The sequence below is a fragment of the Streptomyces sp. NPDC097981 genome (assembly GCF_040302565.1).
In the GTDB taxonomy this organism is placed as follows: Bacteria; Actinomycetota; Actinomycetes; order Streptomycetales; family Streptomycetaceae; genus Streptomyces.
Genome location: NZ_JBEORW010000047.1, coordinates 1 through 57,671, shown reverse-complemented (window position 1 = coordinate 57,671; position 57,671 = coordinate 1). Strand labels below are relative to the sequence as shown.

Sequence of the window (57,671 nt, the reverse complement as noted above, 5' to 3'; positions counted from 1 at the left end):
CAACCGCGACCCCGAGCTGCTCATCGACGACGGCGCCATGGGCCTTTGGCGGGCGCTCACCAAGGTGTTCCCCGCTGCCCGGCCGCGAAGGTGCTGGGTTCACAAAGCCCGCAACGCCACCAACTGCCTGCCCAAGTCCGCCCAGCCCGGGGCGACGAAGGCGATGCAGGGGATCTACAACGCAGAAGACCGAGCCCATGCCGAGAAGGCTGTCGATGCGTTCGCGAAGACCAATGGAGCCGAGTGGCCCAAGGCCGTCGCGAAGATCACCGACGACCGGGACGAACTGCTCGCGTCCTACGACTTCCCCGCTGAGCACTGGATCCACCTGCGGACCACGAAACCCATCGGGTCGACCTTCTCCACCGTCGAGCTCCGCACCAAGGTCACCCGCGGAGCCGGCAGCCCGGCCGCGGCCCTGGCCATGGTGTTCAAGCTCGTCGAGTCCGCCCAGGCTCGATGGCGCTCGATCTCTGGCGCCCACCTGGTCCCGCTCGTCCGCGCCGGCGCACGCTTCGAACGAGGTCAGCTCGTCGAACGTTCGGAGGTGCCGGCCGCCTGAGCGATCTCGAAGGTGGATCCGGGAGCGGCGTAGTCGACGGGCCCGTCGAAGCAAGCCGAGGCGCGAGCCACCGCCTGCTGCGGCGTGAGGAACCGGCCGATATGGGTGACGATCAACCGGCCGGCCCCGGCCGCGCTGGCGGTCTCGCCAGCCTCCTCCGGGGTGTGATGCACCTGGTCACCTTCGGTGGGAGCCTGCGCACTCTCGGCCTCACACAGAAGCGCGTCGCATCCGTCGGCCAGCTGCGTCAGGCCGGCGCACGGTGCGGTGTCCCCGGAGTAGACCAACGACCGCCCCGAAGCCTCGACGCGCAGCGCGAAGGCCGGGATGCCGTGCGCCACCGACCGGCTGGTCAGCCGGAGCGAGCCGACGTCCACATGGTGGCCGTCATACAACTCGGTGACCGCGAAGGCGGATTCGATCGGGCTGCGGACCGACGTGTTGGTGAGGAAGCCCGCCAGCCGGTGGGCGATACCCGGCGGACCGTACAGAGGGATCGGTGCGGTGAGACGGACGTCCGAATACAAGGCGCCGTAGTACGCGGTGAGCAGATCCACACTGTGATCGGCGTGCAGGTGCGAGATCCAGATCGCATCCAGCTCATCCAACCGGGCATGACGCTGCAGCGGACCCAGCGTCCCGCTGCCTGCATCCATCCACACATGCGTGCCTCCGCTGGAGACCAGATAGCCGGAACACGGGTTGTCCACGCTCGGATACGGCGTCGCGCAACCCAGGACCGTGAGGCGAAGATCATTGGCCATCCCGAGAGCCTAGTCCCATACTTCGCGGGTCGTTGATTCGTATGGTTCGCGCCGGTGAGCGGTGTCCTGGGCCGGTGTGGTGGCGTTGGATGGGGTGTGTCGATGACTTCCCGGTCCCCGCGGCCACGGTCTGTGCATCAGCATCGAGAGTGCGTGGTGACGTCTGTGCTGGAGAAGCGCCTGGGCGCTCTGCCTGTCGCTGCCGAGTCTCTGCGCCGGCTGGACGCGGCCTGGATCGTCGACGAGCTGTGCCCGTCCGGCGATCGCCGGACCTGGTCTGACCAGCCCATGCCCGCAGGATCATCTCCGTGTCCGTGTCCGTGTGCGCGTCAACCAGCGGTGCGGCCGCGCCTGGTTCCTCAGCGGCCTGCCGGGGCATCCGGAGGCGGCCCCAGACGGCATGCGGGGGGTGTCCCTGGCGGCGGTCGGCTGGGGCGGCCCCGTGTGGTTGGCTCCGTGGCGGTCAGGCCCGCGGCGGGCCCTGGACGGTGGTCTTGCGGGCGTGCAGCACCTGCGCGTCCAGAGACAGGGATGTGTGGCCGTGGAGCTGGAGCCCGACGTCGGCGAGCAGGCACGCGTAATGGTCGGCACTGAACGTGTACTCGATAAGTCGGCCGCCCAGAGACTCCAAGCACGCCCAGACCGCCGCCTTGTTGCCCCCCCCTTCAAGGCGGTGAGGGGTTGCCTGTTCGCGGTCGGTCAGCGGCCGGTCCAGAACGATCACGACGGCTTCGGGCATGTCCTGTCCAGTTCGTAGTCGACGGGGGTGATGGTGGAGACGAAGGCTGAACCTTCGCGGTCCACGGCTTCCTCCGCATTCTTGTCCGAGCGAGCCCGGTCGGTGGATGTGGAGCGGTCCAGGAGGTACGTCGCGCCGTGGCGACCGCGAGGGCCATGTACAGGGCTCGGTGTTTCGGCCGAAGCCCGCGAAAGCCCGGCAGGCACTCATCGGCCAGGACGTGCCAGGCAGTCGGTCTGGGTGGCTCCGGGACCTCAGGCTGCGGCTGCGGCTGCGGCTGCGGCGCCGAACAGACCCCTGAGGATGTCGGTATATCGATGCACCGTGCGAGGTAACGGCTCCCCCTGATGCCTGCCAGGGGATTCGCCAAAACATTCACATCTCTTCACCGCAAGACCCGGGCCAGAGCCGGTTCTCGACCACGCGGCCACGCCGGGGCGGCCCAGTCATGCCACCTTGTGCACAACACCCAGACGTGGCCGCCGAACAGCACCAGGCCGACGCCGATCGCCGGCATGGCGGCGACCGCGGCGGTCGACGGCGTGCCGTGGTGGACGGGCGGCGTCCCGCCGGTCAGCGGCACCACACAGGCGACCACCACGACCGGGTTGGCCTGCCAGGACAGCGCCCGGCGGGTCAAGTAGGCCACGCCGGTGCCCCGCCTCTCGGTCGCCGCAGCTGCCGGTCTCCCTGCCACGCTGGGGTAACCGGCACTCAGGTCAGTGGCTGGCTGCACCGAGACCAGGGGCTGCGCGACACGGCCATCCCGGTCACCGTGCTGCCACCGTCGGCCAGGGTGCCGGACAGCAGCTGATCGAAGCGGGTGCCGAGCGGCTCCTCGGAACCCGGCCACTACACCCGACGCGGCACCCGGCGACAGGCAGTCCGGTGCGAGGGAGGCCGCACGCGCACCGATCAGCAGCGGTGAAGGATGGGCCGTTCTTGAGCCGGCGACATCGAAGAAGTGCACACCCCAGCCCTTGGAGCTGGGCACGGTCAAGTCGATGCGGTGGTGGTCCGCCAGCGCGCCCGGCAGGGCCAGCGGAAGAGACCGGATCACGCCCGTCATCCTGGGCCACGGGCAGCCGCGGGCAGCGATCCACGACAACGGGGCCAGCGCCTCGCCCTCCTGCAGACCGCCCTCCTGCAGACCCTGGAGGACGCCGCGGCGTACGACCTGCGTACGATTATGACCTTCCACCAGAAGGTGGAGGAAGCCGCTGCGTTCGCGGAGAACATGCCGCAGACCTCTGCCGAGCTGTACGTTGCCGACGCCTCCGGCGACGACCTGGCGCAGGCGGAGACGCTGCCCAAGTCGTAGATCGCGGACTGAGGTGATCGGCCGGGCCCGCCGGCCGAGGCGGGTGAGCGTCGACACCGTCGCCTGGCCGCGGACGGAAAGTGAGTCGACGCCAGCATGACTGACGAAGCGAGAGGGGAGCCTGTCGGCGGACTTCCCGGCCGGGCGCGAGAAGTCGCGATCCTCCGCGCAGTGCTGGCGGGCGAAGGTGGCACCCGGTGCGTCGCGGTCACCGGCGAACCGGGGATCGGCAAGAGCCGGCTGCTGACGGAGCTGGGGAAGCTCGCGGACACAGCAGGATGGACGGTCCGCAGCGCACGCGGGGCGGAGTTCGAGTCCCACATCCCGTTCGGTGTGTTCGTCGACGCGCTCGACGACCAGCTCGCCGAGCTGGGCCCGGAGCGCTTCGCCGCCCTCGGGCAACAACAGCTCGCACTTCTCGCGACCGTATTCCCGGCGCTTCCCCCCGTCGGTCCCGTCGACCTGGTCGACGCGGAGCGGTACCGCCTGCACCGGGCGGTTCGGGCGTTGCTGGAGCTGGTCGCCGGGCCGTCCGGGCTGGTGCTCGTCTTCGACGATCTGCACTGGGCGGACGAGGGATCGGTCGAGCTGCTCGACCACCTCTTGCGCCACCCGCCCCAGGCGCGGCTGGTCTTGGCTTTGGCGGGCAGGCCCCGGCAGACGTCGCTGCGGCTGTGGCACGCACTGTCCCGCGCGGCGACCGACGGGGTGGCCGAGCTGCTGGAACTCGCGCCGCTGAGCCGAGCCGACGCCGGCCTCGTCATGCCGGAAGGTCTGGGCCGTTCCCGGCGGGAAGAGCTTTACCAGGCCAGCGGCGGAAACCCGTTCTACCTGGAAGCCCTGGCGCGGGCCGGTGAGCGGGGTATCGCCGTCGGTGATGCGGCACTCCACCCCGACGGGGCGATCCCGGTGGCGGTCCACGCTGTGCTCGCCGCCGAGTTGGCCGCGTTGACCCCGCAAGAGCGGGTCGTCGCGCACGCCGCCGCGGTCGTGGGTGACGATTTCGAGGCTGATTCGCTCGCCGAAACGGCGGCCATGGACGCCGGGTCCGTGCTCGCCGCGCTCGACCGGCTCGCCGAGCGTGACCTGGTGCGGCTGGACGGCCCGACCGGCCGGTTCCGGTACCGGCATCCGCTGGTGCGCAGCGTCGCCTACCAGGACGCCGGTCCTGGCTGGCGGCTTCAGGCACACGGCCGGGCCGCGTCGGCACTCCGGAGCCGGGGCGCGCCGCCGGCCGAGTTCGCCCGGCACGTGGAGCGATCCGCCGTCCGCGGTGACCTTGAAGCGGTCGCGGCGCTCACCGAGGCCGCCGAAGCGACGATGCACACCACGCCCGCGACCGCCGGGCACTTCCTGCGGGCGGCCATCCGGCTGCTCCCCGACTCGGAGTCGGCCACGCCGCAGCGCCTGATCCTGCTCGGCCGGCTGGCACACGCGCTCGGCGCCACGGGCGACCTGCGGCAGGCCAGGGAAACCATGCACGAGGTGCTGCGGCTCCTGCCTGCCGAACTCACCCAGATCCGGGCACAGACAGCGCGGGCCTGTGCGACCGTGGAGCAGGTTCTCGGGCGCTACACCGAGGCCAGGGCGATGCTGCACAGCGAGTGGAAACGCGTCGAAGGTGTTGACGCCCACTCTGCGGCCGTCCTGCTCGTCGCGCTCGTTGCCGGCGAAAGTGTCGAGCGCGAGCACGGACAGGACCGGGTGGCCGAAGCGATCGCCGCCGCGCGGGAAGTCGGGGATCCGATGCTGCTGGCGACGGCATTGTCGGCCGCAACGCTCATCGACCGGCGGGCGGACCGGCTGGACGAGGCGGCCGCACTCCTGGACGCGCTGCCCGACAGCGACCTGGTCCGCGACATCGATGCGGCGTTCTGGCTGAGCTGGTCGGAAATCTCCGCCGACCGGCTCACGGCGGCGAGCCGGCACATGAGCCGTGGCCTGCAACTGGCTCGCGCGAGCAGGCAGTCCCACAAGATCGCGCTGCTGACCGCGATCCGCGGCATGGTGCATGCCTACCTCGGCGAGCTGGCGGCGGCGACGACCTGCTTCGACGACAGCCTGGAGTCGGCGGAACTGACCGGCAGCGAGGAGCTGCGCGTCATGACGTTGACCTTCGGGTGCTGGATCACCACCTGGCGCGGCGACCTGGCCGAGGCGGTCCGCCTGGGCAAGGAGGCCATCGTCGTCGACGACCAGGTGACGGCCATGAGTTCCTGGCGCAGTGGCCAGGCCGAGGCGATGCTGGCGCAGGCGATGTTGCACTCGGGTGATCCGCACGCTTGCATCGAGCTGCTGCTCACCAGTGGCGGTGGCGCCGAGCTGCCAGCGGTGGGCCTGCGCACCAGGCCATTGGTGTACCTGATGCTCACGGAGGCGGAGGTCGCGGCCGGCCGGGTTGCCGCGGCCGCGGCATGGGCCGACCGAGCGGAGGACGCGGCCGGCCGGCTCAAGCTCCCGCTGCGGACCGCCATGGCACAGCAGGCCCGCGCGATCGCCACGCTGCCAACGGACCCGGCGGCAGCCGCACCGCTCGCTGTCGCCGCTGCCGGCACGTACGGCCGGATCGGGGTGGCCGTGGAGGCCGGGCGGGCGCACTTGCTCGCCGCGACGGCGTTCGGCGGCAGCGGGGCGATCGACCAGGCCCGTGCGCACCTCGTGTCCGCCCGCGCGTTGTTCACCCGGTGTGACGCGCAACTGTTCCTGCCCCAGGTCGCGCGCGAGGAGCGGCGCCTGAACGCGCGCGGCCCCCGGCCCGAAAGCGGCGCCGAGCGGTTCGACTTGACCGCCCGTGAGGTCGAGATCGTCAACCTGGTCTCGGACGGCCTGACCAACCGGGACATCGGCCTGCGGCTGCATTTGAGTCCCAAGACCGTCGAAGTCCACCTGGGCCGGGTCTACGCGAAGGTCGGCGTTTCCGGTCGTGCTGCTCTGGCCGGCGTGTGGGCCGCCGCGGCGCGTCACTGAGGACGCCACGGCGGCCGACATCTCAGTTGCCGAGGTCGCGTACGTACAGGTTGGGATTCCGGCTGGTGCCGTCACCGCCCAGGTTCGTCGCGCTGGTCGTGAAGGCGACGTGGTGGCCGTCGGCCGAAATCGAGGGGCTGTCGCTGTACCCGTCGCTCTGCGAGCCGTCATTGGCGACGCTGACCCTGGTCGTGGTGGCGGTCACCCGGTCTCGCACGAACACGTCCCAGCGTGAGTTGGTGTCGCCGGTCACCAGCCTGTCCTCGCCGGACACGAACGCGATGTAGCGGCCGTCGGCGGAGAGCGTCGTCCGCTCCTGGCCGGGGGTTCTGCTGTCGCTCAGGCCATCGGGGCCGAGGTTCACCTGCGTCGTCGTCCGGGTAACCCGGTCGTACAGGAAGATGTCGGTGTCGTTCCGACCGCCGGTGTCGCCCGCCACCAGATTCGACGCGTCGGATTCGAACGCGACGTAGCGGCCGTCGGCCGAGATGGTCGCCGTGCTACTGGCGGAATTGCCTTCCTTGCCGTCGGGACCGACGCTGATCCGGTCGGTGTACCCGGTCAGCTGATCGTGCACGAACACGTCGACCGCGTGGTTGTTGTCGGGGAACAGGGACAGTGTCTTCGCCCCGGAGGAGAAGGCGACGTAGCGCCCGTCTGCCGAAATCGACGGCTGTTGGCTGATGTCGTCGCCCTGGCGACCGTTCGAATCGACGCTGACCCTGGTGGTCCCACCGGTCTGCCGGTCGCGCACGAAGACGTCGTGGATGTCGTTGGTGTCGCCGAACACCAGGTTCGAGGCGGGAGAGTCGAACGCGACGAACCGGCCGTCGGCGGAGATCGACGGATGGAAACTCTCACTGTCGCTCTGCTCGCCGTGGCTGCCGACGCTGACCCTGGTCGTCTCACCGGTCTGCAGGTCGTGCACGAAAATGTCGCGGTAGCGGTTGGTGTCACCGGCCACCAGGTTCGTCGCGACGGACTCGAACGCGACGTAGCGGCCGTCGGCGGAAATCGACGGATTCCGGCTCACGTTGTTGGCCTGGTTGCCCGCGGAGTCGACACTGACCCTGGTGATGACGCCGGTCTGCCGGTCGCGGACGAACACGTCTTCCGCCCGGTTGGTGTCGCCGGCCACCAGATCCCTTGCCAGCGAACTGAAAGCCACGTAGCGGCCGTCGGCGGAGATCGACGGCCCGCTGGCGGAGTTGCTGATCGGTGACGTGCCCGCCGGCCCCGGTTCGGCATCCGTGGCATGCGCGACGCCGGCCGGTATCAGCGCCGCGACGATTCCCGACGCGATCACTGCGCGTCCTGCGTTGCGGATTAGGGAGAGACGTCTCATGGGTGTCCTTCTGTTCGGTTGGCCGCCACGGCAGCCGGTTGCCCGCATCAGCGTTCCGTGTCGGACCGGCCGAAGCATCAGGGAACCCCCTACACCTTCGGCGTCGCGTTCCGCGCCCCGCGCGTGTGGACCTCGCACGGCGCATTTCAGCGCGACGTGTCCGATTCGGCGTTTCACGGTGAGCAACAGCCAGTGGATCGGGCCGGCGAAATCCCTCTGCGGTTTCGCCGGCTCACCCCAGGCTTGGCGTTCGGAGCGCGGTGGGCGCATCGATTGTGAACCGGCCAAGGAGGTGGTCATCGACCGTGCGACGATGACGAGGCGGCGGATCTCGTACGCGGTGTGCTCCTGGCGGTGCTGGTCGGCGGCAGCGGCGGCGGCCGGAGCCTGGACCTCGCGGTCGCAGGTCGGTGATGCCCTCCAGTGCCTGCTCGATCTGCTGGCGGCGGGTGGACGTCCAGGTGATCAGCTTGGGGTCGACCCCGGCTGTCGGCATCACCGGGCGGAGGCCCGGCGTCAACTGCCGGGGCACGGTCGCCAGCCCCGGTTCCTCGCACACCTCGCTGGTCATGGTGAGGGTGTAGAGCGCCCCCACCGCCACAACGTGCTGGTACAACCAGCCGCTCCAGCCCAGGCCTACCAGCACGCCATCGCCCCGGACAGGCAGCGGATCGCCGCTCTCGGCTGCGCGGACCAGGCACTGCGCAAACGCCAGGTCACCCACGGCGGCATTGACACCCTGCTGTCCGAACTGAACCCCCGCTACACCCACTGGAAGCCACCCTTACTGGAACTCGCCATGGCCTCCGGCAACAGCGACGTCATCCATCTCGCCGGCCGCCTCCGTACCGGCACGTCGGGCCCCCATCGGCTGAGACTTCCGTCCCCTGACGGGCGTGAACGGTTTCCCCTTCGCCTTCGCCTTGATCGGCTTGGGAAGCAGCTTCTGCCACGCACGGTCGTAGTACGACGTGCAGTACGGCACGGTGTCCTGCAGGATTGCCGCAACCACCCCCTCGGGGCCCCACGACGCCGTCGCCGAGGCGAGGTTCTTCTTCGAGCAGCCGGAGCAGATGGCGGCCACCGTACCCGCTGCCCTACTGGTGATCCCTCTCGGCCGGATCTTGGCCTGACGCATTGTCAGTGGCTCACGCCATACCGGGCTCCTCGTCGATAAAAGCAGGGGGGCCGATGGCGTTCCGGGCCGTGCACGCACAGTGGGGGACCGTTTTCGCGCACCTGGCCGATCTCGGCTGCGGGCGCTCGTGGGGCGAGGTGTGGAAGGTGAATCCGCCCGCCTCCCTGACCTGCGACGAGTGCCGTCACGGCATGTACGCGAAGACCTCCCAGGCCGGCATACGGTTCTTCGCCCACGCCCCGGGTGCCCCCGTCTGCGCGCTCGGCCTGGAGTCGGTCGCCCACCACCTGCTGAAGCTGGAGCTGGCGAACGCCGCCCGCGACGCCGGCGCCCACGCCGAACTCGAAGCCTGCGGGCCCAACGGCACATGGCGGGCAGATGTGCTGGCCACCGACCCCGCCGGCACCTGGGCAACGGCACTGGAGGCACAGCTCGCGCCGATCACCGGCGCCGACATCACGGCCCGCACCGTGAAGATGCGCGCCGACGGCGTCACCGCGATCTGGTTCAGCGACCGGCCCCGCCCGCCCTGGCTCGGCACCGTCCCCTCCGTCCGCCTGGAGCGGCCCGAGGAAGCGAAGCACCTGGCCGTCGCCGAGGGCCTGGTGAAGTTCGAGGGCCACAGCTGGAAGGCAGTACCGGCCTCCCTGCCCCAGTTCCTCACCTGGGCGTTCGCCCGCCGGATCGTCCCACACAGCCCGCGGACGCCGATGCGGTACCCGCAGCGGTCGCTTGCCACGGCGTGGACGGCGCCGCAGTACGTCACGGCCGAGGCCGCGCACTTGGAGGAAGAGGAACGGCGTCGGCGTATCGACGAGGCCCGGATGGCCGCGCTGCAACGGGAGAAGGAGAAGAAACGGGAGCAGATCCGCGCCAGGAACGCGGTCACCCGGGCCAAGGCCCTGGCCGAGGCCACCGCCGCCGAACAAGAAGCCCGCACCCGGCCGCCCGGCAGGCTCTGGCAGGTCGCCCGCGTCTTCCGTCGGGGCGTCGACCAGGCCCTGGCCAAGCTCGCCGAGGAACACGGCATCACCGCGACCGTGGGCCTCGGCACCGGAGACCCCCGGTACGCAGGCGGCGTCCCCCTCGTCGACGAGCACGGTGTCCCGGCCGCCGTGTTCGACCCCGACCCCGGCCGCGTACGAGGGGAGTCATTCCTGCTGCTGGCCGGACTCCTGCTGATCTTCCCTGACAAGGCCACCCAGCGCCGGTTCGAGAACGCGGCGAACACCAAGAAGAAGCACCGGCCGGTCGACGGCTACCGCACCGACTTCGTCGAGGCACCGGTCGGCGGGCCCGGCCGGGCCTGGCGCGACCGCTCCTGCACCTGCGCCACACCGCAGCTCATCGCGAAGATCCAGAACGCGGAATACGCGGCCGCACCGAGCGAAGAGATGGGCCCAGCCGCCGCTCTGTTCCGCGCGGAGTGCCGTGCGTGCGGCGGCCGGTATGACAAGCCCTGGCGCCGGACCGGCAGCACACCCGTTCCCCGACACCTGCGCCTCCCGGCCCAAACTGGTGAGCTCGTATGTTGACGTGTCGCCTGTTCTCCAGCGGCCTCCGACCTTGGTCACCGTGAGTGCGTCGATGGTGCTCTGCTGATCAGCCTGTGGAGACGCGCGCATTGCGACTGCTCACCGTACGGCCCTGTACGTCGCTGCCGGGCGTCGGCAGAGCATCGCCTCACCGCAGCCTTTCGTGCAGCCGTGCCGCTCGTTGCCGTCGAGCAGGTCGTTCACCCAGTCCTCGCGTTCGGGAGGATGTCCTCGTCCTCGGTGAGGTCGGGCCAACCCAGCCAACCCAGCCGACCCGCACAGAAAAGATCACAAGACACCCGCTGTCGGCTCGGTGGGTAAGGTGACCGCTGATCAAGGCAACGACAGCCAGGACGGCGACAGTGCAGCTCAGGACGACCACCACAGCAAACAGCGTGGCGCAGTGGTTCGGCGCCGACAATCTGCTCCGGGTCCCGACCGACGCCTTGCCCGACACTCTGGTCCACGAACCGACCCGGCGTTTCCTGAGCGAGGTCGGCCTGCCCCGCGAGGGCGGCGCGTACGTGCGCCTCCACACCGACCCGGCCGTCTGGCTTCAGCCGGTCTCGGGCCGACTGGAGCGACTGACCGCCAGCGCGGACCACCTGCTCGTCCTTGGTGAGTGCGGTGGCCATCCGCCGATCTTCGGCGACTGGCTCGTACTGGACGCCGTGACCGGCCAGGTGTTCGTCGTCGGTGGGAGGTACAGCGCGGGCAGCGAGTTGGTCACCGACCTCGTGGCGAGCGACCTGTCCGTGCTGGTCACGTTCGTGCACGAGCTGGAAACCCTGCGCGCGGTCGCCGCCGATCCCACGGCGCACGACGGCCGACGTGGCCGGGATGTGATGACCGAGGTGACCAGGGCGGTCTGTGAGCGGATGCAAGCCACCGACCCCGCAGTGTTCACGGAGTACGGTGACGCCCCGCACTGGACCGCTGTCCTGGCAGGCTACGGCCTGCTCTGGGCTGCCCGCCGCAATCACGACGCAGCCGAGTCCCTTGCCTTCGACATCACCCCCGAGCTGATGGAGGACCTCATACTGCTCCCCGTCAGCCCCGAGGACCTGCCACCGGCCCTGCGGCACGAGCCCACCCGCCGCCTGCTCACCACCGTCGGGTTGCCCACGCTCGGCTACCTGCGAGACAGCGAGGCGCGCCCGCTCGTCACCTTGCGCCAATCCGGCTCCCGGCAAGCGGACGACGATGGCGAGCCGCATGGCCCGGCCCAGCGCGACCTCATCCGCCTGGGCGCGGCCGGACGCGGGTACGAGATCCTGCTGGACGGACCCACCGGCCGTATCGGGGCTGTCGTGGGCGACGACTTCGAGGACTCCCCCGTCGGCTTGCTGCACACCGACCTGTCCGCCTTCTACCAGGCCATCTGGACTCTCACCAGCCTTGCCGCGCTGTGGGAGGCCATGCAACTGGAGGACGAGGACTTCGACGACTACGAGGACGACTACAAGGACGAGTTCAAGCTCGACCCCTACAACCCGGGGCCCACCGACTGGAACGCCTTCTCCGGAAAGTTCACCCTGGAGCGGATCGCCCTGGACTTGCTCGCCCAGCTCGACGCCCCGTCCGTGGCACACGACGCCACCCTCTGGAACGTCTGCGCCAACGACAGCAACTACGGCTGCCTCCTCGGCTGAGCCCGGCCCGGCTCTGCGGACCTTCCGTCACGCCTTGACTCGTTCCTCGCCCTCGGATTGGTCAGGAGGGTCTGTAGGTCAATGACTCTGTCCCGGACACGGTGTGTCCGGGGTCGACGGTGACGTTTGTCGGGTGAGGCGGGTGCGCCGGCGGCGAGCAGTGGGACGTTGCCGGTGGGGACGAAGCTGAAGGTGACGAACCTCGACAACGGTCGGGCGACGACGGTGACGGTGACGGTGACCGGCCCGTCAGGCAGTTGCGCGCTGCTGAACAACGCCGCGTTCGAGCACGTACGGGAGCCGGGCAAGAACCTGATCCGGCGCGCACGCATCCGTCTATCCACCCGACGACGTCCGCCTGGACGATGCGTGCCGATCGAGTGGCGCGGCGACCCACCCGCGTTCTGGACTCCGGACACCGGCCGGGAGTGAGCAGCAGTGCAGCCGGGCGTGGCCCTGTCATGGGGAGACGGCCTCGGCGAGTAGCGTGGCAGGTGTTCCGATGGAACCCTGCCGCCTGGGAGCACGCGCATGGACCGCGACCAGATGTTTCGGCTCTTCACCGCCCACCGTGCCGCCGAGGCCGCTCGCGACGTTCCCTCGATTCTGGCGACGTTCACTGAGGACTGCTTTCTCGACACCGTGCCGCTCGGCCTGCGCAGCCAGGGCAAGCCAGCGACCCGGGCCGCGTACGAGAGTCTTTTCGCCGCGTTCCCCGACCTCGCGCCTGAAGACACCGGGATCGCGTACGGGGACGACGTCCTCGTCGTGTGGGGCACTCTGCAGGGCACCAGCCGCGGTCAGTGGCTCGGCTTGCCGCCCGGCGGAGGGGCCTTCACGGTGCCCTTCGCCAACGTCGTACCCTTCCGCAACGATCTGATGGCGGGCGAGACCCTGTACTTCGACCTCGCCTCCGTCTGCGCGCAGGCCGGACTCGACCTCGACCACCTCCGCACCGCAGCCGCAGCCGCAGCCGCGAGCGCAGGCCCGCCCAAGGCCGCCCCTTGAACCTGACCTGCCCAGGGACAGCTCCACGACTGGTACCCGGCTACTCGTCGCACAAGATCGAAGCCGCCGACACCCTTGCGGCTGGACCCCGAAACCTCCGGCCCGGCGGGCGCGTACAGCCCTGTCAGATGGGAGACCCTGGCACCAGGGGCCAGCTCCCCAGGCCCCAGACCGGACGCGGCGCTCCGCCGCAACACGGCGGGCCGCCTACAGCGCTCGCCGGAGCCAACTAGAGTCGTCGATCCAGATCATTGCGGCGCGGAGGTGGAGGCCGGCGAGGTAGCTGTCCGGTGTTTGATGACTCGGTATCGCCGGCTCAGATTGGCGGAACACTCTGGCACCCTGCCAACGTCACCCGCAGGCCGCCCGACCCCCGAGCGAAACCGGTCGATCACCCGCACCTCCCCCAACACCGCCAACGCCTCCGTACCGGGCGCGGTCAGCCGGCGCACCGAAGCCCCGAACTCCCCGGCCGCCAGCCCGGCCAGCGCGTCGGCGTCCGCCTCGGTGGACCAGCCGGACAACGAGTCCTCGCCGGCCGCGTCGTCGGCCAGGGCCAGCCACGGATCATCGAGGCGGAACCGGTGCGCGGCGCCCCCGGCCCCGGTCGGCACCAGCGACGCGACCGTCGGCCCCGTGGGGACTTCGATCTTGTCGTGCGCGAGGAGCCAGGCGACGACCGCGCGGCGATCGAACAGGTGGGTCACGCAGCCACGGCACCGGAACAGATACGCCGGCTGGTCTCCCTTGTCCAGCGAGCCGAGGAAATGCTCAACCTGATCCGGCGGCCAGCCCCAACCGTTCACCTCCTGTCGCAGTGTTTTCAGCGCGTCAAGGGGAGCGGCGAGTTCGGCAAGCCCGACACGGCCCAGAAACGCGGCGCCGTCGCCTCAGTCGGGTGTTACGGGAACTCAGGAAGTTGCTCAGTTACGGCCGTGACCGTAACAGCCGTCACAGACGGACAGCCCGCCCGACCATAAAGAACAAGGCCAGAAGCTGTTCCTGATGCCTGCATGACAAGCAGCCTGAAAAACTCGGTGGACATCGAATGGGCCAGCCGCGAGCGTTGACGGAATGCAGCAGGAGAAGATCTGGGACGCCGATGCCGCCCAGCGCTATGACACGCCCGGTTCCGGAATGTTCGCGCCCGAGGTCCTGGAACCGGCCGTCGACCGTCTCGCCCAGCTCGCAGGTGACGGAGAAGCGCTTGAGTTTGCCATCGGGACCGGCCGAGTAGCCGTCCCGCTCGCGGGGCGAGGAGTCTCTGTCACCGGCATCGAGCTGTCGCTCCCTATGGTGGAACAACTGCGAACCAAGGCCGATGAAGCAACCATCCCCGTGATCGTTGGTGACATGGCGACCACCGTCGCTCCTGGCGAGTACGCCCTCGTCTACCTCGTGTACAACACGATCTCCAACCTGCTCACCCAGGATGAGCAGGTGCAGTGCTTCCGCAACGCAGCCCGCCACCTCGCACCTGGTGGCCGGTTCGTGATCGAACTCTGGGTACCCGAGTTGCGCAAGCTCCCGCCGGGCCAGACGGCCACCGTCTGGCAGTCCGAAACCGGCTACATCGGGTTGGACACCTACGACGTGCTCCACCAGCACGTCGTATCGCACCACTTCCGCTTCGATGAAACCCAGCAGGCGCGATTGTTCCGCAGCCCTCATCGCTACGTCTGGCCGGCCGAACTCGACCTGATGGCCCAGCTGGCCGGATTCGAACTGGAGACCAGGCATGCGGACTGGGCCGGCGCCGAATTCACCGCCGAGTCGCGTTCTCACGTCTCCGTCTACCGGATCCCCTCCGCGGGGTAGCTCCGGCAAGGTCCGCCCGGCCGAGGCAGTGCTGGGCTTCGTTCATCCAGACGACCGTCCGCGGCCCGACCCGGCCCAGCTCGGCCAGAGCAGCCTCCGTGCGGGTCGGGTCGAAGCGGTGCCACAACCTCCAGTTCTTCTGCGCGAGCGGCTGGATGGCCTCCCAGCACGCCCGCGTCTTCCCTGTCGAGGAAGTGCCCACGAGCATCACCATCCGGCTGCGGCCCGCCGCAGCGTCCCGCACCGCATCGGCCAGCACCCGGTCATGCTTGCGGGGCACATAGCCCGGCAGCGCCCGCACCCCAGGGGTATCCGGGCCCAAGGCGCTCTCACCGGGGCCGGCGGGATGGACTTCCAACTCGTGCGGCTCCCGCAGACCGATCGGCCTGCCCGGCCGCCCCACCCCATCGGCTGCGGCCGTCCCCGGCCACTCCTCCGCTGTCCGCCACAACTTCAGAAGCTCACCCTGAGGCAGCTTCAGCGTGGCGGCCAGCCTTGAGATCGTCTTCTCCGACGGCACTGGCCCCTTGGCCGAGAGCGCCTGCGACACCGTAGTGCGCCCAAGCCCTGCTTGACGGCCGAGCTGCGTCTGGTTCAGCCGGGCCCGGGACAGCCCATCGTTGAGCCTCGCCCGCAGCTCGGCAAGGGCCGGATTGTGACCGTTCTGCTCATCGCGTACGTGCTTCTCCCGGGCCAGTGACGTGTTCGTCGGTGTTCATCTTTGTTGCCGCGAACCACGGCGAACACCGATTCCGCGACGTTCGAACACGTCAATACCCCACTGAGTCCCGGAGCTTGTCGTGATCGTCGCCATCGTCCTGCTCACCACCGCACTTGTCATCGTCGTCGCGCTGCTGGCCGGCACCGCCGCGGGCAAGCTCGCCCGCATGGACGGCGCCACCTACCCCACCGCCCTCACCCGCGCCGCCACCACCTTCGCCGCCGTCATCACCCTCGCCACCGTCGTCACCACCGCCCTCAACGCCCTGCTCTGACCCAAGCCCTCCTCGGTCCCAGCGGCCACCCCTGCGGCCGGCGTGGAGTCCGGGCCGAAGCCCGTGGCGGGCCCGCGCGACGGCCGTACGGGGCGTGCAGGCGCCGCCGCTCACCGGGAGCGAAGGATCCCGTCACGCTCGCCGCCTCCCTTGCACGCCCCACCCCGCCAGTCGACGGCCGGCGGCAAGACACTCCGCACGGCGGCTCGGCTTGAATGGTCTGGAGACAATCCGGTGACCGCTGAGCTACGCTGACTCCGCACTCGATCGGGCTTCGGAGGCCACGTCCCACCCCCGCGTTCGACCTCGCTTGCGACGCGGGCTGCTGGTTTGATCCGCGTTCGCAGTGTCCTGTCGACTTTCGGGGAGAAGTCACCATGCCGAACTCATTCTCTCGTTTTCTGAATGACGAGGAACTGAAGAAGGTGCGCGAGCTCTACCTGAAGTCACTTCAGGAGGCCGAGCAGGGCAAGGCCGACGAACAGCACGAGGAGCAGACCGGTTCCGGCGCCGCCGAGACCACGACCGAGGTCTGATCCGGTGAGCCCTTCCGCCGCCCGCACCCTCGCCGACTACGACACCGAGACGCTCGCCACCCGTTACGCGCAGGACGGCGTCGCGACGGTAGGTCCCTTACTGACCCACGAGGAAGTGGCGGAGGTCCGCTTCCACGTGTCCCGGTACAACCGCTACGTGATTCCCAACCTCCCGCAGGCGGTCCGCGACAAGACCGTGCGGTACGAGGACGACGGTGTCTCACTGCGCAGTTGCTATTTCATGGACCAGGTCGACGAGTATTTCAACGAACTCGGGAATCGCCCGTTTTTCAAGCAACTGGTCGCCGCGATCGTCGGCTACGAACCCGAGCTGTACGTCGTGGAGACCTTCAACAAGTACGCGCGGGTCGGCTCCAGCGTGGCGCCCCACCAGGACTGCGTGTTCCTGCCGGTGGAGCCGATGGACGTGGTGCACCTGTGGATCGCCCTCACCGACGCCACGGAGGAGAACGGGGCGGTGAAGTACTGGACCGGGTCGCACCTGGGCGGTCTGCTGCCCCACGTCCCTGCCCCCTTCGGGCTCAAGGTGCGCGACGACATGGTCGACCACGACGCCGAGAACACTGTGCGCGCGGTGCTGCCGGCCGGATCGGCGGCCATACACAGCGGACTGGTGGTGCACGACAGCCCGCCGAACCGCACGGACCAACCGCGCCTGGGCATGCTGCTGGGATACCGCGGCGCCCACACCCGTCACCTCCTGGACCAGGACTGGGGCAGCTGACCTGCCGCAGGACCGATCACCGCTGACCCTCGACTCGGCGCCGGAGGATCGAATTCATGACCGCCCTTGACGCTTGGACGCCCGATACCCTGCGCCGGCTGGAACCGGAGGACCTGCCCGGTGTGGCGGCGCGGGTGCGCGAACTGCTCGTCCGCAGCGTCTCCGCCAGCGGCGGCCACCTGGGATCGAACCTCGGCGTCGTCGAGTTGACGATCGCGCTGCACCGGGTCTTCCGCAGCCCCGACGACGTCATCCTGTGGGACACCGGTCACCAGGCGTACGTACACAAGATGGTGACCGGCAGGGCCGGGGCCTTCGGGTCGCTGCGCGCACTGAACGGACTGTCCGGCTACCCCAGCCGGGCCGAAAGTGTGCACGACTGGGTGGAGAACTCGCACGCCGGGACTTCCCTCTCCTACGCCGCCGGGCTCGCCACCGCGTTCGCGGCGCGTCCGGCCGACCGCCATCGACGGGTGGTGACCGTGACCGGCGACGGCTCGCTCACCGCGGGTATGGCGCTGGAGGCGCTCAACGACATCGGCGACCGCGGGCTCGACGTCACGATCGTGCTGAACGACAACGCCCGCAGCTACGCGCCCACCACCGGCGCGCTGGCCCGGCACATGCGGGAGTTACAGGCGGGCGTCGCGCCCGGTGTCTTCGAGGCGCTGGGGATCCGCTACCTCGGGCCCGTCGACGGACACGACCTGAGCGCCCTGGAGAAGGTCCTCGCCGACGCCGGAGCCGAGCGCGGTCCCCTGCTGGTGCACGTCAGGACCCAGAAGGGCCGCGGCTACACGCCGGCCGTCGACGACCGTACCGAGCACATGCACGGCGTGGGGCCGTTCGACGCCGGTACCGGACGCCAGTACCCGCCGACGCCGGGCCGGGTGCCGGCCGGTTCGGTCCTGGGCCCCTGCCTCGTGGAACTCGCCTCCGAGGACCCGGACCTGGTCGTGATCACGCCCGCCATGGGAGGCCCGTCGGGACTCGACGTCTTCCAGGAGCGCTACCCCGACCGTTTCCACGACGTGGGGATCGCCGAGCAGCACGCCGCGGGACTCGCCGCCGGACTGGCCATGGCGGGTCGGCACCCGGTGTTGTCCATCCACTCCTCCTTCCTCAACCGGGCCCAGGACCAGCTGCTGTTCGACATCGGGCTGCACCGGCTGCCGGTCGTGGTGGTCATCGACCGGGCCGGGATCACCGGAGGCGACGGCGCCTCCCACCACGGGTTCGGGGACCTCGCGCTGCTGCGCCAGATCCCCGGCATGGCGATCGCCACCCCGTCGACCGCCGCCGAGCTGCGCGGCCTGCTGAGAGCCGCGGTCCGGCACCCGGGACCGGTGGCCATCCGGTACGGGAAGGCGATCGACGACCCCGGGCTGCCGGAGGACGGCGACGGGGACGCCGGAGAAGACGGCGGCATGGCGGGCTGGCAGGTCGAACCGGCCCCCGGCGGTGTCCTGGTCATCGGTGCCGGTGACCTGCTGCCCTGCGCCACCGGGGTGGCCGCCCGGCTGCGCGCCGCCGGTGTGCCGGCCGGGTCGGCCAACGCCCGCTGGATCGAGCCGCTCGACGAGCGGCTGCCCGACCTGGCCCGGGAGCACCGGATGGTCTGTGTGATCGAGGACCACTGGATCCGCGGCGGCCTTGGCACCGCGGTGCGCGAGCGGCTCGCCGACGAGGACGTCGACACACCGGTACGGCTGTTCGCGGTGGCCCACGACTACCTGCCGCACGGCTCCGTACCGGACCTGAGGGCCGCCTGCGGGCTCACTCCGGACCGGATCACCGCCGATCTGATGGCCCGCTGGACGGCGCATGCGGCGGGCGGCCCCCGCCCCCGGGAGTGACGTCCGCCAGGCGACCGGCACGGCCACCGGAGACGGTCGACGGCACCCGAACGGCTCTGTCTCCTCCTGACCGTCCTCCGACGGGAGACCCCATTGATGACGTCCTTCTCGCCTCCGTCGTCCCTCACGACGCTGACCGATCGGCTGCGCGCCCACGCCCGGAACAGTCCGGACAAGATCGCCTTCCGCTTCCTCGGCGACGGTGAGAACGTCACAGACTCCCTGACGTACGCCCAACTCGACGTGGCGGCAAGGGCGTCCGCCGCGCGGCTCAGCGCCGTGGGGGAACCGGGCAGCAGGGCCGTACTCGCCCACACGCCGGGGCTCGCCTTCGTCATCGACCTGCTCGGCTGCTGGTACGCAGGGTTCGTCGCGGTGCCCGTCTACCCGCCGGTCGGCAGGCGCGAGATCGACACCGCCCTGGACATTGCCGCCGCGACCCGGCCGGTGACCGTCCTCACCGACCTGCCCTGGGCCATGGAGGAGATCACCGCCAAAACGCCCGACGCGGTGATCCTGGGCCCACCGGACCGCTCGGAGCAGGCGCCGCCGGACTGGAGCGCGCCCGACGTCGACGCCGAGGCGCCCGCGCTGCTCCAGTTCACCTCGGGCTCCACCGGCACTCCACGCGGGGTCATCGTCAGCCACCGCCAACTGGCCGCGAACCAGGAGCGGATGCGGGAGACCTACGGGCAGGACGAGCACGGCGTCGTCGTCAGCTGGCTGCCGCTGTACCACGACATGGGCCTCATCGGCTCGGTGCTCCACCCGCTCCATCTGGGGGCCACCTGCGTCCTGCTCTCACCGCTGGCCTTCCTGGAGAGCCCGGTCCGCTGGCTGCGGGCCGTGTCCGGCTTCGGCGCGACGATCAGCGCGGCGCCGAACTTCGCCTACGAACTGGCGGTGCGCAAGGTCTCGGAGGACGACCTGAGCGGACTGGACCTGACGGCCTGGCGGACGGCCATCAACGGCGGTGAGCCGGTACGGCCGGACACCGTCGCCTCCTTCGCGGCGCACTTCGCCCCGGCGGGCTTCCAACCCGGCGCGATGACGCCCAGCTACGGGCTGGCAGAGTGCACGCTGCTGGTCTCGGCCGAGACCTCCGCCGACGCCCCCGGCTCGGCGCCGGTCCCGGACGGTGACGGCGAGAGGGCAGTCAGCTGCGGCGCCCCGCCCGACACGCTGCTGATCGTCGGGGCGGACGGCACGGAGGTCCCCGACGGCGCACTGGGCGAGGTCTGGATACGCGCCGCCGACCCCAGCATCGGCGCCGGGTACTGGGAGCAGCCCGAGGTCAACGCCGAGCTGTTCGCGGCTCGGACGGCAGACGGCGAAGGACCGTATCTGCGTACGGGGGATCTCGGTTTCCTTGCGGACGGTCGGCTGCACGTCGCCGGGCGCTCGAAGGACGTCATCGTGGTGCGCGGGCGCAACCACTTCCCGCAGGACATCGAGTCCACGGTCGAGCGGGCGTGTCCGGCGATCAGGAAGGGCTGCGTCGCGGCCTTCACCGTCGGCGAGCGGCTGGTCGTGGTGGCCGAGGCCCGGGGCGAAGCCGGTCCTGACATCCTGCCCGCGGTCCATGCCGAGGTGGCACGCCGGCACGGTCTGCGCTTGGACCACCTCGTACTGGTCCGCCGGGGCACCATTCCCAAGACGTCCAGCGGCAAGATCCGCCGACGCGCCTGCCGGGACGCCTACCGCTCCGGCGCCCTCCAACTGGAGTCCCCGGTGGACGCGGGCGCCACGGACCGGCCGCAAGCCGCGGCGTCGGGCGTCGAGCCGACCACCGAGCCGGGCGACGCACTCCTGACGCTGCTGGGCGAGGTGCTCGGCGTGCCGGACGCCGCCGCCCTTCCGGCCGGCCGGGCGCTGGCGGAGCTGGGAATGGACTCGCTGCGTTCGGTCCAGCTCCAGCACGCCCTCCAGGAGCGCTTCGGCCTCACCGTCCCGCTGGAGGAACTGCTGCACGACGCCACGGTGGGCGATCTGGCGCAGGCGGTGCGCGGCGGCGGCGCGCCCGATGCGGGGAAGGGCCCCGCAATCGGGCAGTACACGTCATCCGGCCAAGTCACCGCGCCCGGTGCTCAGGACGCTGCCTCCGGTGAGGGGCCCATACCGACGGCTTCGGCCGGGCAGCAGGCGCTGTGGTTCCTGGAGCACTCCTCCGCCGGCGATTCCCGCTACGCCGTGACGCGCGCCGTGCGGCTGCGCGGCGGGGTGGACGCCGATGTCCTGGCGCGTGCGGTGCGTGTGGTGATGGGCCGTCACGAGGCCCTCCGCTCCCGGTGGACGGTGAGCGACGGTCAGGTGACCGCCCGCCCGTCCGGTGCGCCCGTCCCCGAGCTGGTCATCGTCGACACCCCCGCCGACGGCTTCGATGCGCTGCTGGCCGCGCGCGCCGCCGACCCGCTCGACCCGGAGTGCGGGCCGCTGGCCCGGATCACCCTGATCCGGCCGAGCGGGCAGGACCCGGTACTCCTGCTGGCGGTCCATCACATCGCCGCCGACCTGTGGTCGCTCGGCCTGCTGCTCGCCCAGCTGGGCGACCGGTACCGTGAACTGGCGGACGGCGCCGCCGACACGTCGGCGCCCGCGCCGGGCATGTCCGAGGTGGTCGCCGCCGAACACCGGCTCCTGGCCGGGCCCGAGGGCGAACGGATGCGGGACGAGTGGATCGACCTGCTGGCCGACACGGCGGACAGCGCGCTTCGCCTGCCCCTCGACCGGCCACGCCCTGCGACGCGCACCTGGTCCGGCTCCCTGCTCCGGCTGCCGTTCGGCACGGGCCTGAGCGAGCAGGTCCGGGGCACCGCCCGCCGGCTGAGCACCACGCCGTTCGTGGTGCTGCTCAGCTGCTACGCAGTCCTGCTGGCGCGGCTGTCCGGCGAACGCCGGTTCGTGGTGGGCGTGCCGACCGCAGTCCGCCCCGACGCCCTCTCCGGCCAGGTGGTGGGCTACTGCGTGAACACCCTGCCGGTGCCGATGGAGGTACCGGTGGACGGTTCGTTCGCAGGGCTGGTCCGCGACACCGCCGTCCGCTTCCGGCGTGCTCTGGCCGCCCGGCAGTACCCCCTGCCGCTCATCGCCGCGGCGGTCCGGCCGGCCCGGGATGCCGCCCGGGGACCGTTGTTCGCCACCATGTTCGGCTGGACCGCCACACCACCGGGCGCCCCGGACGGCCTGTCCGCGCTCGCCGAGGAGATCCCCGGCCGCGAGTGCCGCGTGGGCGGTCTCGTGCTGGAGGCCGTACCGCTGCCGCACACCACCGCTCTGGCCGACCTCGATGTCAGCGTCGCGGAGTCCGACGGCGAACTGACCCTGGTGCTGCGGTACGCCACCGAGGTGCTGGACGGCGCCACCGCGGAGGAACTGGGCAGGCGGCTGTTGCGGGTGGCCGCGGCAGCTGCGGTGGACGACGAAACCCCGATCGCCGGCCTGACCGTCATGTCGGACGCAGAGCGTGCGCGTCTGGACGAACTCACCGCGGGCCGCGGCCCCCGGCCCGAGCCGTCCCGCACCGTGATCGACTACTTCGCGGACAGCTGCGCCGCCCACCCCGAAGCCCCGGCGGTCGTCTCCGGCGCGGGCACGGTCACTTACGCCGAGCTGGCCGTCGAGGTCGCCGCGGCCGCGGCTCGGCTCGCCGGAGCCGCCGGCTCCGGCGCCGGGGCCCCCGTGGGCCTGCTGCTGCCGCCCGAGCCGCGGTTCGTCACCGCCATGCTGGCCGCCTTCACCGCGGGCTACGGCGTCGTGCCCCTGCTGCCCGACTTCCCGGACGAGCGGCTGCGGTTCGTCGCCTCGGACGCCGGCGTCGCCGCCGTCCTCACGGACCGGGCCCACGCGGCACGCGCGGCGCGGCTGGCCCCCGGCTGCCCGGTGGTCGTGCTCGACGATCCGGCGCCACCGCCGACGGTACGCATCGACGGGCCGCCCAGCGCCGGCGCGCTGGCCTATGTGGTGCACACCTCGGGCACCACCGGCACCCCGAAGGGCGTGCCGATCACCCACGCCAACGTGCTGCCGCTGCTGCTGTGGCAGCGCGAACGATTCGACCTCGGACCCGGCGCCCGGCTCCCGCAGACCCTGTCGCTGAGTTTCGACTTCGGCCTCCAGGAAATATTCACCACCGTGCTGTTCGGCGCCGCACTCCATTTTCCCGACAAGGCCGAGCGGCTGTCCGCCCCCCGCTACGCCCGGTTCGTCCGGCGGGAGCGGCTGACCATCCTCTACCTGACGCCGACCTTCGCCGCCGAACTGGCCGCCGCAGGCATCGACATGCCCTCCGTAAGCACGGTGGTGCTCGGCGGCGAGATGCTGACCTACGAGGCGCTCCGGGCGCTGACCGCACTGGTGGCGCCGGACGCGGTCTTCGTCAACGGCTACGGGCCGACCGAGGCGAGCATCAACTGCTCGATGCGCTTCATCAGCGCCGGGGAGGCGGGCACCGGCAGCGGCATCGTGCCGGTGGGGCTTCCGACCGGCCGCTCGCAGGTCGGTGTCTTCGATCCCTGGGACGACCCGACCGTTCCGGGCGGCTTCGGCGAGGTCGTCATCGGCGGGCCGGGGGTGGCCGCCGGCTACCTCAACCGGCCCGGAACCGCGGGGCGGGCCTTCGCCACCGGGGCGGACGGCGAGCGCCGGTACCGTACCGGCGACCTCGGCAGCCTGCGTCCGAGCGGCGACCTGGTACTCCTCGGGCGGCTGGACGACCAGGTCAAGATCCGAGGCTTCCGGGTGGAGCCGGAAGAGGTACGGGCGGTTCTGCTGCGGCACCCGGACGTCCTCGACGCCGTCGTGGTGGCCGAGGGGGACGGGAACCGGCGACGTCTGGCTGCCGCGGTGGTGCCGGGACCCGGCTTCAGCGTCCACGCGCTGCGCGCCTGGGCGGCCGAGCGCCTGCCCGCGCACGAGGTGCCGCCCCGGATCGTCCCGCTCGACGCGCTCCCGCGCACCGCGCACGGCAAACTCGACCGCACCCTCCTGGACGAGGCCTTGGCGGCGGCCGCCCCCGCGCCGGTACGCGGAGAGGTACCCACCCGGGCCGTGGAGCGCCGGGTCGCGGAAGTCTGGCAGGAAGTGCTGGACGTGCCGCGTGTCGGGTCCCACGACAACTTCTTCGACCTCGGAGGGCACTCGCTCCTGGTGGCGCCGCTGATCTCCCGCCTCGAAGCGGAACTGGGTTTGCCGGGGTTGCCGTTGATGCTGCTCTTCGAGTTCCCCACCGTCGCCGAACTGGCAGCCCGTCTGGAGATCCTGCTCCACACCGGAACTCCGGACGAGACGGACCGCCCGGTGGTCACCGGCCGCGCCCGGCGGCGCGGAGCACAGCACATCCGGATCACCTTCGACTGATCCCCCGTCCCCTTGCCCGGACCGACTCTGGAGCGCAGTTGAACGGTCAGAAGCAGAACGACGCGATACCCGCCGACATCGCGGTGATCGGCATGGGCTGCCGGTTCCCCGGTGCGGACAGCCCGGACCAGTATTGGCAGAACATCCGCGAGGGCGTCGAGTCGATCCGGTTCTTCGACGACGACGAGCTGCGGGCCGCGGGGGTGCCCGCCCAGATGCTGGCCAGCCCCCGCTACGTGCCGGCGTCCGCGGCCTTGCAGGAGGCGGAGGACTTCGACGCCGACTACTTCGGATACGTGGCCCGGGAAGCCGAGCTGATGGACCCCCAGCACCGGCTCTTCCTGGAGTGCGCCCTGTGGGCCATGGAGGACGCGGGCTACGACCCGGCCCGCTACCCGGGGCTGATCGGCGTCTACGCGGGCTCCACCATGAACACCTACCTGCTGGTCAACCTGGTCGGCAACCGCCGGATGCTGGACGCGGTCGGGGACCACGCCACCATGATCGGCAACGACAAGGACTACCTGGCGCTGCGGGTCGCCTACAAGCTGAACCTCCAGGGTCCGGCCGTCGCCGTGCAGAGCGCTTGCTCCACCTCCCTCACCGCGATCCACCTCGCCGCGCAGGCGATCCTGGCCGGTGAGTGCGACATGGCCATCGCCGGCGGCGCGTCGCTGCGGATGCCCCACAACGCGGGCTATCTCCAGAACGCCACGGCCTCGGAGGACGGCCACTGCCGCACCTTCGACGCCGACTCCACCGGCAGCGTGGTGGGCAACGGCGCCGGAGCGGTACTGCTCAAGCACCTCGACGACGCGCTGCGCGACGGGGACCACATCCACGCCGTGATCGCCGGCACGTCGATCGGCAACGACGGCCGGGCCAAGGCCAGTTTCACCGCGCCGGGCGTCGACGGGCAGGCCCGCGCCGCCGCCGGCGCCATCGCCTCGGCCGGTCTGACCGCGGACGTCATCGACTACGTCGAGGCGCACGGCACCGGCACGCCGCTGGGCGATCCGATCGAGGTCGCCGGGCTCACCAAGGCGTACCGGCTCACCACCAACCGCGGGAACTACTGCGCCATCGGCTCGGTCAAACCCAACATCGGCCACCTCGACGCCGCCGCCGGGGTCGCCGGGTTCATCAAGACCGTCATGTGCCTGAAGAACAAGTCGATCCCGCCGGTGCTGCACTTCCGCACGCCCAACCCCGAGATCGACTTCGCCTCCAGCCCGTTCTACGTACCGACGGAACTGCTGCCGATGGAGGGTGAGCCGGGACGGCCGCGCTACGCCTCGGTGCACTCGCTCGGTATGGGCGGCGCCAACGCGCACGCAGTGCTGCGAGAGGCCCCCGACCCCGTACCCGGCGCGCCGGCGCCCGACAGCCAACTGGTGGTGCTCTCCGCGCGCAGCGGGCCGGCGCTCGCCGAGCGGATGGAGCAGACCGCCCGCTGGATGCGCGAGCACCCCGGCGCCGTACTGGCTGATGTCGCCCACACCCTCCAGGTCGGCCGGACCGAGCACGAGTACCGGGCCAGTGTGGTGGCCCGGGACCTGGCCGACGCCGCGAGCGCCCTGGGCGCCAAGGGCTCCGCACGCATCCGCACCTCGGAAACCGTGGACGGGGCCGGTTCCCTCGTCTTCCTCTTCCCCGGCCAGGGCAGCCAGAGCGTCGGCATGGGAGCGGAACTGCACCGTACGGAACCGGTGTTCCGGGCCGCGGTCGACGAGTGCCTCGCCCTGATGCCCGCCGAGGTCGCCGACCGCCTCCGGCCGCTGCTGCTGACCCGCCGCGACCCCTCGGCCGACGGCCTGACCTCCACCGACCTCGCCCAGCCCGCGCTGTTCACCGTCGAATACGCGCTCGCCCGGCTGCTGCTCTCGTACGGCCTGGAACCCGCGGCCCTGCTCGGGCACAGCATAGGCGAGTACGTGGCCGCGACCCTGGCAGGCGTCTTCAGCCTGCCCGACGCGCTGTCGGTGGTGGCCACCCGCGGCAGGATGGTGGCGGACCTGCCGCGCGGCTCGATGCTCGGCGTGCCGCTGCCCGAGGCCCGGGTCCGCGAGCTGATCGGCGACCAGGAACTGTCGATCGCCGCGGTCAACGGTTCCGCGCTCGTGTCCGTCGCCGGGGAGCACCAGGCCGTGGACGCCTTCGAGGCCCGGCTGCGCGCCGACGGGGTGGTGAGCCGGCGGCTGCGGGTCTCCCACGCCTTCCACTCCGCGATGCTCGACCCCGTCCTCGCCGACTTCACCGCCGAAGTGGACAAGGCAGCGCTCAATCCGCCGACGATCCCGGTCATCTCCTGCGTCACCGGCCGGCCGCTGACCGATGAGGAGGCCACCGACCCCGGCTACTGGGCGCGGCAGTTGCGCGAGACCGTCAGGTTCGCAGACGGCCTGCGCGAGGCCGCGGCGCCTCCCGGCAGCGTCCTGATCGAGGTCGGTCCCGGCCGCCAGCTGTCGGCCCTGGCCAACAACGAACTGGGTACGCGGACGCCGTCGGTGGCCACCACGATGCCCGCCGCCGACCAGCGGGGCAGCGAGCGGGCGGCCCTGCTCGACGGGCTCGCCGAGCTGTGGCACCAAGGGGTCCGCATCGACTGGCAGCGCACCCACGAGCACCCCCGCCTTCGTGTTCCGCTGCCCACGTACCCCTTCCAGCGCACCCGGTGCTGGATCGACGCCGTGCCGGACAACGCGGCCGTCGCGCTGGAGGCGGCTCCCCGGGGGCCGGAGGAGTGGATACACCAGCCCCGCTGGGTGCAGGTACCGCGCGGGGCGGGCGGGGCAGAGTCCGGGGGCGTCGCGCCCGGGACCGCGCCGGGCGGTGTCGTGGTGCTGGCCGACCGGTCGGGCGTCGGCGCGGCCCTCGGCGAGCGGCTGACGGCCCTGGGCGGCCGAGTCACGTTGGTGGACACCGACGCGGACGCCGCGGACGCACTGCGGGCGGCGCTGGCCCTACCCGGTTCCCGCCCGGACGCCGTGGTGCACCTGCGTTCGCTGGACGCCGCCCCCGGAGGCGACGTCGACCAGGAGCAGGCGGTCGGCCTGCGGACGTTGCTCGACCTCCTGCCGGCCGGCGGGGCCCAGCCGCCCCGGCTGCTGTACGTCACCCGCCACGTGTTCGACGTGACCGGCGAGGACCCGGTGCGTCCGGGCCTGGCCACCGCGGTCGGTCTGTGCCGGGTCGTGCCGCAGGAGACCTCCTGGGACTGCCGGGTGGTCGAACTCGACCCGCGCGACCCGCACGAACGCCTGCCGGAGACGGTGGCGGACCTGGTCGCCGAGCTGGGCGACCAGGCATCGCAGGCGTCCCCGGTGGCCCTTCGCGGCCGAAACCGGTTCGTCCGCGCGCACGTGCGGGTGCACGTCGGCAACCAGGCTCCCTCCTCGCGCGGCACCCATCTCCTGGTCGGCGGCCTCGGCATGATCGGCCGTACCCTGGCCGCGGAGATCCTGCGCGACCCGGCCGCCCACGTGGTGCTCTACGACCGCGCCGATCCCGCCGCGCTCGCCCCGTCGGCGCGGCGGCAGCTGGAGGAGCTGCGCGCGCTGGGCGGCGACCGGCTGACCGTACGGCGAGGCGACGCCGAGGACGCCGGGGCGCTGGCCGCGGCGGTCCGCGAAGCCGCGGCGCAGCGGGACGGCCGGCTGGCCGGTGTCATCTACACCCCGGGCATGTCCGTCTTCGACGGCATCAGGGCCGTGCTGGACTCCTCGCCCGGGCTGTTCGCGCAGCACATGGCCACCAAGATGACCGGGCTGCACGCGCTCGACGCGGCGCTGGAAGGCGTGGCGTACGACCGCTGTCTGGTCGTCGGATCGCTCTCCAGCCTGCTGGGCGGGGTGGGCAGCGCGGCCTACACCGCGGCCAACTGGTACGCCGATACCTATGTGGCGCTGCGCAACCGGACCGCGGCCCGTCGCTGGCTCAACGTCCAGTGGGAGCACTGGCGGGAGGCCGACTCCCCCGGTCTGCGGGACGCCGCCGGCTGCGGACCGCAGGAGGCGAAGGAGCTGTACCGCCTGCTGACCGCGGCGGGCGGCGACGGACCGTTCACGGTGTGCGCGGCCGACCCCGACGTACGCGAGGCGCTGGCCCGGCAGGCCGAGGCCGGCTCCGTCACCGCCGCGCTGCCGGCCGACGGCGGACCGGCGGGACACTCGTCCGCCGGGACGGCCAAGGGCCGGCCGAAAATGTCCGTGCCCTTCGTCGCACCGCGAAACGAGACGGAGGAGTACGTCGCGGGCATGTGGCGCGACCTGCTCGGCATCGACGAGATCGGGGTCCGCGACAGCTTCTTCGAACTGGGCGGGCAGTCCTTGCTGGCCATGCAGCTCGTCGGCCGGCTGCGGGATGCCCACGGGATCGAACTGCCCCTCGGCGAGATCTTCCAGGAGGCCACCGTGGCCACGATCGCCCAGCTGATCCGCGCCGCCGGTGAGGCGGCGCCGACCGGCACGCCCGGGCCTGCGGAGGCCGCGGAAGGGGTGGAGGCCGTGGACGTGGAGGTCGGCGAGGTCACCTCCGCGGAACTGGAGGCGTTGCTCAGCGAGATCGAGGGACTGTCGAGTTCGGACATCGAGGCCGCACTGGGCACCGAGGGCGAGGAGAACGCCTGACCCACCGCCAGGGCGGGTCGGACCGGGCCGTGGGGTGGAAGAAGCACCGGAGGGGACTTCCTCCCCCGCGGACTACGTGTCCGGCCCACCCCGCGTCAGCCGTTCGCGGACCAGCGCGATGAGTTCGCGCTGGTCGCCGTGGACCAGGAAGTGGTCGCCCGCGACTTCCACCTGCTCGAAGCCGGCGGATGTCTCGGCGCGCCAGCCGTCGGCCATCGCCTCGGTCAGCGTGTCGTCGTACCGCCCCCGGACGGCCGTCAGCGGCACCGGCAGCGGGGCGCGGTCGGGGCGTACGTAGGTCTCGGTGCAGGCGAAGTCCGCCCGGACGGCGGGGAGGACCAGCCGCATCAGCTCGGCATTGGCGAGCAGTTGCGGCGGGGTCGCGGTCAGGCGGGTCAGCACCTTGATGAGCGCCGGGTCCGGCAGCCCGTGGACCGGCGGCGTGGTGAACGGCTCCCGCGGTGCACGGTAGGAGGCGGCGAAGAGCCGCTCCGGAGCGCGCAGCCCGCGCCCGACCAGCCGGTGGGCCGTCTCGAAGGCCAGCAGCGCCCCCATGCTGATGCCGAACAGCGCGTACGGCCGGTCCAGCAACGGGGTCAGCTCCGCGGCGAGCAGATCCGCGAGCCGGTGCATCCGGGCCACCGCGGGCTCGTGCAGACGTTCCGCCCGGCCAGGCAGTTTCACCGGTACGGCGTGGATGTCCGGCCCGAGCTGCTCCTGCCAGCTCCTGAACAAGGCCCAGCCGCCTCCCGCGTACGGCAGACAGAACAACCGTGTCGCGGCGTCGCTCTCCTCGACGGCGTACGGGAACCAGGGCGAGCCGGACAGTCGCGGTCCGGCGCCGGCAGCGCCGGTCATCCGGCCGGCTCCGACAGCGGCGACAGATCCGCGACGCGGGTGGCGGGCGCGGTGGCCAGCGTCTCCACGGTGTACCGCAGATGTCTGGCGAGCCCTTCCACCGCGGCGTCCGGGAACCTCGCGGCGTACTCGATCCGGCCGGTCAGCTCGTCCCGTCGCCGGTTCCAGGACAGGGCGAGATCGTGCTTCACCTCCACCGGCGGCAGGGGGTGGTGGCTCAGCCTCAGGTCTCCCAGGGACACGGTGTCCAGCGGCGCGTTGTTGTGCACCACGGCCACGTTCCCGAACGGGCTTCGGCCGTCGCCGCGGCGGGGCAGCGCCGAGACCAGCCGGGAGAACGGCAGGTCGCTGTGGGCCAGCGCGTCGGCCACCACCCCGGCGGCCCGCTCCAGCAGCGCGTCCAGCCGGTCCTCGGGGCAGACCCTGAGGCGCAGCACCACCGTGTTGACGAAGCAGCCGATCAACGCGAGCCCTTCGCGGTCGCGCCGGTCGACCGGGGTGGTGAGGACCAGGTCGCCCTGACCGCTCGCCCGGTACAGCGTGGCCGCCGACGCCGCCACCAATCCGGCGAACAGGCTCGCGGAGCGGCGTGAGCACAGGTGTTCCAGCGCCGCGGCCGTGCCGCCCGGCACCCGCAGCGTCATCTCGCGGCCCGCCCATTTCCGACCGGCCGCGGCGCGCTGCGACTGACCGGGCCGCTCGGTCCGCCCGGTCTGGTCGGCCGAGACGAACTCCCCGGCCGACGCGGACGGTTGCGGCCACTCGCAGTGCCCGGGCCACTCGGCCAGCGCGGACAGGTCGATCCGGTCCGGCGCGCCGTCGAGCGTCCCGAGCCAGTGCTCCAGTGCGCCCGGCGCCACGGTGTCCTTCGCCGCGAGCGCGAAGTACCCCTTGGGCAGCGCGGCGGGGTTGGGACGCTCACCGGCCATCAACGCCGGGTAAAGCGCGGCGAGTTCGGCCAGCAGCACACCCAGCGAACCGCCGTCGGAGACGATGTGGTGGAACGTGGCGACCAGCACCCGCTCGTCGGGTCCGGTACGCACCAGCAGACAGCGCCACACCGGACCCCGGTCGAGCCGGAACGGCGTGACCGCCTCCTCCCGTACGATCCGCGCCGCCTCCCGCCCGGCGTCGGGCAGATCGCCGACGTCCACCAACCGCCAGGGCAGGCGCAGCGCGCCCGGCGGTTCCACGAAGGCGCGCGGGACGCCGTCCTCGTCGGCGATGTAGCGCGAGCGCAGCGGTTCGTGGCGGTCCTGGATCCGCTGGAGCGCCTCGCGGAGCAGGTCCTCTTCCACCGGCCCGGACAGCCGTACGGCCGCAGGGTTGTGGTAGGTCGAGGTCCCGGGGTTGAGCTGCTCGAAGAGCCAGATGCCGAACTGCGTTGCGGACAGCCGGTACGGTCCGGGCGACGCGCGCTGTCCCAGCCGGCGGGCGAGCAGCGCCCGCTGAGCCGGAGTGAGCCGTTCCAGACGTCCGGCCAGGTCGTTCCCGGCTCCGCCCGCGGGCGCGGCGCCCGCTCGCGCTTCCCCTGCCATCCCGCCCCGCCCTCCCAAGCGTCAGATGCCGATCGACCATGGCACACTCCGGGCGTCGGGGCGACCGTATCGGGCGCCCTTGACGGAAGAGTGACGAGTGAACATCCTTGGGTGATCGCTGATGCTCCACCCGACTCGCGCTGTCACTCACCCGGCTCACCGTTCCGCGCGTCCGCTCCCGGGCCGGCACCAACGACCCGCTGGCACGGGACGGCGTACCGGCCGTCTCACGGAGGCATCCTCGCCCGTGGTGGAAATCGACGCCCGAATACGTGCCCTGTCCCCGCAGCAGCGCCAGTTGCTCCAGGAACGGCTCGCCGCCCGCCAGCAGTCTCCGGCGCCCGCGAAGGCCCCTGCCCCGGCCCCCGTCCGCCACGGCGGGCAGCCGATGAAGTGGAGCCTGTTCTTCTTCTCGGCCGGCGGTGACCACACCACCCAGGAGCACTACGCCTTCCTGCTGGACTGCGCCCGCTTCGCCGACCGCAACGGCCTCACGGCGATCTGGCTCCCCGAACGCCACTTCGACACCTTCGGCGGCCCCTACCCCGCACCGGCGGTCCTGGCCGGCGCCGTCTGCGCGGTCACCGAGCGGGTGGAGGTGCGGGCCGGCAGCGTCGTGCTCCCGCTGCACGACCCGGTCCGGGTGGCCGAGGAGTGGGCCGTCGTCGACAACCTGTCCGGCGGCCGGACCGGGGTCTCCTTCGCCTCCGGCTGGCACCCCAACGACTTCGCCCTTGCCCCCGATGCCTACGCCGACCGCCGCAACCGGACGGTGGCGGGCATCCGGCAGTTGCGCGAGCTGTGGCGGGGCAGCACCCTCCAGCGCCGGGACGGTGCGGGCAGCCTCATCGAGATCGGCACGCTCCCGCGCCCGGTGCAGCGGGAGATCCCGCTGTGGATCACCGCGTCCTCCTCGGTCGAGACCTGGCGCACCGGCGCACGCGAGGGCCTGCACGTCCTGACCGCCCTGCTGGAGCAGAACCACACCGAACTGGCCGAAAAGGCCGCGGCCTACCGCGAGGAACTTCGCGCCACGGGACGCGATCCCGACGAGCACGCGGTCACCGCGATGCTCCACACCTTCGTCGGCCTCGACCAGGACAGCGTGCGGCGCACGGTCCACGGACCGCTCATCGGCTACCTGCGCTCGCACATGGAGCTGTTCGCCAAGCTGGCCGACAGCCAGGACGTGGCCATCGACCCCGCCAAGGTGAGCGCCGCGGACCGGGCGGCCTTGGCGGAGCTGGCCTTCGAGCGCTACTTCACCACCAACGGGCTGTTCGGGACTCCGGACACCGCGCTGGCCCGGGTCCGTGCGCTGGCCGCTTCGGGCGTCACCGAGATCGCCTGCCTGGTGGACTTCGGCGTCCCACCGAAGGAGGTGCTGGCCAACCTGGTGCACTTGCAGCAGCTGCGGGAAGCAGCCGACGCGGCCGGTGTCCTGACGCTCGGCGGCGCCGGAGCGCACGCGTGACCGATACCGGCGAGCGCCTGCGGACCCTGTGGAACGAACTGCTCGACCAGCCGGACGGCGACGAGGACCGCGACTTCTTCAGCCTGGGCGGCCAATCGCTCATCGCCACCCGGCTGATCGGCCGCATCGGGGAGGAGTTCGGCGTCCGCCTCGGGCTCCGGGACATCTTCGACAACCCCACCCTGGCCGGCCTGGGAACACTGGTCGCCGCCGCCCGGGAGCGTACGGAGGTGACCGGCGCCCGCACGTCGGCCGACGCGCCGGCCGACGGCCCGGCCCCGCTCGTCCACTCCCCGCTGCACCCGTACAGCGCTCCGCTCGCCCTGCTCCAGGAACGCTTCTGGAAGGTCGAACGGACGCTGCCGGAGGCGGCGTTCTTCAACCAGGTCATGCGGGTGGACCTGATCGGGGACCTCGACCCGCGCATGCTGCTGTCCGCGCTCCGCGGCACCATCCGCCGGCACGACGTCCTGCGCACCACCCTGGGCGAGGGTCCCGACGGACCCCGGCAGACCGTACGCCCCGACTTCACCGTTCCCGTCCGGCGTCGCGAGTGCGGGGACCTGGACGAGACGGCACGCGAAGAGGCGATCCGGCAGGCCGCCAAGGCCGAGGCCAAGCTGCCGTTCGACCTGGTCCGCGAGATCCCGCTGCGGCTGAGGGTGCTGCGGTTCACCGCGACCCGCAGCGCGGTGCTGGTGGTCACCCACCACATCGCCTTCGACGGCTGGTCGCGCAACCAACTGGTGGCCGACGTCGCCGCCAACTACCGGGCCCGGGTCGAGGGCACGGCTGCGCCCGAGCCGCTCGCGTTCACGTACACCGACTTCGCGACCTGGCAGGTGGCCCATCGGGCGGCCGGGGGAATGGATGGCTCCCGCACCTACTGGCTGGACCGGCTCGCGGCGCCCTACCCCGACCTCCGGCTGCCCGAGGCGCTGGAAGGCGACGACGGGTACCGTAGCGGCACGCAGCCCGTCACCGTGTCCGCCGCGACGATGACCTCGGTCGCGCGGCTGGCCAGGGGGGAGAACACCACCGACTTCACGGTCCTGCTGGCGGTCTTCCTGCTCGCAGTGGCGTCCCGCAGCGGCACGCCGGAGGCGATGGCCGCCATCCAGGTCGCCAATCGCCGCTGGCCCGGCACCCAGAAGCTGATCGGCCTGTTCGCCAACACCCTGGTACTGCGCGCCCCCATCGATCCCGACGCCGCCTTCGAGGCGTACCTGCGGACGGTCAGGACGGCCCTGCTGGAGGCGTTCGACCACCAGGAGGTCCCGCTGGAGGAGGTGGTCGACGCGCTCCGGGAGCGCGACGGCATCGACCCCGCCGACCTGCTCCAGGTGGGCTTCGCCCTCCAGGACGCCTGGGTGCCCGAGACCCCCGTGCCCGGCGGCTTCCTTCGCCAGGCGTCCGGCCTGGCCTTCGGCGACGGCCAGGAACTCGACCCCACCACCTTCGGACTGACGATGGAACTGCGTGCGGACGGCCCGGCGCTGTCCGGGCACGTCGCCTACAAGGCCGACCGCTACCCGCCGGTCGCGATCAAGGCCCTGGTCGCCGCCTTCGGCGGCATCCTGCGTACGGTGGCCGACGAGCCGCAGACGGCGGTCGGCACGCTCATCACCGAGCAGGTGGGCCGGTGACCGGCACCTGCGTGCACCACCTGGTCGCGGAGCACGCCCGGCGCCGGCCGGACGCCGTCGCGCTCCACTCTCCCGGCCGGACGGTCGGCTACCGCGAACTCGTCATGGCGGCCGACCGGGTGGCCGCCCGGCTGCGCGAGGCGGGCGTGGGCCTCGGATCGCTGGTGGCGGTCTTCGGCCCGGCCACCCCCGAACTCATGGCCGGGATGCTCGGCACGCTCAAGGCGGGTGCCGCCTGGCTGCCGCTCGGCCTCGACGACCCGCCGCAGCGCACCCGCGTCCTGCTGGAACAGGCCCTCCCCGACGCCGCGCTGTGCGCGCAGGAGGAGTCCGCCGAGTGGGCTCTGCGGGCCGGCTCGGCCACGCCCTCGGTCGTCCTCGGACCGGACCTGTGGTCCGGCCCTGCCGAGCCGGTCGACGTCCCCGTGGAGCCGCGCGACCTCGCCTACGTGATGTTCACCTCCGGCAGCACCGGCGTACCCAAGGGCGTCGAGGTGGCGCACCACAGTCTGGTCAACTACTGCCGCTGGGTGGCCAGGGCCAACCGGGTCGACGGCTGTGTCGCCCTCCTGCCCGCCACCACCCGGCTCACCTCCGACGCCTGCCTCCAACAGGTGATCGCCCCGCTGATCCGCGGCGACGCGGTCTGGCTGGTGGACGAGGGACTGCGCCTCGATCCGGAGCGCCTGCTGAGCGAGCTGACCGCTCGTCCGGGCGCCGGTTTGCACTGCGTGCCGGCGCTGTGGGAGGAACTGCTGCTGGTCCTGGAGTCCGCCGCCGTCCCGGCGCCCGCCTTGTCGAGCCTGTTCCTGGGCGGCGACCGGGTGCGCGAGGAGCTGTGGCTGCGCACCCGCCGGCTGCTGCCGCACTGCGCGATGGCCAACGTCTACGGCCCCACCGAAGCCACCGTCCAGGTGACCGGCGGCTTCCAGCCGGCCGGAGCCGAGCTGACCGTCGGGCGTCCGGTCGACAACGTCCGGGTGCTCGTCCTGGACGACACGGGCCGCGCGGTCCGCGCGGGCGAGGACGGCGAGGTACACCTGGGAGGCTTGTGCCTCGCACGCGGGTACCGGGGACAGCCCGCCGAGACCGCCGAGCGCTTCACCGGCACGGGGGCCGACCGCCTCTACCGTACGGGCGACGTGGGCGCCCTCCTGCCCGACGGCACCCTGCGATTGCGCGGGCGGCTGGACGAACAGGTGAAGATCCGCGGCAACCGCGTCGAACCCGGCGAGATCGAGGCGGCCCTCACAGCGCTGGACGGAGTGGGCCGCGCCGCGCTCGCCGTCTCCTCGGACAGCCGCGGCGCGGTCGTGCTCGCCGCGGGCGTCGAGTCCGTGCGTCCGGGCCCGGACCTGTCCGCTGCCCTGCTGGCCGAGCTGGCCACCCGGCTGCCCGGTCACTTCGTTCCGGCGGCGCTGCGCGTCTACGACCGGCTGCCTCTGACGGCGAACGGCAAGGTGGACCGGGCCAGGATCGCCGCCGAGGCATTCGAGGAGGCGCAGCTGCCCACCGAACCGGTGACGTGGGGGTCCCCGCTGGAGATGCAGGTCGCCGAGGTGTGGAACGGGCTGATGGACCGCCCCGCGACCTCGCCCGACGACGACTTCTTCGCACTCGGCGGCCACTCGCTGCTCGCCGTCCGGGCGGCAGGCAGACTGACGAGGACGCTCGACCGCGCGGTGGACGTCGGCGTGATCTTCGAGCACCGCACGGTCCGCGCGGTGGCGGCGGCCGTCGCCCGCCTCCCGCGGCGCGAGGCGGACGGCCCGCAGCGGGACACCGACGCCCCCTGCCCGCTCTCGGTGCAGCAGCAGGAGCTGTGGCGCACCGAGGAGTTCCTGGCCGGCACCCCCTTCAACACGGCGCTCCTTCCGGTCCTCGTCAGCGGACCGCTGGACGTGCCCGTGCTGACGGCCGCGCTCGGTGACGTGGTCGCCGCGCACCCCGCGCTCAGGGGTCGCGTGGTCCCTTCGTCCGACGGCGGTGAGCCGACCCAGACGGTCGCCCCGGCCGCGGCGCCGCCCTGCCCGGTGGCCGACCTGAGCGCGCTCGCCACCGAGTCCGCGCAGTCCGCCGAGGAGGCGACGGACCGGCAGGCCCGCCGCCTGATGGCCGAGCCGCTCGACCCGGTGCACGGGCCGGTGCTCCGCGCCCGGCTGGTGCGGCTCGCACCGGACCGCTCGTACCTGCTGCTGGCGGTGCACCACCTGTTCTGCGACGGGGTGTCGCTGCACGTCGTGCTGGCCGACCTCGCCGAGGCGTACCGGGCGCGGCTGGCCGGCGGGGTCGGCGCTGATCCGGACGCCGATCCGGTGCACCTGCGGTACGCCGGACACCAGCGGGCACGGCTGGCGGAGGGACGGTACGCCGACCACCTCGCGTACTGGGCCGCCAAGCTGAGCCGCCCGGTGCCCGAGCCGCGGCTGGGCCCCGAACCCGCCAAGGGGGCGGACCAGTTCAGCTTCGTCACCGCCGACATCGCGCTGGGCCCGGAACTCGCGTGCAGGCTGCGGGACTTCGCCGCGGCGCGTGGAGCCACGCCGTTCATCTGCCTGACCGCCGCGCTCGCCACCGTGCTGAACGCCCGCGGTACCCCGTCGCCGGTGCGGCTCGGCACCCTGACGGCCAACCGCGAGGAGGCCGCCTGGGAGCACGCGGTCGGCCTGTTCAGCACCACCGTGGCGCTGGACGTGCCGGTCGACCCGGCAGCGGACTTCGACACGCTGGTGGCCGCCGCCCGTGCGGAGGCGCTGGAGAGCTTCTCCCACCAGCGGACCCCGATGGAGCTGGCCTTCGACGTGCTGCCGCCGGGGCAGCCGCCGTTCCGCATCGGCGTGGCATGGGAGCCGCCGCGTCCGCCCCATCAGGTCGGTCCGACCCGCTTCGAGGTCCACCGGCCCCCGGGCGGATCGAACCCCGGCGTGCTGCCGTCCTCGACTGCGGCGTCCTTCGTCGTACGCGAGGAGGGGGACGACCTGCGGCTCGTCCTGGAGGTCAGCAGGTCCGTACTGGACGAGAAACCGGCCCGGCACCTGTTGGAGGAGGCCCGGCTGCTGCTGGACCGCCTGCTGGCGGCCCCCGGCGAGCCGGTGGCCCACTGCACCGGTGTGCTGGGGTGACCGTGGCCGGCCTCGGCCTGTCGGCACTGCGGGCCGACGTCACGATCGACCGCGGCGTCGGCGGCGTGCCGACCGTCCGGGCCGCCGGCCTGCCCGACGGCTGGGCGGGCCTCGGGTACGCGGTCGCGACCGACCGCCTCTTCCAACTGGACCTCCTGCGTCGCAGCGCGGCCGGCCGCCTGGCCGAGCTCTTCGGCCCGTCGGCCGTCGCACAGGACGTCGCCCAGCGGCGGGCCGGGCTCACCGGGGCCGCGGACCGGGCGCTCCGTGAACTGCCCGCGGACCAAAGGGCGGTGCTCACCGCCTACACCGGCGGCATCAACGCGGTGATCGCCTCGTCGCCGCCACCGTTGGAACACGAGGTGCTCGGCCGGCACATGGAGCCGTGGCAGCCGCGCGACTCACTGCTGGTGGCCCTGCTGCTCGCCCAGATGCTCAGCGGCGACGGCGAACACCACCGGATGTACGCGGCGATGGCCCGTTCGCTGCCGCCCGAGGTCGTCGGCTTCCTGCTCGGCGAGACCGACCCCTATCTCGTGGGGCTGGACGGACGGCCGGCCCACGGCAGGAGGACCGACCCGCCGACGCAGGCACTGCGCGCCCTGCTGGCCGAGGCCCCGGGCCCGCTCACCGGCGACCGCCAGATCGTGGCCCCGGACGACCGGCCCTGGGGATCCAACGCCCTGGCCCTGACCGGCTCGCACACCGCCGACGGGCGGGCGCTGCTCGCCAACGACATGCACCTGCCGCTGGGCGCGCCCGCCCTCTTTCACCGGGCCGGCCTGCGCTGGCCGGGCGGCAGGGTGGACGGCGTGACCGTCCCCGGCCTCCCGGTCTTCGTGGCCGGGGTCAGCTCCGCCCTCGCCTGGGGCGCGACCCGGCTGGCGGCGGACGTGGTCGAGCTCGTCGAGGTGGAGCCCGCGCAACTGACGACCCGGCCGGAACGTGTCCTGGTCAACCGCGGCGACCCCGTCGACGTGGAGGTGACGGACAGTCCGTGGGGTCCGGTCGACGTATCCGGACCCGACGGGGTCCTGCTGGCCCGCCACTGGGTGGGCCGCGAACCGGGCGCTGTGGACCTCGGGCTGGGCGCGCTGATGACCGCCGGGGACGTCGACACCGGTACGGAGGCCGCCCGGCGGGCCGGCGGCCCGCCGCTGAACATCCTGCTGGCCGACACCGGCGGCCGGATCGCCTGGACCGTCTCCGGCCGCTTCCCCGTGCGCGAGGGGACGGGACCGGTCACCCCCGACCGCGCCTGGACCGCCCACCGGCTCCCGCACGAACTGCCGTACGTCACCGACCCCGACTCCGGACGGCTGGTCAGCGCCAACAACGGTGTACGGGAGCACGGCACGGTCCCCGGCCTGGCCGCCAACCACTTCTCCTCCCGGCGGGCCGCACGCATCGGCGAACTGCTCGACGCCGGCGGAAACTGGGACGAGCACCGGCTGCTGGCGCTCCAGGGCGACAGCGACGCGCAGTTCTACGCCTTCTACCGCGACTTGGCGCTCACCGTCCTCACCGACCCCGTGACCGAGGCTGACGAGCAGCGAGGGCGGCTGCGCGAAGCGGTCCGCGCCTGGGACGGCACCGCCCGGACCGACGCGATCGGACTCGCCGTGCTGGTCGCCTGGCGCGAGCTGCTGCGCGAGTCGCTCTTCGCCGCGCTGCTGAACCGCTGCGCGTCCAAGGACGAGGACTTCGTCTACTGCTGGCACTCGCACGAGGCCCCGTTGCGCGCGATGCTGGGCGACGCCTCGCTCTTCCCCCCGCCGCACCGCGACCAGCGGGGCTTCCTGCTGTTCGAACTCGACGTATGCGGAGCCCTGTTGCGCCACCTCGCCCCGGGAACCGGACTCGACGCGCTGCGGTGGGGCATGCTGAACCCCACCGGCATACGGCACTCGATGTCGCACCTCGCGCCGGAGCTGGCCGCACTCCTCGACCTGCCCCAGGACGAGATGCCGGGCTGCCCGGAGTCGGTCTGCGCAGCGCGGCCGGGCTTCGGCCCGGCCTTACGGCTGGCCGCGTCCCCCGGCCGGCCCGCGCAGGCACTCCTCAACCTCCCGGGCGGCCAGTCGGGCGACCCGCGAAGCCCGTTCTACCGCGACCAGTTCGCCGCATGGCTCACCGCCGCCCCCCGGCCGCTGGACCCGCCGCCGGCCGGCGGCGCCGCCACGCGGCTGGTACCGATCCCGCCGGGAGAGGCATGACACACCATCCCTTCCAGTTCGCCGTGACGACCTCCGGCAACCAACCCGGCGACGGCTGGCCCGACTTCGTGCGCCGCGCGGAGGACCTGGGCTACGACCTCCTGCTGATCACCGATCACGCCGGCCAGGGTCTGGCCCCGCTACCGGCCCTGGCCGCCGCCGCAGTGCTGACCACCCGGATCGGCCTGGGCACGTACGTCCTTGGCAACGACCTGCGCAACCCGGTCCTGCTCGCGCAGGAGGCGGCGACGATCGACAGCCTGTCCGGCGGACGTTTCACCCTGGGCGTGGGTGCCGGCTGGCTGCCGGAGGACTACCGGAGCACCGGCGTCCCCTTCGGCCCCGGCGCGGAACGCCTGGCCCGGCTGACCGAGACGGTCGCGATCGTGAAGCAGCTCCTCGCCACCGGAAGCTGCCACCACGAGGGACAGCACCACACCGTCCACGTCGACGACTTCGCCCCCCGCCGCCCGGACGGCACCCGCCCGTACCTCCTGCTGGGCGGCGCGCGGCGCGGCGCGCTCGCGCTGGCCGCGCGCTGCGCCGACACGGTGAGCCTTCTGCCGCGCACCACCGCGGAGCACACCATCGACCAGCGGGACAGCACACCGAAGGCCGTGGACCGCAAGGTCGCCTGGGTCCGCGAGGCGGCCGGCCCCCGCTTCCCCCGGCTGCGGCTCAACCACGTGCTGTGGGAGTGCATGGTGCTGCCGGACCCTCGGCCCATCCTGGATGTCTTCGCCAAGGCCATGAACGAGACCCCCGAACAGGTGGCGGACAACCCCGCCATGCTGATCGGCAGCACCACGTCCGCCGCCGAGCAGTTGGAACGGCGCAGGGAGCGCTGGGGACTGTCCACCGTGACCGTACCGGCCGCTGCGATGGAGGCGTTCGCCCCCGTCGTAGCCGCCCTGTCCGGCAAATGATCAAGTGATACGTGATCGACGAGGAGAACGAGTGTCGGAGCCCTTTCGTCTCGACGGCGCACGCGCCGTGGTCACCGGTGCCGGCCGCGGTATCGGCCGCGAGGTGGCACTGCTGCTGGCCCGCCAAGGCGCCCAGGTCACCGTCGTCGCCCGCACGGCCGCCGACGTCGAGGCGGTCGCAGGGGAGATCCTCGGCGCCGGCGGCACCGCGCACTGGATCGCCGCCGACTGCGCCGATCCCGCGGCTGCCGAACAGGCCGTGGCCGAGGCGGTCGACCGGATGGGCGGGCTGGACATCCTGGTCGGCAACGTCGGCGGCTGGGGCGACGTGCCGGGCTCGACAGGGCCGCTGACCGAGGCCACCGCGGCTGCGATCGACTCCGTGTTCGGGATGAACGTCAAGGCCCCGCTGCTCACGGTGATGGCCGCGGCCCGTGCGATGACCGCCCAGGGAACCGGTGGCGCCATCGTCTCCACCGCCTCCATCGACGGCCTGTTCCCAGCCCCGGGCGAAGCCCTGTACGGAGCGGCAAAGGCCGCCCTGATCAGCCTGACGGGCGCCCTCGCCTACGAACTCGGACCGAGCGGCATCCGGGTCAACGCCGTCGCCCCGGCCCTGATCGAGACCGCGATGACCCAGCCGTGGCTGACGGACCAGGACGACCGGCAGGACCGTGCCTCCCTCTATCCGCTGGGCCGGTTCGGCAACCCCGCCGACGTCGCCGCCGCGGTGCTCTACCTGTGCAGCGACCAGGCGGGCTGGATCTCGGGGGTCACCCTCCCGGTCCACGGCGGCCAGCAGGCCACCAGCGACGCTTTCCGCTGGGTGCGCGCCCACAACACGGTACCGCCGCGCCGTCTCATCTGATGCCGGCTCCTCCGCCCGTCGACGCACGTCCGGGGTATCACGCGGCTCCGCCAGGAGACCGGAAGGAGAACGATCGCATGCCCTCGCAGCCCCCCGTCCCCGGGGGTGAACGGCCCGCCCGGCGCGGGTCGCCGCTCCTGGCGATGCTCGGGATGCTGCCGTCCGTCAGCTTCCCGCTGACCGGACTGCTGCTGTTCGCACTGGTCGGGGCCGCGCTCGCGCCGGTGGCCCTGACGATCGCCAATGGCCGCCTGGTCGACGTGGTGTCGGGCGCCGCCACCCACGGCCAGGCCCCGGCGCTGCGGCAGGTCACCGTCCTGGGCATCCTGATCGCGCTCGGGTTCCTGCTCCAGCAGCTCCTGGTTCCGGTGGCCCAGCAGACGGCCGACGTCCTCGGGCGGCGGCTCACCCGCCGGCTGCGGGACCGCGTCATGGCGGCCTCGCTCACCCCCACCGGCATCGGCCACTTGGAGGACCCGGACACGCTCGACCTGGTGAGGGGTGCGCAGGGGGTCGGCACCGCCGGCTTCACCCCGCGCGACGCCCTGATCGCGACCGCGAACATCGGCGTGGCCAGGCTTCAGGCGGTGGCCTGCGCGGCCCTGATCGCCGTCTTCCACTGGTGGCTCGCCCTGGCCCTGCTGGCCGGCTTCGCCGTCCTGACCAGCGGAGCCGTCGCGGACTACCGGCGCGGCCAGCAGGCGTTGATGGGAACCCCGGCGCGGCTGCGGCGCCCCTCGTACGTACGCGACTTCGCGCGGGACCCGGACGCGGCCAAGGAGATCCGGGTCTTCGGGTTGCGGGACTGGCTCGACCTGCGCTTCCACCAGGAGTGGCGGGTCGCCATGGCGGGCCTGTGGCAGACCCGCCGGGACGGCCGTCTCCTGATGCCCGCGCTCACCGCCGGGGTGATGGCCGTGCAGCTCGGCGGCTTCACCGTGCTGGGACTCGCCGCCTCCAGCGGCGACCTGAGCGCAGGGCGCTTCACAGCCTACGCAGGCGCTCTGCTCGGGCTCAGTGCCGTCATGGGCGTCAGCCCGGACAACGTGAAGATCGACCAGGGAGCCGCCGCCATTCCGCTGGTCCGCGCGCTCGAACGCGCCCTGCCGCCCGTCCCCGCCCCCACGGGCGCAGCCTCGGTATCCACCGCGCCCGACTCCACCGCGCCCGTCTCCACCGCCCGGGCCGCGGACAGGCCGTTCGGCGGTCCGCCGCCGGCCATCCGGTTCGAGGCGGTCGGCTTCCGTTACGCCGGACGGTCCGAACCGGTCTTCAGCGGCTTCGACCTGGACATCCCGGCCGGACGGTCCCTGGCCGTCGTCGGCGTCAACGGCGCGGGAAAGACCACCCTGGTCAAGCTGCTGTCCGGCATGTACCGACCGCAGGCCGGCCGCATCCTGATCGACGGAGTCCCGCTGGCGGAGGCCGGCACCGCAGGCTGGCAGCGGCGGATCGGCGCGGTCTTCCAGGACTTCGTCCACTACGAGTTGAGCGCCGCGGACAACGTGGGACTCGGTGCCGTCGAGCACCTCGACGACATGGAGGGCCTGCGGACCTGCGCCGACCAGGCCGGAGCCAGGGAGCTGATCGACCGTCTGGACCACGGCTGGCAGAACATGCTGTCCGCCAGGTTCCCCGGCGGCCGTGACCTGTCCGGCGGCGAGTGGCAGCGGCTGGCGCTGGCCCGCGCGCTGTTCGCGGTCCGGCACGGCGCCCGGCTGCTGATCCTCGACGAACCGGCCTCCGCCCTCGACGTACGGGCCGAGGCGGAGCTGAACGACCGGTTCCTCTCGCTCACCGAGGGAGTGACCTCCGTGCTCATCTCGCACCGCTTCTCCACCACCCGCCGGGCCGACCGGATCGTCGTACTCGAACACGGCACGGTCCTGGAGAGCGGCAGCCACGACGACCTCGTGGCCGCCGACGGGGCGTACGCCCGGATGTTCCGCATCCAGGCCGACCGGTTCGACGGCCCGCGCACGGGTGGTGAGGCGCGTGCGTGAATCGCTGCGCGGCCTCGCAGCCGCCTTCGGGCTGTCCTTCCGCGCCGACCGCGCCCGCGCGCTCCCCTTCACCGTCCTGTTCGGTTTGCGCCCGCTGACCCTGGTGGCCTCCGCGTACGGGCTCAAATTGGCAGTCGAAGCCATCCAGGCCCACCAGTTCGGCTCGACCATCCGGCTCGCAGCCGTCATCGCCCTGATCAACGCGCTCGGCTTCGCCGCCGGTTCGGTGGCGATCCGGCTGGCGGTCCCCCTCATCGAGCAGACCGCCCACCTGGTCGACCTCGAACTCATGCGGCTGTCGACCACGCCGGTCGAGCCGGCCGAACGCTCCGGCTGGCTGGACGAACTCGAACTGCTGGCCACCGACCGGATGCACCTGGCCGAGGGCTGCGACGTCACCTCGCTGCTCATCGGCGCCGTGCTGCGGGCCGTCGCCACCGGGGTCGCGCTCGCCTTCGTCAATCCCTTCCTGTTGTTCCTGCCGCTGCTCGCCTGGCCCTCGCTGGTGGCCGGCTCCCGGATGGAGCGGCTCAGGCAGCGGGCCCTCACCGACACGGCCGCCGACCAGCGCCAGGCCCGCTTCCTGTTCGAACAGGCCACCAGCGCCGGCCCGGCGAAGGAACTGCGCATCTACGGCCTGCGCGAGGAGCTCCGCAGCCGTCACCTGCGCCACCTGCTCGCGGCCGACGCACGGCTGGACCGCGCCGGCGCGCTGGGAACGCTGTACGTCGCCGGCGGCTGGCTGGTCTTCGCCGCCGGTTACGCCGGGGCCGTGATCCTCGTGGCACGCCAGGCGGTCACGGGCGGGATCGGCCTCGGTGACGTCGTACTGACCCTGACCCTGGTGGCCAGCGTCAGCCAGCAGATGGCGCAGACCGTGCGCTTCGGCAACGCGGTCAACAACAGCAAGGCGGCGGGGACCCGGCTGCTGCGGCTGCGGGCCCGGGCCCAGGCGGCCGAGGAACTCTGGACGGGCATCCTGCCGGCGCCGCAGCAGCTCACCCGGGGCATCGAACTGCGCGGTCTCGGCTACCGGTACGCCGACGCGGACCACGACGCGCTCACCGACGCCGACCTGTTCCTGCCGGCCGGCAGCGTGGTCGGAGTCGTGGGCGACAACGGAGCCGGCAAGAGCACCCTGGTCCGTCTGCTGGCGGGCCTGGCTACCCCCACGCACGGCAGCATCCTGGTCGACGGGACCGACCTGCGTGACCTCGACCTGGCCGACTGGCGCTCCCGGATCACCGCCGGCTTCCAGGACTTCGCCAAGCCCCAGTTCCTGCTGCGCGAGACCGTCGGCATGGGCGACCTCCCCCGGATCGACGACACCTTCGCCGTCACCGGCGCCCTGCGCGCCGCCGACGCCGAGGCGCTCCCGGACACCCTCGGCGGAGGGCTGAGCACCCCGCTCGGGCGCAGCTTCGACGACGGAACCGACCTGTCCGGCGGACAGTGGCAGAAACTCGCCGTCGCCCGTGCCATGATGCGTCCCGCCCCGCTGCTGCTCCTGCTCGACGAGCCGACGGCGGCCATCGACCCGGCCGCGGAACAGGTCCTCCTCGACCAGTACGCGACGGCGGCACGCGCCGTCGGCCGGGCCACCGGAGCGGTCACCCTGCTCGTCTCGCACCGGCTCGGCAGCATGTGCGACACCGATCTGATCGTGGTGCTGCGCCACGGCCGGATCGCCGAGGTCGGCACGCACCACGAACTCCTCGCGCTCGACGGCTCGTACGCGCAGCTCCACGCGCTGCAACGTCAGGCATACCGATGAGTGGAGGACCTGGTGTCCCGACCTCGTGACCTGATGCCCCGGCCGCGTCCGCGGACCACGGGTACCCGTCCGAAAGGAACCCCAGCCGATGCGTAGCGCCCGGCTGCACACCCTGCCCTTCCACCCGCCGGCCACCCCGCTGCAACGGCGGATGTGGCTGGCCACGCAGTACGCCCGTGACACGCCCGTCTACAACCTCGCCTACGCCTGGCGGATCGACGGACCGTTCGACCCGGCAGCCTTCCATGCCGCGCTGACCCTCATGACCGCCCGCCACGAAGCGCTGCGCACCACGTTCACCCTGCGGGAGGGGGAGCTGCTGCGCGTCGTGCACACCGAACTCCCGCCGGGATTCGCTCTCCTCGACGACGTCGCCGAATCCGATGTCCGGGAACTGGCCAGGCAGGAGGCGAGGACCCGGTTCGACCTGGGCCGCGGTCCACTGCTGCGCTGCCGGGTCCTGCGGCACGGTCCGAGCCGGCACACCGTGCTGCTGACCACGCATCACGTGAGCGTGGACGGCCAGGCGATGGGCGTCCTGCGGGAGGAGATCGCCACCTGCTACGAGGCGTTCGTGCAGAAGCGGCCGGACGCGCTGCCCCCGGTCCACCGTCAGTTCGCCGACTTCGCCGCCTGGCAGCAGGAGGGGCTCGACACCGGGCGCTTCGACGCGCAGATCGCGTACTGGAAGGAGCGGTTGAAGGACATCACCGGTCCCGCACCACTGCCCTTCCTCAAGCCGCGGCCCGTGATCCGCAGACCGGACGCTCTTTGGGAGGAGATCTTCTGCGACGTGCCGCTCACCGCAGCAGCCCGCACGCTTGCCGTCGACGCCCAGACCAGTGTCTCCACCGTGCTGATCGCCGCGGTCGCCCGGTGGCTCGCCTGCGAGACCGGCCTCGGGGAGGCCCTGATCGGGATGTCGACGGCTGGACGGTCGCTGCCGGAGTTCGACCGCCTGGTGGGGCTGAGCACCAACACGGTCCCACTGCGCATCCCGGTGTCGACGGCGACCACGGCCCAGCTGATCGACGAGACACGCTCGGTCATGCTCGCCGCGATGGACAACCAGGACGTGCCGTTCCCGCTGCTGATGCAGGAACTCGGGCTGCCCCGCACCCTGCCGGTCAACCCGCTCACCCATGTCCTGGTCGCCCTGCGCGACGGCCTGGGCCAACCGCTGCGGCTGGCCGGCGCCGAGACGACGACGCTCCCGGCGGCAGCCCTGTCCAGCACCACGGACATCACGCTCGAACTCGGTCCGCAGCCCGACGGGACGATCCGTGGGGGACTGCTGTACTCGCCGGACCTGATCGACCCGGCGGAGGCGGCACGGCTCACGGCGAGGTTGATCAGCGTACTGGAACGTATGGCGTCCGAGCCGCGGCCTCCCAGGCAGGATTCCCCCGGCGGGGCGCCTCAGCCGAGCGGGCCTTCGGAGCCCGGGCCGGGTGCCGCCGACGGAACGGCTCCGGGCCCCGGACCGGTTGCCGGCTCCGGGCCGTCCTCCGCTCCGGCGCCAGTCGCGGAAACCGCTCCCCCGCCGACCGGCGATCCCTCGGTCCGTCAGCACACCAGTGGACTGTGGCAACGGCTGCTCGACGGCGCGGCGCCGGCGGACGACGACGACTTCTTCGCCGCGGGAGGCGACTCGCTGCTCGCCGCCGAACTCATGGTGCTGCTCGGCGAGGCGCTGGACTGCTCGCTGCCTCTCGACGTGCCGGTCAGCCGGCCCACCTTCGGGGCGATCGTCGCCGCGGTGACCGAGTATCGGGTCGGGGGGCGGCAGTGACCACGGCCGGGACGGCGATCGTGGTCAAGTACGGGGGCGCGGCGATGGACGGCGGCCGTCTGTCCGCCACCGCGATGCGTGATCTGGCCGTGCTGGCCGGCGACAGCCGGCGGCTCGTCCTGGTGCACGGCGGCGGCCGCAAGGTGACCGAGGAGGCCGCCCGGCGCGGTCTGACCCCGCGCTTCCTCGATGGTCTGCGGGTCACCGACCCGGAGATGATGGACGTCGTCCGCATGGTGCTCGTCGGCCGGATCAACAAGGACCTGGTCGGTCAGCTCCAGGGCGTCGGCGTACCGGCGATCGGACTGTCCGGCGAGGACGCCGGCCTGATGACAGCGCGCACGCTGCGGGTCGACGGCGTCGCCAGGTTCGGCAGGGTGGGCGAGGTGGCCGCCGTCGATACGAAGGTGCTGACCATGGCGTGGGAGGCGGGTCTGATACCCGTGGTCGCCAGCGTCGCGCCCGATGCCGCGGGCCTGCCCCACAACCTCAACGCCGACACCGCTGCCGCCGCGTTGGCCGCTGCTCTGCCCGCCGACCGTCTGGTCTACGTCAGCGATGTGGAAGGTCTGATGGCCGATCCGGCCGATCCCGCGTCGATCATCCCGCGCATGGGCAGCGCCGACCTCGCGGCGCTGCTGCGCGACCGGCCTCCGCGGGACGGCATGCTGCCGAAACTGTCTGGCGCCCTCACCGCGCTGCGCTCGGGTGTGCCCGTCGTCCGGCTGGTCGGCGATCAGGCACTGCTCAGCGCCTTCACCGCCGACACCGGCCGGGGGACCACCCTGCACGTGTGACGGCGCACCCGCACCCCATCAGGTCAGTGCCCGGGCGTAGAGGAGGCCGAGTTCCGCCTGGAGGGGCGCGATGGAGAAGGAGTTCGCGAAGGCTCCGTGGACCAGTACGAACGTCGGTGGCATCTGTGTGCTGACTTTCCGGGTAATCACTTTCCGGCCGTCACGGGTGTCTGACGCAGGACCAGGCAGAGGAAGCCGAAGCTGTCCCGGTACCCGTGCAGCCACTGCGAACGCTGGGCGTTGGCCGTCTCCAGCACCTGTGCGGCGTCCGGCTCTGCAGGGTGGTCCAGTGCCCATGCGGCCGGCGAGCCCCAGCAGGCCCACTCGTAGGCGTCCAGCTCGCTGCGCGTGCTGACGTGGCCGCGCGACGGGGGTCCATCCGTCGGCGACGACGCGGTCCACCGTGGTCGCCAGGTCGTCGAGGTCACCGAACATCTCGACGGCCTCCGGTGACGGGGTGCGGTCCCAGAACGACTCACCGATCAGGACGCGGCCGCCGGGGGGCCAGGTGCTTGCGGGCCGCCGCGAGGGTGGGGAGGAGCCCGCCGAAGGCATGCGTGGCACCGACGCTGATCACCAGATCGAACGACTGTGCCGAGTCGAAATCCGCCGCCTCTTGGTGGTGGAGGACCAGGCGCTCGTCGACCCCGAGTTTGCTCGCTGCCTGGCGGGCCCGAATCAGGGCGACTTCGGAGACGTCGACGTCCTCCGCGTGCAGGTGCGGACGCGTCGCCAGGGCGCGCAGCAGCCATTCTGCTGTGCCGCATCCGAGGTCGAGCACTCGCTCGTCGCCCCGCGGGAGGCCGCGTTCGAGCAGCCGGCTGACCGATTCGTCCTCGAGCGGGGACTTTATCGGGTGGTCGGCATGCGCAATGACGGAGATCTGTTCCCGGCTCACCGGCGCAGCGTCCACCGTGTCGAGGAGCAGCTTCGCGGCCACCGCAGTCCCGTCGGTGCGGACCGTGCCGGCGACGGCCTTCGCCCGTGCTTCCGTCTCGGGGGTCAGGGCCGTCCTGAGTGCGGCCGACAGGGACTCGAAGGTCGGGGCCGGGCCGTCGTGGGCCGCGCCGATGCCCAGTTCGGCCACGCGGGCGGCCCAGTGCAGCTGGTCCACGAACTGGGGCACCACCACCTGGGGCGCACCGGCTCGGGCGGCCGTCGTCGTCATGCCCGCGCCGCCGTGGTGCACGACGGCCGCGACCCGGGGGAACAGCGCCTGGTGGTTGACGTCGCCCACGGCGAAGCAGTCGTCCGAGTCGTCCACCAGGCCCAGGTCCGCCCAGCCGTGGGAGACTAGCACGCGGCGGCCCTGTGCACGGACCGCCTCGACGGTTGTCCGGGCGAGGTCTGTCGCGGCGCGCATCGGCATGCTGCCGAAGCCCACGTACACCGGTGGCGTGCCGGCGTCCAGGAACGTCTCCAGATCGGCGGGCAGGGGGCGTTCGTCGGGCAGGATCCACGCACCGGTCTGCACGGGGTCGAGGTTCGTCAGCTGCTGCCACGACCCCAGGACCGGGTCCACCGCCAGCCACGGCCGTTCGGTGAAGACGTGCTCCCGGACGTTGTCCACCGGTGCAAGGCCCAGAGCCGCGCGGTGGGCGTTGAGGGGCTTGAGGTAAAGGGCGTTGACCTTCTGGGCGTCCAGGTCCCACAGGGCCTGGTTGTCGGTCATGTGGGGCGGAGCCGGCCGCCCGGGCCGCGGCGGTGGTGCGTAGTGCGCGGAGGGCATCTCGAACGGGTGGAAGCCCGCATACACGTAGCGGATGCCCAGCTTCTCGGCCACCGATCGCGCGCCGGCCGGCATCAGGCCGGTCGCCACCAACACGTCGCATCCCTCGGCAGCCGAGGCGACCGTGCCGAAGTGCGCTGCGACCAGCTCGGCCGCGAACTCTGTCACGAAGCCGGGTGACGGCGGAGTCCCGGTCACCAGTGCTCGCACCGATCTGCCGAACGGCACGTGCTCCACGCCGACTCCGGCCAGCACCTGCGCGAACTCCTCGTCCGGAGGTGCGCACACCCGCACTTGCGCACCGAGTTCCCGCAGCTGTGCCGCGAGTGCGGCCAGCGGCGTGATGTCGCCACGCGACCCGTAAGCCGTGATCAGCACACGCATTTTTCGTCATTCTCGTTTCTGTGGATTCCGGCCTCGGCGGGCGATGGTGCGGGAGAGTCCGGGCGTTGCCGGAAGCACCCTGAGGACAAGCTCGTGCGCGCGGCAGCCGTGGTCACCGCGCCCAGGGGGCATGGATCCGACGTACGAGGGCCGGCGGCTGGATCAGGGACTGGCGGGCCGAGACCTTCTCGGTGCGACCGTCGCAGGTCACCTCAAGGGCGCCCGCGGTGACCGTCCAGACCTGTTCACGGCTGATGGAGTGCTCAGGTCCGGTCGCGTCGGCTGCCATCTCGACCGTCCAGGTGCTGAGGTGGCACTGCCACGGCTGGGGCCGCGAGGCCCGTCATGGTGGCGTTCGGGGAGAGGGCGGAGGCTGAGACGTTCACGGCGGCGCCTCGGATGGGATCAGGCAACAGGAAGGTCGAGCTGGAACTCGCGCGTGCGCCGGTAGGAGCGGAATCCCAAGCGATGGTTGACGGCCAGCATGTGAACGTTGTCCTCGGCGTTGTCGGTCTCGATCTCGACAACACCAGGGTGCTCGGCGCGCAGTCGGCGCACCATGGCGGCCTTGAGCCACAGCCCGAGGCCATGGCCGCGGTGCGCGGGCACGACGGCGGTGTCGTACTGCTGCGCCCGGGGCGGCGCGCCCTGCGGGAGGAGGATCTCGGTGTAACCGGCCATGGTGCCGTCGTCGTGGACGGCGGCGAGGGTCAGCAGGGTGTCGCCGCGGTCAGCGATCACCCGGGCCATGGCCTGTACGCGGTCGACGTCCCAGTCCACGGTGCCGAAGTCCAGGTCTCCGACGGGCATGTCGTTCATCGCGTTCTTGGCGGCGGCGAAGACGGCGGCGAGGCCGTCGGGCACCGTGCCGTTCCAGCCCGTCAGCCGGTAGCCCGGGTGCTCGGCCTCGGCGACCTGGAGAACGGCTGCCTCGTCCAACTGGTCCAGGTGCAGGATCAGATGGTCAAGGGCCAGTGCCTGGCGGAAGTTCCGCCTCTCGCAGAAGGCTTCGCCCGGGCTGTCGGCCGCCGCTTCGACGATCAGGCTGCGCCGGTCCTCGGCACGGCAGGCCTCCACGACCGCCGATAGCAGGAGGGAGCCGGTGCCCAGACGCCGGTGTGCGGGGTCGACGTGGAGTTCCAGTTCGGCCAGGTGGTCCCTCCCTGGGGAGGCGAACAGCCGCAGGCCCGCGACCCCGACCGAGACGCCGTCCGCTCCGGTGGCCAGCCAGGTCAGCCGGTGGCTGTCCAAGCTGGGCTTGGCGAGCTTGGCGTGGATCTGCTCGGGGCCGGGAGGCGGTACACCGGGCAGGTCGCTGGCCATCGAGGCGGCGACGACCTGATGCCAGGCGGCGGCGTCGGTGGCCGAGACGCGGTGGAGCGGAGTGAGGTGGACGTGCTCGGACAAGGCGATGACTCCAAGGGTCGAGCTGAGTTGAGTTGAGTTGACGTTCGTCCGGACATGACGCATGCGTGCTCTCGTCGGCCGGCCGACCACAAGCGCTGTGTGTTGTCCGGCCCCTGCTTTCAGCCGACGGGGCGGAGATCCAGGACCACGGCGCCGGTGCTGAAGCTCGTGGTGCCGGCGAGGGTCCACGAGGTGCCGGAAGTGCCCTCGGGGAACAGGCGCTTGCCGTTGCCGACGACCACCGAATGGATCCAGAGCTTGAGCTCGCGGACGAGCCCGAGTTCGATGAGAGGGGTCGTCAGCTCACCGCCGGCGTAGATGAGGATGTCGCCCCCTGTACTGATCCTTGACCTCGGCGATCTCGGCAGCCAGGTCTCCGCGTACGACGACGGCGTTCCACTCCGCCTCCTGCAGCGTGGTGAACACGACGTACAGCGGGACACCTCCCGGCCAATGCGGTTGCTGTTGTCAACGGCTGTTCGCGGATGCCTCGTTCGAGGTGGTGACCGCATCTGGATCGGTGGAACGTTGCAGGGCCGCGGAGCCTTCCGCGGGCTTGGACTTCGCCAGCCACAGGCCGGTGAACACGGCGGAGGCCAATGTGACGGCGCCAGCCGCGACGAAGGCGCTGTTGAGGCCGGTCTCGAAGGAGGCGCCGCCGGATTGCCGGGTGCGGACGATGGCTCCGAGTACCGCCACGCCGAGCACCGCGCCGATCTGCCGGGTGGTGCTGCTGATGCCTGATGCGAGGCCGCCTTCCTGCGGGCTGACTGCTTGGATGGCGGCTCCCGTCAGTGGGGACATGGTCAGGGCGAAGCCGGTGCCGACGACTCCCAGCCGCCACCACACGTTCCCGTAGCCGGTGTCGGCGTGCACCATGCCGAGCGCCAGCAGTCCCAGGCCGGCCAGGGCCAGGCCGGTGGTGACCACGATTCGGAAGCCGTACCGGGCGGCGAGCCGGCCCGCGTACGGGCTGACGATCACCATGGCGAGGGAGGCGGGGAGGGTCTGCAGGCCGGCGTGCAGGATCGAGCTGCCCTGGACGTACACGAAGAACTGGGAGAAGAAGAACGACGAGCCCATGAGTGCGAACCCCACCACGATCATGGCGGTGTTGGACACGGTGAACAGGCGCTGCCGGAACAGCCGCAGCGGCAGCATCGGTGCGGAGCGCCGCGCTTCGACGGCGACGAAGGCGGCGAGGAGGATCGCCGCGGCGGTGAAGCTGCCCAGGATCACCGGCGACGTCCAGCCGCGGGCACCACCCTCGATCAGCCCGTAGGTCAGCGCCCCCACCCCCAGAACGGACAGCACCGTCCCCGGGACGTCGATTGCGGGGGCGCTCGGATTGCGGGCCTCTTCAAGGCTGCGCAGACCGACCAGCAGAAGGACCACGCCGATGGGCAGATTGACCAGGAAGATGGCGGGCCAGCCGAAGGCATCTGTCAGCACGCCGCCGGCCACGGGGCCTGCGGCCAGACCGATTCCGCTGAATCCGGCCCACAGCCCGATCGCCTTGATCCGTTCTTGCGGCACGGGATAGGCGGCGGCGAGCAGGGTGAGCGAGGCAGGGCTCAGCGCCGCGGCCCCGATGCCCTGCAGCACCCGGCCGGCGACCAGCCAGCCGGCCGAGGGCGCGAGGCTGCACAGCACCGACGCGGTGGTGAACACCGCCACGCCGGTCAGGTACACCCGCTTGCGGCCGAACCGGTCGGCGAAGATGCCGCCGGACAGCAGCAGCATGGCGACCAGCAGTACGTACGCGTCGACGATCCATTGCAGACCGGTCAACTGAGTGTGCAGCCGGTCCTGCATATCGGGCAGCGCCGCTCCAACAATCGTGTTGTCGAGCAGGACCATGAATTGGCCCAGGCAGGTCACCGTGAGCAGCACGGCCCGGTTTGATCGACTGCCTACGGCCTCATGCGATGCAGCGATGGGGATTCCTCTCAATCGTTCGTTGCGCCCGGCCACGGTCGACGCGGGTGGCGATACACCTGAGCGCCCTAAAGCAGTCAGCGACTGCGTTAGGCGACTGTAAGGAGGGTTGCCCCACAAACGCAAGTCATGACTGCGTTAAGGTGGGGGTATGAACGACCGACAGCGAGCCCCGCGGCCCGGCGGGCGCAGCGCCCGCGTCGGCGCGCAGGTGCACCAGGCCGTCACCGACCTGATCCGTGAGCGCGGCTACGGCAACTTCACCGTCGGCGAAGTCGCAGCCCGCGCGGGCGTGGCCGACAGCAGCATCTACCGCCGGTGGGGCAGCCTGGAAACCCTGCTCACCGACGTGGCGCTCACCCGCCTCAATGCGCAGTCGCCGATGCCCGACACCGGGAGCCTGGCCGGCGACCTGCGCACTTACGCGGCCAACGTGGCCCGCGAGATCACCGGACCCGACGGTCTGGCGGTGGTGCGCCTGGCCGTCGCCCTGTCGAGCAAGGGTCAGCAGGGCCTGCAGGCTGGTGACGACCTGCGCGCCGAACGCATGCGGCAACTGCAGTCCATGCTCGATCGCGCCCGCGAACGCGGCGAGCACGCACCCGACGCGCTCGGCGTGCTGGACCACATCCTGGCCCCGATGTACATCCGCGTCTTGTTCGGCATGGTCCCGCTCACCCCGGAGTACATCGACGGGCTGGTCGACCGATTGCTGTGACCTCAGCCCGGTTCCCGCGATCAGCCCTCGGACGCGATGCCCGGGCTCCGTGAGGTGCTCGCCGACACGCGCCCGGCCGGCTCAGGCATCCGACCCTTGGCCGGCTCACGCGGCCTGGCTGAATCCGTAGGTCGGCAGCACGTGCACCCCTCCCCCGGGCCGGCGTACGGTGCCCCGTGGCAGACCACCGCGCCCGATGACCGCCACCGCCCCGGGCGCGGCCGGTACGGCGTGGGCCGCCGGCGCGGTGGAGATGAGCAGGGGCAGGGCGGTGAGGGCCGGCGCGGGCAGACCGTGCTGCAGCAGATTCTTGATCACGGACCAGGGTTGCAGCTGTCCCCGGCATCACCAGGACAGAGGGTGGGCCAGGAACTCACCTGGGCGGGTGGGCGAGTTCACCAGCCGAAACGATACTGCGCCACCCCGGCAACGCCCCGGCGTGCCGCTCACCCGGCAATAGCAGCGGAGCCTTCCCCGAACAGGGCCACGTCCGCAGCCGAGAGGTCGGTGCGCAGGCGTGTGAAGCGCAGCGGGTGGCGGTGGACGCCACCGCGGTCGATGGCGGTGTCCGCGCTTATCTCGGCGACGAGGCCGGGGCGGATCAGGGTCGCGTCGAGTGGTTGCGTGCTGCCCCATGCGGAGGGGAACCGCATCCCCGTCCACGGGTGGCCTGGGCCGGCGGGGTAAGGAGTGTGGCGAGCTGCGAGGCCGCGTCCGCGGGCAGGGGGACGGTGCGGCCCACGAGACGGAAGCGGCCGCGGGTGTCGTATCGGCCCAGGAGCAGGAGCTGCGGGCGGGCCAGGGCGCCGGTGACCGCGCGGTGATCGCTTCGGTGGTGTCGCGGCGACAGTGGCGGAGACGTAGTACTCCCTCCTGGCCAAGGGCATCGGGGAGCTGATCTTGGGTCACGACCGAGCGCTGCTCCACCGGCGGCCTGAGCACCATCCGGGGCTTCCTACTACCGCTCGGCGGTGCCGTCCGCGCCGTCGATCTCGTAGAGCCGGCCTTGAAGCCGCTCACCGGCCCAGTCCAGCCCGACGTCCAGGTCAAACCAGTGCCGATCCTTGCGGGCCTCGGGCGATGAGAGGTTCACCGCTGCCCAGGAGAACACCCCCAAGAGGATGGAACGCCCGTGCTGCGTTGTGCGCACGGACAACGCAAACGGCGCGGCGAGTGCCGCACGGGTGACCAACATGGCCTGTGTGTCCTCAGTGTGTCTACGCCCCGCCGTGAGGAACCGGGGCGTTTCAAGGATCTTGACCCACTCGACCGCTGCGTCTGCCACCTGGGCGCGCAGGGACTCTTCGATGCTCTTCCGGACGGCGGCCGCGGGATCATCGCCGAGCCAGCCCAGCCAGTGATCAGGATCAGTGAGCTTGCTGAAGTCGTCCTGTGGCACGCCGTGACGGGGATTCTCCTGGTACTCACCTGTCAGTTTGCCGCTGTTGTCCACCAGCCACGCGCCGCGGATTGCCTCGGGAGGTACGTAGCCGTTCGGGTCGTTGATATGCGTCGGGTCGATCTCGGCGACGCTGCCACCGGGATTCTCGGCAGCCGCAGCCAGTAACCCCGGCTCGTTCGGTATGCCTTTACGTCGGCTTCGCGAGCCAAAAATCCCCACGTCCCCACCCCCACCGTTGTCCACCCAGTTGATCGCGATTATGCCGTACCGGCCAGGGACCGCATGTGGGGGTGTAACGGCGACGAGTGGGTAGGGAATCTCAGCGAACAGGTCTGTCCCACCCCCAAGCAAAGGATGGGGACTTGCAACGAGCGTCCTCACGATGACGATCTGGGTCGCACCCTCGTGTCCCAGCTCCGTCTTGCGGTTCTCGGGCAGTCGGTAGATACCTCAGGGTCCTATCTCGTCAAGTCTCACGCTCATCACTCCTGTGTAGCCTGTCGATCTGTTTCGCGTGAGATGAGGGGGCTGCGGGTGGGTGGCGAAGGGGCACATGCTGCGATCCAGCTCCCTGAAGGGTCCTGGTGGGACTGGGACGTCATCGCCTGGAACGGCGGACAGCTCAGGCTCGCCGCCGGCCACGACCTGGCCTATCACCACGGCCTGGAACTGGTCTTCGGCGATCCGGTCTTCGTCAGCTGCCCGTCCGCCTTTCACGATCCGGCCTTCCGCGCACCGACGCCGGACGAGCTCCTGAAAGTCACTCTCCAGCTCGGCGAGGAGCCGGTCGTCACGGTTGCCTTTGAGGCCGATGCCGGCGGACAAGAGCCGGTCACGTGCCTCATCGCCGCAGAGCGGCTCGACATCGTCCAGGAAACCGTCCTGCGGTACTGGCGCGAGGATGTAGGCCCCGATCAACGCTTCGCTCCCTGGGTACGGCCTCCAAGCCATTACTGAGGTTTTCGGGTCGTCGTCGGGTAGTGACGGTTCGTGATCCCTGCGGTACGCCGGTGAGGTGAGATATCCGGAGGGTGGGGGCCTGACCGCTGAACGTCGGGCGTTTCGTGAGGGGATCCGGCTTCAGGCTGGTGAGCGGTTCGCTGCGGGTGAGAAGACCACGGTGATCGCGAAGGACCTGCGGGTGAGTGTGCGGTCGGTGGAACGCTGGCGCCGTGCCTGGCGCGAAGGCGGCTGGGACGGCCTGCGTTCCGCGCGGCCGGCGAACTCCCCGACCATCACCGATGCCCAGTTCGCCGTGCTGGTGGAACAACTCAGCAAGGGCCCGTCGGCGCACGGCTTCGACGATCAGCGGTGGACCCTCGCCCGGGTCCAGACGGTGATCCACCGCCGGCTGCGGGTGAATCTGTCGATGGCGACGGTGTGGCGGCCGCTGAGACGGCACGGCTGATCCTGGCAGGCACCCGCCCGCCGAGCCCTGGAGCGCGACGAGCACGCGGACGACCTCGACCGCACGCTCCGCCGCGAGTTACGCAGAAGCCAACTCCGGCTCCGCCTGATCGACGGCTGACTTACCGCCACACGCCTGGCTATCGACCCACCGACCCCACCCTGAAAACCTCAGTAACAGATCGGTGACTTAGCCTGGTGAGTCACCAAAGGTGGTGACTGGTTAACAGATCGGTGACTCACCGGTGAGCCCGCCAACGCAGTCACTACCGGGCCCATGCGGCCTCACATGCGTGCACCAGCCGCGGTCTCATCTCCCGACTGGTTGACGCTGGGCTCCAGCAGCCAGCGCGCACTGACGCGCCACGCTCCTGGCGGGTATGCGGTGGGCCGGGGCGCCTTGGCTGCGGAGTTCATGGTCTTGGCGCATGGTGACGAGCGGGCCAAGGAAAGGGAGCCGACTCGTCGGCGCTCGGGAGCGGCCGCGGGGAGAAGCAGATCAAGCTCGGATGGGTCGCCGAGGACTGCGCCGGCAGCCGCGCCGAGCGTGTGCCTGGTGCGGACCGGCGGCTGAAGCACGGTGGCGAGGAGGCCTTGGACATTGACTTCCTAGCCTGCGCGTTTCACTTGCGGCGGTGTCCGAGTCGTGATCGGAAAAGCGAAAGTGCCTTCTGAGCTGGGAAGATGAGGCTTGTCGAAGGTCTCTGT

General features: G+C 71.7%; 39 protein-coding genes and 8 pseudogenes (1 of these 47 running past the window's edge). 27 read left to right on the top strand and 20 right to left on the bottom strand.

Translation table 11 applies throughout. The features are described 5' to 3' along the window. Window positions 1–562, top strand: a pseudogene (locus tag ABTY04_RS33190) (IS256 family transposase) (its annotated part extends 257 nt beyond the left edge of the window); the annotation flags it as partial. Here the strand turns inward: ABTY04_RS33190 and ABTY04_RS33185 are convergent. From ABTY04_RS33185 to ABTY04_RS33175, 3 genes are all read right to left on the bottom strand, one after another. Beyond that, window positions 526–1,326, bottom strand: a complete 801-nt coding sequence (locus tag ABTY04_RS33185; protein WP_352217155.1) for an MBL fold metallo-hydrolase — start codon at window positions 1,324–1,326, stop codon at window positions 526–528. The pseudogene ABTY04_RS33190 and the gene ABTY04_RS33185 sit on opposite strands and share 37 nt — an antisense overlap. Before the next feature lie 463 nt (window positions 1,327–1,789). Then, window positions 1,790–2,065, bottom strand: coding sequence for a hypothetical protein (locus ABTY04_RS33180; protein ID WP_352217154.1), 276 nt, complete (start codon window positions 2,063–2,065; stop codon window positions 1,790–1,792). Window positions 2,066–2,450: 385 nt separating this feature from the next. Further along, window positions 2,451–2,714 (bottom strand): hypothetical protein, encoded by a 264-nt coding sequence (locus ABTY04_RS33175; RefSeq protein WP_352217153.1) that lies wholly within the window; start codon window positions 2,712–2,714, stop codon window positions 2,451–2,453. A 450-nt stretch (window positions 2,715–3,164) separates the two neighbouring features. On the opposite strand from ABTY04_RS33175, the pseudogene ABTY04_RS41260 reads away from it, so the two are divergent. Next, window positions 3,165–3,383 (top strand): annotated as a pseudogene (locus ABTY04_RS41260) (hypothetical protein); the annotation flags it as partial. Between the two features lie 99 nt (window positions 3,384–3,482). Next, entirely contained in the window at window positions 3,483–6,353 is a 2,871-nt protein-coding gene (locus tag ABTY04_RS33165) for an ATP-binding protein (RefSeq protein ID WP_352217152.1), read from the top strand. Between the two features lie 22 nt (window positions 6,354–6,375). Here the strand turns inward: ABTY04_RS33165 and ABTY04_RS33160 are convergent, their stop codons facing one another. The 3 genes from ABTY04_RS33160 to ABTY04_RS33150 all read right to left on the bottom strand — a co-directional run bounded on the left by ABTY04_RS33160 (window position 6,376) and on the right by ABTY04_RS33150 (window position 8,836). Then, window positions 6,376–7,659, bottom strand: coding sequence for a TolB-like translocation protein (locus ABTY04_RS33160; RefSeq protein WP_352217151.1), 1,284 nt, complete (start codon window positions 7,657–7,659; stop codon window positions 6,376–6,378). A 271-nt stretch (window positions 7,660–7,930) separates the two neighbouring features. Next, window positions 7,931–8,422, bottom strand: a complete 492-nt coding sequence (locus ABTY04_RS33155) for a hypothetical protein (RefSeq protein WP_352217150.1) — start codon at window positions 8,420–8,422, stop codon at window positions 7,931–7,933. 60 nt (window positions 8,423–8,482) lie between these two features. After that, complete coding sequence (locus tag ABTY04_RS33150) at window positions 8,483–8,836, bottom strand: hypothetical protein (RefSeq protein WP_352217149.1); 354 nt, start codon at window positions 8,834–8,836, stop codon at window positions 8,483–8,485. A 53-nt stretch (window positions 8,837–8,889) separates the two neighbouring features. On the opposite strand from ABTY04_RS33150, the gene ABTY04_RS33145 reads away from it, so the two are divergent. From ABTY04_RS33145 to ABTY04_RS33130, 4 genes and pseudogenes are all read left to right on the top strand, one after another. After that, complete coding sequence (locus tag ABTY04_RS33145) at window positions 8,890–10,371, top strand: competence protein CoiA family protein (protein ID WP_352217148.1); 1,482 nt, start codon at window positions 8,890–8,892, stop codon at window positions 10,369–10,371. Window positions 10,372–10,733: 362 nt separating this feature from the next. Next, the gene (locus ABTY04_RS33140) at window positions 10,734–12,023 is read left to right on the top strand and encodes an SUKH-4 family immunity protein (RefSeq protein ID WP_352217147.1); all 1,290 of its coding nucleotides are present in this window, start codon (window positions 10,734–10,736) and stop codon (window positions 12,021–12,023) included. A gap of 95 nt (window positions 12,024–12,118) precedes the next feature. Next, window positions 12,119–12,356, top strand: a pseudogene (locus ABTY04_RS33135) (RlpA-like double-psi beta-barrel domain-containing protein); the annotation flags it as partial. 198 nt (window positions 12,357–12,554) lie between these two features. After that, on the top strand, window positions 12,555–13,031 hold the full coding sequence (locus tag ABTY04_RS33130; RefSeq protein ID WP_352217146.1) for an ester cyclase: 477 nt from the start codon (window positions 12,555–12,557) through the stop codon (window positions 13,029–13,031). A 248-nt stretch (window positions 13,032–13,279) separates the two neighbouring features. On the opposite strand, the pseudogene ABTY04_RS33125 reads toward ABTY04_RS33130, so the two are convergent. Beyond that, window positions 13,280–13,909, bottom strand: a pseudogene (locus tag ABTY04_RS33125) (CbrC family protein); the annotation flags it as partial. Between the two features lie 196 nt (window positions 13,910–14,105). Here ABTY04_RS33125 and ABTY04_RS33120 point away from each other — a divergent pair. Continuing rightward, entirely contained in the window at window positions 14,106–14,849 is a 744-nt protein-coding gene (locus ABTY04_RS33120; RefSeq protein WP_352217145.1) for a class I SAM-dependent DNA methyltransferase, read from the top strand. Here the strand turns inward: ABTY04_RS33120 and ABTY04_RS41255 are convergent. Beyond that, window positions 14,794–15,399 carry an ATP-binding protein gene (locus ABTY04_RS41255; RefSeq protein WP_502996767.1) on the bottom strand — a complete coding sequence of 202 codons (606 nt, stop codon included), beginning with the start codon at window positions 15,397–15,399 and terminating at the stop codon, window positions 14,794–14,796. The genes ABTY04_RS33120 and ABTY04_RS41255 overlap by 56 nt on opposite strands. Before the next feature lie 250 nt (window positions 15,400–15,649). On the opposite strand from ABTY04_RS41255, the gene ABTY04_RS33115 reads away from it, so the two are divergent. From ABTY04_RS33115 to ABTY04_RS33090, 6 genes are all read left to right on the top strand, one after another. After that, window positions 15,650–15,844: a hypothetical protein gene (locus ABTY04_RS33115; protein WP_352217144.1), complete on the top strand. Its 195-nt coding sequence runs from the start codon at window positions 15,650–15,652 to the stop codon at window positions 15,842–15,844. A 377-nt stretch (window positions 15,845–16,221) separates the two neighbouring features. Beyond that, window positions 16,222–16,380, top strand: a complete 159-nt coding sequence (locus ABTY04_RS33110; RefSeq protein ID WP_327280767.1) for a hypothetical protein — start codon at window positions 16,222–16,224, stop codon at window positions 16,378–16,380. Window positions 16,381–16,384: 4 nt separating this feature from the next. Beyond that, window positions 16,385–17,125: a phytanoyl-CoA dioxygenase family protein gene (locus tag ABTY04_RS33105; RefSeq protein ID WP_352217143.1), complete on the top strand. Its 741-nt coding sequence runs from the start codon at window positions 16,385–16,387 to the stop codon at window positions 17,123–17,125. Between the two features lie 56 nt (window positions 17,126–17,181). Continuing rightward, complete coding sequence (locus tag ABTY04_RS33100) at window positions 17,182–18,981, top strand: 1-deoxy-D-xylulose-5-phosphate synthase (protein WP_352217142.1); 1,800 nt, start codon at window positions 17,182–17,184, stop codon at window positions 18,979–18,981. Window positions 18,982–19,077: 96 nt separating this feature from the next. After that, window positions 19,078–24,336 carry a non-ribosomal peptide synthetase gene (locus tag ABTY04_RS33095; protein WP_352217141.1) on the top strand — a complete coding sequence of 1,753 codons (5,259 nt, stop codon included), beginning with the start codon at window positions 19,078–19,080 and terminating at the stop codon, window positions 24,334–24,336. Between the two features lie 38 nt (window positions 24,337–24,374). Next, window positions 24,375–28,964, top strand: a complete 4,590-nt coding sequence (locus tag ABTY04_RS33090; protein WP_352217140.1) for a type I polyketide synthase — start codon at window positions 24,375–24,377, stop codon at window positions 28,962–28,964. A gap of 72 nt (window positions 28,965–29,036) precedes the next feature. Here ABTY04_RS33090 and ABTY04_RS33085 read toward each other — a convergent pair whose 3' ends face one another. Together ABTY04_RS33085 and ABTY04_RS33080 are read right to left on the bottom strand one after the other, a co-directional pair. Then, on the bottom strand, window positions 29,037–29,822 hold the full coding sequence (locus ABTY04_RS33085; RefSeq protein WP_352217139.1) for a thioesterase II family protein: 786 nt from the start codon (window positions 29,820–29,822) through the stop codon (window positions 29,037–29,039). Then, window positions 29,819–31,360, bottom strand: a complete 1,542-nt coding sequence (locus ABTY04_RS33080) for a condensation domain-containing protein (RefSeq protein WP_352217138.1) — start codon at window positions 31,358–31,360, stop codon at window positions 29,819–29,821. Before ABTY04_RS33080 ends, ABTY04_RS33085 begins: the two co-directional genes overlap by 4 nt. Window positions 31,361–31,607: 247 nt before the next feature. On the opposite strand from ABTY04_RS33080, the gene ABTY04_RS33075 reads away from it, so the two are divergent. The 10 genes from ABTY04_RS33075 to argB all read left to right on the top strand — a co-directional run bounded on the left by ABTY04_RS33075 (window position 31,608) and on the right by argB (window position 47,978). Further along, window positions 31,608–32,834, top strand: a complete 1,227-nt coding sequence (locus ABTY04_RS33075; protein ID WP_352217137.1) for a MupA/Atu3671 family FMN-dependent luciferase-like monooxygenase — start codon at window positions 31,608–31,610, stop codon at window positions 32,832–32,834. Further along, on the top strand, window positions 32,831–34,480 hold the full coding sequence (locus ABTY04_RS33070; protein WP_352217136.1) for a condensation domain-containing protein: 1,650 nt from the start codon (window positions 32,831–32,833) through the stop codon (window positions 34,478–34,480). Before ABTY04_RS33075 ends, ABTY04_RS33070 begins: the two co-directional genes overlap by 4 nt. Beyond that, window positions 34,477–37,602 (top strand): non-ribosomal peptide synthetase, encoded by a 3,126-nt coding sequence (locus ABTY04_RS33065; RefSeq protein WP_352217135.1) that lies wholly within the window; start codon window positions 34,477–34,479, stop codon window positions 37,600–37,602. The genes ABTY04_RS33070 and ABTY04_RS33065 overlap by 4 nt, the downstream gene beginning before the upstream one ends. Next, the gene (locus tag ABTY04_RS33060; protein WP_352217134.1) at window positions 37,599–39,818 is read left to right on the top strand and encodes a penicillin acylase family protein; all 2,220 of its coding nucleotides are present in this window, start codon (window positions 37,599–37,601) and stop codon (window positions 39,816–39,818) included. Before ABTY04_RS33065 ends, ABTY04_RS33060 begins: the two co-directional genes overlap by 4 nt. Next, window positions 39,815–40,744 carry a TIGR03621 family F420-dependent LLM class oxidoreductase gene (locus tag ABTY04_RS33055; protein ID WP_352217133.1) on the top strand — a complete coding sequence of 310 codons (930 nt, stop codon included), beginning with the start codon at window positions 39,815–39,817 and terminating at the stop codon, window positions 40,742–40,744. Before ABTY04_RS33060 ends, ABTY04_RS33055 begins: the two co-directional genes overlap by 4 nt. A gap of 31 nt (window positions 40,745–40,775) precedes the next feature. Continuing rightward, the gene (locus ABTY04_RS33050; RefSeq protein WP_352217132.1) at window positions 40,776–41,612 is read left to right on the top strand and encodes an SDR family NAD(P)-dependent oxidoreductase; all 837 of its coding nucleotides are present in this window, start codon (window positions 40,776–40,778) and stop codon (window positions 41,610–41,612) included. A 77-nt stretch (window positions 41,613–41,689) separates the two neighbouring features. After that, on the top strand, window positions 41,690–43,615 hold the full coding sequence (locus ABTY04_RS33045) for an ABC transporter ATP-binding protein (RefSeq protein ID WP_352217131.1): 1,926 nt from the start codon (window positions 41,690–41,692) through the stop codon (window positions 43,613–43,615). Beyond that, window positions 43,608–45,389, top strand: coding sequence for an ATP-binding cassette domain-containing protein (locus ABTY04_RS33040; RefSeq protein WP_352217130.1), 1,782 nt, complete (start codon window positions 43,608–43,610; stop codon window positions 45,387–45,389). The genes ABTY04_RS33045 and ABTY04_RS33040 overlap by 8 nt, the downstream gene beginning before the upstream one ends. Window positions 45,390–45,477: 88 nt before the next feature. Further along, window positions 45,478–47,181 carry a condensation domain-containing protein gene (locus tag ABTY04_RS33035; RefSeq protein ID WP_352217129.1) on the top strand — a complete coding sequence of 568 codons (1,704 nt, stop codon included), beginning with the start codon at window positions 45,478–45,480 and terminating at the stop codon, window positions 47,179–47,181. Further along, window positions 47,178–47,978: an acetylglutamate kinase gene (gene argB / locus ABTY04_RS33030; RefSeq protein ID WP_352217128.1), complete on the top strand. Its 801-nt coding sequence runs from the start codon at window positions 47,178–47,180 to the stop codon at window positions 47,976–47,978. The genes ABTY04_RS33035 and argB overlap by 4 nt, the downstream gene beginning before the upstream one ends. 24 nt (window positions 47,979–48,002) lie before the next feature. Here argB and ABTY04_RS33025 read toward each other — a convergent pair. From ABTY04_RS33025 to ABTY04_RS32995, 7 genes and pseudogenes are all read right to left on the bottom strand, one after another. Then, window positions 48,003–48,101, bottom strand: a pseudogene (locus tag ABTY04_RS33025) (alpha/beta hydrolase); the annotation flags it as partial. 23 nt (window positions 48,102–48,124) lie between these two features. Further along, window positions 48,125–48,876 (bottom strand): annotated as a pseudogene (locus tag ABTY04_RS33020) (SAM-dependent methyltransferase). A gap of 12 nt (window positions 48,877–48,888) precedes the next feature. Further along, window positions 48,889–50,091, bottom strand: a pseudogene (locus ABTY04_RS33015) (glycosyltransferase); the annotation flags it as partial. Window positions 50,092–50,203: 112 nt separating this feature from the next. Then, complete coding sequence (locus tag ABTY04_RS33010; protein WP_352217127.1) at window positions 50,204–50,380, bottom strand: hypothetical protein; 177 nt, start codon at window positions 50,378–50,380, stop codon at window positions 50,204–50,206. 116 nt (window positions 50,381–50,496) lie between these two features. Next, window positions 50,497–51,498 carry a GNAT family N-acetyltransferase gene (locus tag ABTY04_RS33005; RefSeq protein WP_352217126.1) on the bottom strand — a complete coding sequence of 334 codons (1,002 nt, stop codon included), beginning with the start codon at window positions 51,496–51,498 and terminating at the stop codon, window positions 50,497–50,499. Between the two features lie 119 nt (window positions 51,499–51,617). After that, the gene (locus tag ABTY04_RS33000) at window positions 51,618–52,010 is read right to left on the bottom strand and encodes a dihydrofolate reductase family protein (protein ID WP_352217125.1); all 393 of its coding nucleotides are present in this window, start codon (window positions 52,008–52,010) and stop codon (window positions 51,618–51,620) included. Beyond that, window positions 51,967–53,436: an MFS transporter gene (locus ABTY04_RS32995; protein ID WP_352217170.1), complete on the bottom strand. Its 1,470-nt coding sequence runs from the start codon at window positions 53,434–53,436 to the stop codon at window positions 51,967–51,969. Before ABTY04_RS32995 ends, ABTY04_RS33000 begins: the two co-directional genes overlap by 44 nt. A gap of 151 nt (window positions 53,437–53,587) precedes the next feature. Here ABTY04_RS32995 and ABTY04_RS32990 point away from each other — a divergent pair, with 151 nt between their 5' ends. After that, the gene (locus ABTY04_RS32990; RefSeq protein ID WP_352217124.1) at window positions 53,588–54,154 is read left to right on the top strand and encodes a TetR/AcrR family transcriptional regulator; all 567 of its coding nucleotides are present in this window, start codon (window positions 53,588–53,590) and stop codon (window positions 54,152–54,154) included. Between the two features lie 105 nt (window positions 54,155–54,259). Here the strand turns inward: ABTY04_RS32990 and ABTY04_RS32985 are convergent, their stop codons facing one another. The 3 genes from ABTY04_RS32985 to ABTY04_RS32975 form a co-directional block, all read right to left on the bottom strand. Further along, a complete protein-coding gene (locus ABTY04_RS32985; protein WP_352217123.1) occupies window positions 54,260–54,472 on the bottom strand; it encodes a hypothetical protein in 213 nt (70 codons plus the stop codon). 128 nt (window positions 54,473–54,600) lie between these two features. Next, window positions 54,601–54,807: a hypothetical protein gene (locus ABTY04_RS32980; protein WP_352217122.1), complete on the bottom strand. Its 207-nt coding sequence runs from the start codon at window positions 54,805–54,807 to the stop codon at window positions 54,601–54,603. A gap of 305 nt (window positions 54,808–55,112) precedes the next feature. Next, complete coding sequence (locus tag ABTY04_RS32975) at window positions 55,113–55,775, bottom strand: hypothetical protein (protein ID WP_352217121.1); 663 nt, start codon at window positions 55,773–55,775, stop codon at window positions 55,113–55,115. Window positions 55,776–56,090: 315 nt separating this feature from the next. On the opposite strand from ABTY04_RS32975, the gene ABTY04_RS32970 reads away from it, so the two are divergent. After that, window positions 56,091–56,513, top strand: coding sequence for a hypothetical protein (locus ABTY04_RS32970; RefSeq protein ID WP_352217120.1), 423 nt, complete (start codon window positions 56,091–56,093; stop codon window positions 56,511–56,513). Between the two features lie 58 nt (window positions 56,514–56,571). Then, window positions 56,572–56,961, top strand: a pseudogene (locus ABTY04_RS32965) (helix-turn-helix domain-containing protein); the annotation flags it as partial. Between the last annotated feature and the right edge of the window lie 710 nt (window positions 56,962–57,671).

What these genes read in the sequence shown, in the direction of transcription:
- ABTY04_RS33185 (WP_352217155.1), bottom strand. Translation starts at nt 1,326, where the DNA reads ATGGCCAATGATCTTCGCCTCACGGTCCTGGGTTGCGCGACGCCGTAT.
- ABTY04_RS33180 (WP_352217154.1), bottom strand. Translation starts at nt 2,065, where the DNA reads ATGCCCGAAGCCGTCGTGATCGTTCTGGACCGGCCGCTGACCGACCGC.
- ABTY04_RS33165 (WP_352217152.1), top strand. Translation starts at nt 3,483, where the DNA reads ATGACTGACGAAGCGAGAGGGGAGCCTGTCGGCGGACTTCCCGGCCGG.
- ABTY04_RS33150 (WP_352217149.1), bottom strand. Translation starts at nt 8,836, where the DNA reads ATGCGTCAGGCCAAGATCCGGCCGAGAGGGATCACCAGTAGGGCAGCG.
- ABTY04_RS33145 (WP_352217148.1), top strand. Translation starts at nt 8,890, where the DNA reads ATGGCGTTCCGGGCCGTGCACGCACAGTGGGGGACCGTTTTCGCGCAC.
- ABTY04_RS33130 (WP_352217146.1), top strand. Translation starts at nt 12,555, where the DNA reads ATGGACCGCGACCAGATGTTTCGGCTCTTCACCGCCCACCGTGCCGCC.
- ABTY04_RS33120 (WP_352217145.1), top strand. Translation starts at nt 14,106, where the DNA reads ATGCAGCAGGAGAAGATCTGGGACGCCGATGCCGCCCAGCGCTATGAC.
- ABTY04_RS33110 (WP_327280767.1), top strand. Translation starts at nt 16,222, where the DNA reads ATGCCGAACTCATTCTCTCGTTTTCTGAATGACGAGGAACTGAAGAAG.
- ABTY04_RS33100 (WP_352217142.1), top strand. Translation starts at nt 17,182, where the DNA reads ATGACCGCCCTTGACGCTTGGACGCCCGATACCCTGCGCCGGCTGGAA.
- ABTY04_RS33095 (WP_352217141.1), top strand. Translation starts at nt 19,078, where the DNA reads ATGACGTCCTTCTCGCCTCCGTCGTCCCTCACGACGCTGACCGATCGG.
- ABTY04_RS33085 (WP_352217139.1), bottom strand. Translation starts at nt 29,822, where the DNA reads ATGACCGGCGCTGCCGGCGCCGGACCGCGACTGTCCGGCTCGCCCTGG.
- ABTY04_RS33080 (WP_352217138.1), bottom strand. Translation starts at nt 31,360, where the DNA reads ATGGCAGGGGAAGCGCGAGCGGGCGCCGCGCCCGCGGGCGGAGCCGGG.
- ABTY04_RS33055 (WP_352217133.1), top strand. Translation starts at nt 39,815, where the DNA reads ATGACACACCATCCCTTCCAGTTCGCCGTGACGACCTCCGGCAACCAA.
- ABTY04_RS33045 (WP_352217131.1), top strand. Translation starts at nt 41,690, where the DNA reads ATGCCCTCGCAGCCCCCCGTCCCCGGGGGTGAACGGCCCGCCCGGCGC.
- ABTY04_RS33035 (WP_352217129.1), top strand. Translation starts at nt 45,478, where the DNA reads ATGCGTAGCGCCCGGCTGCACACCCTGCCCTTCCACCCGCCGGCCACC.
- ABTY04_RS33010 (WP_352217127.1), bottom strand. Translation starts at nt 50,380, where the DNA reads ATGGCAGCCGACGCGACCGGACCTGAGCACTCCATCAGCCGTGAACAG.
- ABTY04_RS33000 (WP_352217125.1), bottom strand. Translation starts at nt 52,010, where the DNA reads ATGCGGTCACCACCTCGAACGAGGCATCCGCGAACAGCCGTTGACAAC.
- ABTY04_RS32990 (WP_352217124.1), top strand. Translation starts at nt 53,588, where the DNA reads ATGAACGACCGACAGCGAGCCCCGCGGCCCGGCGGGCGCAGCGCCCGC.
- ABTY04_RS32980 (WP_352217122.1), bottom strand. Translation starts at nt 54,807, where the DNA reads ATGCGGTTCCCCTCCGCATGGGGCAGCACGCAACCACTCGACGCGACC.